The organism is Cupriavidus respiraculi, from assembly GCF_914271545.1.
GTDB lineage: Bacteria > Pseudomonadota > Gammaproteobacteria > Burkholderiales > Burkholderiaceae > Cupriavidus > Cupriavidus respiraculi.
Map to the genome: position 1 here is coordinate 735510 of NZ_CAJZAH010000001.1, position 56126 is coordinate 791635.

Annotated in this window: 52 protein-coding genes (1 of these 52 only partly in view); 25 read left to right on the forward strand and 27 right to left on the reverse strand. The window is 68.7% G+C overall.

All coding sequences use genetic code 11. The features are described from left to right. The 10 genes from LDO27_RS03250 to LDO27_RS03295 all read right to left on the reverse strand — a co-directional run. Positions 1-307, reverse strand: the 5' portion of a protein-coding gene (locus LDO27_RS03250; RefSeq protein WP_222206531.1) for an ABC transporter ATP-binding protein. 407 nt of this gene lie to the left of the window's left edge; only the first 307 of its 714 coding nucleotides appear in the window; its start codon is at positions 305-307; its stop codon lies off the left edge, out of view. Then, entirely contained in the window at positions 294-1073 is a 780-nt protein-coding gene (locus tag LDO27_RS03255; RefSeq protein WP_222206534.1) for an ABC transporter ATP-binding protein, read from the reverse strand. The genes LDO27_RS03250 and LDO27_RS03255 overlap by 14 nt, the downstream gene beginning before the upstream one ends. Next, entirely contained in the window at positions 1070-2077 is a 1008-nt protein-coding gene (locus LDO27_RS03260) for a branched-chain amino acid ABC transporter permease (RefSeq protein ID WP_224039622.1), read from the reverse strand. The genes LDO27_RS03255 and LDO27_RS03260 overlap by 4 nt, the downstream gene beginning before the upstream one ends. A 1-nt stretch (position 2078) precedes the next feature. Further along, positions 2079-2948: a branched-chain amino acid ABC transporter permease gene (locus tag LDO27_RS03265; protein ID WP_224039624.1), complete on the reverse strand. Its 870-nt coding sequence runs from the start codon at positions 2946-2948 to the stop codon at positions 2079-2081. A 35-nt stretch (positions 2949-2983) separates the two neighbouring features. Next, complete coding sequence (locus LDO27_RS03270; RefSeq protein WP_224039627.1) at positions 2984-4150, reverse strand: ABC transporter substrate-binding protein; 1167 nt, start codon at positions 4148-4150, stop codon at positions 2984-2986. Positions 4151-4415: 265 nt separating this feature from the next. Beyond that, positions 4416-5918 (reverse strand): tripartite tricarboxylate transporter permease, encoded by a 1503-nt coding sequence (locus tag LDO27_RS03275; protein ID WP_224039629.1) that lies wholly within the window; start codon positions 5916-5918, stop codon positions 4416-4418. Between the two features lie 13 nt (positions 5919-5931). Continuing rightward, positions 5932-6393: a tripartite tricarboxylate transporter TctB family protein gene (locus LDO27_RS03280; RefSeq protein ID WP_222206545.1), complete on the reverse strand. Its 462-nt coding sequence runs from the start codon at positions 6391-6393 to the stop codon at positions 5932-5934. A 549-nt stretch (positions 6394-6942) separates the two neighbouring features. After that, complete coding sequence (locus LDO27_RS03285; RefSeq protein ID WP_224039631.1) at positions 6943-7701, reverse strand: enoyl-CoA hydratase/isomerase family protein; 759 nt, start codon at positions 7699-7701, stop codon at positions 6943-6945. A 41-nt stretch (positions 7702-7742) separates the two neighbouring features. Further along, the gene (locus tag LDO27_RS03290; RefSeq protein ID WP_224039633.1) at positions 7743-8486 is read right to left on the reverse strand and encodes a glutathione S-transferase family protein; all 744 of its coding nucleotides are present in this window, start codon (positions 8484-8486) and stop codon (positions 7743-7745) included. Positions 8487-8531: 45 nt separating this feature from the next. Further along, positions 8532-9512, reverse strand: coding sequence for a quinone oxidoreductase family protein (locus tag LDO27_RS03295; RefSeq protein ID WP_224039635.1), 981 nt, complete (start codon positions 9510-9512; stop codon positions 8532-8534). A gap of 188 nt (positions 9513-9700) precedes the next feature. Here LDO27_RS03295 and LDO27_RS03300 point away from each other — a divergent pair, with 188 nt between their 5' ends. Both LDO27_RS03300 and LDO27_RS03305 read left to right on the forward strand, forming a co-directional pair. Continuing rightward, complete coding sequence (locus tag LDO27_RS03300) at positions 9701-10900, forward strand: CaiB/BaiF CoA transferase family protein (protein WP_224039638.1); 1200 nt, start codon at positions 9701-9703, stop codon at positions 10898-10900. A 58-nt stretch (positions 10901-10958) separates the two neighbouring features. Then, a complete protein-coding gene (locus tag LDO27_RS03305; RefSeq protein WP_224039640.1) occupies positions 10959-11942 on the forward strand; it encodes a Bug family tripartite tricarboxylate transporter substrate binding protein in 984 nt (327 codons plus the stop codon). Between the two features lie 28 nt (positions 11943-11970). Here the strand turns inward: LDO27_RS03305 and LDO27_RS03310 are convergent, their stop codons facing one another. Next, on the reverse strand, positions 11971-12648 hold the full coding sequence (locus LDO27_RS03310) for a GntR family transcriptional regulator (RefSeq protein WP_224039642.1): 678 nt from the start codon (positions 12646-12648) through the stop codon (positions 11971-11973). 413 nt (positions 12649-13061) lie between these two features. Here LDO27_RS03310 and LDO27_RS03315 point away from each other — a divergent pair, with 413 nt between their 5' ends. Beyond that, entirely contained in the window at positions 13062-13478 is a 417-nt protein-coding gene (locus tag LDO27_RS03315) for a response regulator (protein ID WP_222206567.1), read from the forward strand. Between the two features lie 150 nt (positions 13479-13628). Here LDO27_RS03315 and pgaD read toward each other — a convergent pair whose 3' ends face one another. From pgaD to pgaA, 4 genes are read right to left on the reverse strand one after another with little or no spacing between them, the layout of a single operon-like run. Further along, positions 13629-14066, reverse strand: coding sequence for a poly-beta-1,6-N-acetyl-D-glucosamine biosynthesis protein PgaD (gene pgaD, locus LDO27_RS03320; protein ID WP_222206570.1), 438 nt, complete (start codon positions 14064-14066; stop codon positions 13629-13631). Further along, a complete protein-coding gene (gene pgaC / locus LDO27_RS03325; protein WP_222206574.1) occupies positions 14063-15400 on the reverse strand; it encodes a poly-beta-1,6-N-acetyl-D-glucosamine synthase in 1338 nt (445 codons plus the stop codon). The genes pgaD and pgaC overlap by 4 nt, the downstream gene beginning before the upstream one ends. Continuing rightward, complete coding sequence (gene pgaB / locus LDO27_RS03330; protein WP_224039645.1) at positions 15397-17415, reverse strand: poly-beta-1,6-N-acetyl-D-glucosamine N-deacetylase PgaB; 2019 nt, start codon at positions 17413-17415, stop codon at positions 15397-15399. Before pgaB ends, pgaC begins: the two co-directional genes overlap by 4 nt. 11 nt (positions 17416-17426) lie before the next feature. Then, positions 17427-19910 (reverse strand): poly-beta-1,6 N-acetyl-D-glucosamine export porin PgaA, encoded by a 2484-nt coding sequence (gene pgaA / locus LDO27_RS03335; protein ID WP_224039647.1) that lies wholly within the window; start codon positions 19908-19910, stop codon positions 17427-17429. Positions 19911-20691: 781 nt separating this feature from the next. Here pgaA and LDO27_RS03340 point away from each other — a divergent pair. The 5 genes from LDO27_RS03340 (at position 20692) to LDO27_RS03360 (ending at position 25790) form a co-directional block, all read left to right on the forward strand. Then, complete coding sequence (locus LDO27_RS03340) at positions 20692-21438, forward strand: DUF3348 domain-containing protein (protein WP_224039649.1); 747 nt, start codon at positions 20692-20694, stop codon at positions 21436-21438. Between the two features lie 10 nt (positions 21439-21448). Continuing rightward, positions 21449-23803 carry a DUF802 domain-containing protein gene (locus LDO27_RS03345; protein ID WP_224039651.1) on the forward strand — a complete coding sequence of 785 codons (2355 nt, stop codon included), beginning with the start codon at positions 21449-21451 and terminating at the stop codon, positions 23801-23803. Next, complete coding sequence (locus LDO27_RS03350) at positions 23800-24447, forward strand: OmpA family protein (protein ID WP_224039653.1); 648 nt, start codon at positions 23800-23802, stop codon at positions 24445-24447. Before LDO27_RS03345 ends, LDO27_RS03350 begins: the two co-directional genes overlap by 4 nt. Beyond that, positions 24440-25075, forward strand: a complete 636-nt coding sequence (locus LDO27_RS03355) for a DUF2894 domain-containing protein (RefSeq protein WP_224039654.1) — start codon at positions 24440-24442, stop codon at positions 25073-25075. The genes LDO27_RS03350 and LDO27_RS03355 overlap by 8 nt, the downstream gene beginning before the upstream one ends. A 73-nt stretch (positions 25076-25148) precedes the next feature. Then, on the forward strand, positions 25149-25790 hold the full coding sequence (locus LDO27_RS03360; RefSeq protein ID WP_224039655.1) for a DsbA family oxidoreductase: 642 nt from the start codon (positions 25149-25151) through the stop codon (positions 25788-25790). Positions 25791-25833: 43 nt separating this feature from the next. On the opposite strand, the gene LDO27_RS03365 is transcribed toward LDO27_RS03360, so the two are convergent. Both LDO27_RS03365 and LDO27_RS03370 read right to left on the reverse strand, forming a co-directional pair. Further along, on the reverse strand, positions 25834-27129 hold the full coding sequence (locus LDO27_RS03365) for a YbfB/YjiJ family MFS transporter (protein ID WP_224039656.1): 1296 nt from the start codon (positions 27127-27129) through the stop codon (positions 25834-25836). A gap of 130 nt (positions 27130-27259) precedes the next feature. Next, the gene (locus LDO27_RS03370) at positions 27260-28138 is read right to left on the reverse strand and encodes a LysR family transcriptional regulator (RefSeq protein ID WP_222206599.1); all 879 of its coding nucleotides are present in this window, start codon (positions 28136-28138) and stop codon (positions 27260-27262) included. A 142-nt stretch (positions 28139-28280) separates the two neighbouring features. Between LDO27_RS03370 and LDO27_RS03375 the strand changes: the two genes are divergently transcribed. Both LDO27_RS03375 and LDO27_RS03380 read left to right on the forward strand, forming a co-directional pair. Further along, entirely contained in the window at positions 28281-29354 is a 1074-nt protein-coding gene (locus LDO27_RS03375; protein WP_222206602.1) for an MBL fold metallo-hydrolase, read from the forward strand. 44 nt (positions 29355-29398) lie between these two features. Further along, positions 29399-30220 (forward strand): alpha/beta fold hydrolase, encoded by an 822-nt coding sequence (locus LDO27_RS03380; protein WP_224039657.1) that lies wholly within the window; start codon positions 29399-29401, stop codon positions 30218-30220. Between the two features lie 18 nt (positions 30221-30238). Here the strand turns inward: LDO27_RS03380 and LDO27_RS03385 are convergent, their stop codons facing one another. The 7 genes from LDO27_RS03385 to LDO27_RS03415 form a co-directional block, all read right to left on the reverse strand. Next, on the reverse strand, positions 30239-30640 hold the full coding sequence (locus LDO27_RS03385; RefSeq protein ID WP_224039658.1) for a hypothetical protein: 402 nt from the start codon (positions 30638-30640) through the stop codon (positions 30239-30241). Positions 30641-30695: 55 nt separating this feature from the next. After that, complete coding sequence (locus LDO27_RS03390) at positions 30696-33800, reverse strand: efflux RND transporter permease subunit (RefSeq protein ID WP_224039659.1); 3105 nt, start codon at positions 33798-33800, stop codon at positions 30696-30698. A gap of 9 nt (positions 33801-33809) precedes the next feature. Continuing rightward, positions 33810-34961 carry an efflux RND transporter periplasmic adaptor subunit gene (locus LDO27_RS03395; protein WP_224039661.1) on the reverse strand — a complete coding sequence of 384 codons (1152 nt, stop codon included), beginning with the start codon at positions 34959-34961 and terminating at the stop codon, positions 33810-33812. Beyond that, positions 34958-35593, reverse strand: coding sequence for a hypothetical protein (locus LDO27_RS03400; protein ID WP_224039663.1), 636 nt, complete (start codon positions 35591-35593; stop codon positions 34958-34960). The genes LDO27_RS03395 and LDO27_RS03400 overlap by 4 nt, the downstream gene beginning before the upstream one ends. Continuing rightward, positions 35590-36858, reverse strand: a complete 1269-nt coding sequence (locus tag LDO27_RS03405) for a TolC family protein (protein ID WP_224039664.1) — start codon at positions 36856-36858, stop codon at positions 35590-35592. The genes LDO27_RS03400 and LDO27_RS03405 overlap by 4 nt, the downstream gene beginning before the upstream one ends. A gap of 42 nt (positions 36859-36900) precedes the next feature. Next, the gene (locus tag LDO27_RS03410; protein ID WP_224039667.1) at positions 36901-37254 is read right to left on the reverse strand and encodes a hypothetical protein; all 354 of its coding nucleotides are present in this window, start codon (positions 37252-37254) and stop codon (positions 36901-36903) included. An 80-nt stretch (positions 37255-37334) separates the two neighbouring features. Beyond that, on the reverse strand, positions 37335-37952 hold the full coding sequence (locus LDO27_RS03415; protein ID WP_222206616.1) for a LysE family transporter: 618 nt from the start codon (positions 37950-37952) through the stop codon (positions 37335-37337). 65 nt (positions 37953-38017) lie between these two features. Here LDO27_RS03415 and LDO27_RS03420 point away from each other — a divergent pair, with 65 nt between their 5' ends. Continuing rightward, positions 38018-38941, forward strand: coding sequence for a LysR family transcriptional regulator (locus LDO27_RS03420; protein ID WP_224039669.1), 924 nt, complete (start codon positions 38018-38020; stop codon positions 38939-38941). Positions 38942-39138: 197 nt separating this feature from the next. Then, complete coding sequence (locus tag LDO27_RS03425) at positions 39139-39360, forward strand: DUF378 domain-containing protein (protein ID WP_222206622.1); 222 nt, start codon at positions 39139-39141, stop codon at positions 39358-39360. 68 nt (positions 39361-39428) lie between these two features. Here the strand turns inward: LDO27_RS03425 and LDO27_RS03430 are convergent, their stop codons facing one another. Both LDO27_RS03430 and LDO27_RS03435 read right to left on the reverse strand, forming a co-directional pair. Further along, complete coding sequence (locus LDO27_RS03430; RefSeq protein ID WP_224039672.1) at positions 39429-41780, reverse strand: cytochrome P450/oxidoreductase; 2352 nt, start codon at positions 41778-41780, stop codon at positions 39429-39431. A gap of 85 nt (positions 41781-41865) precedes the next feature. Continuing rightward, positions 41866-42852 carry a Bug family tripartite tricarboxylate transporter substrate binding protein gene (locus LDO27_RS03435; RefSeq protein WP_224039675.1) on the reverse strand — a complete coding sequence of 329 codons (987 nt, stop codon included), beginning with the start codon at positions 42850-42852 and terminating at the stop codon, positions 41866-41868. Between the two features lie 135 nt (positions 42853-42987). Here LDO27_RS03435 and LDO27_RS03440 point away from each other — a divergent pair, with 135 nt between their 5' ends. The 9 genes from LDO27_RS03440 to LDO27_RS03480 all read left to right on the forward strand — a co-directional run bounded on the left by LDO27_RS03440 (position 42988) and on the right by LDO27_RS03480 (position 51461). Continuing rightward, a complete protein-coding gene (locus tag LDO27_RS03440) occupies positions 42988-43809 on the forward strand; it encodes an IclR family transcriptional regulator (RefSeq protein WP_224039676.1) in 822 nt (273 codons plus the stop codon). A 30-nt stretch (positions 43810-43839) separates the two neighbouring features. Beyond that, positions 43840-44310, forward strand: a complete 471-nt coding sequence (locus LDO27_RS03445) for a DUF1801 domain-containing protein (RefSeq protein ID WP_224039679.1) — start codon at positions 43840-43842, stop codon at positions 44308-44310. A gap of 113 nt (positions 44311-44423) precedes the next feature. Continuing rightward, entirely contained in the window at positions 44424-45635 is a 1212-nt protein-coding gene (locus LDO27_RS03450) for a putative DNA modification/repair radical SAM protein (RefSeq protein WP_222206636.1), read from the forward strand. Beyond that, a complete protein-coding gene (locus LDO27_RS03455) occupies positions 45632-47137 on the forward strand; it encodes a UdgX family uracil-DNA binding protein (protein ID WP_224039681.1) in 1506 nt (501 codons plus the stop codon). Before LDO27_RS03450 ends, LDO27_RS03455 begins: the two co-directional genes overlap by 4 nt. A gap of 74 nt (positions 47138-47211) precedes the next feature. Then, positions 47212-48195, forward strand: a complete 984-nt coding sequence (locus LDO27_RS03460; protein WP_224039682.1) for a diacylglycerol/lipid kinase family protein — start codon at positions 47212-47214, stop codon at positions 48193-48195. Continuing rightward, complete coding sequence (locus LDO27_RS03465) at positions 48192-48989, forward strand: metallophosphoesterase family protein (RefSeq protein ID WP_224039683.1); 798 nt, start codon at positions 48192-48194, stop codon at positions 48987-48989. The genes LDO27_RS03460 and LDO27_RS03465 overlap by 4 nt, the downstream gene beginning before the upstream one ends. 8 nt (positions 48990-48997) lie before the next feature. Then, positions 48998-49897, forward strand: a complete 900-nt coding sequence (locus LDO27_RS03470) for a helix-turn-helix domain-containing protein (protein ID WP_222206648.1) — start codon at positions 48998-49000, stop codon at positions 49895-49897. Positions 49898-50134: 237 nt separating this feature from the next. Continuing rightward, entirely contained in the window at positions 50135-51109 is a 975-nt protein-coding gene (locus LDO27_RS03475; protein WP_224039684.1) for a Bug family tripartite tricarboxylate transporter substrate binding protein, read from the forward strand. Positions 51110-51143: 34 nt separating this feature from the next. Then, positions 51144-51461, forward strand: coding sequence for an NIPSNAP family protein (locus tag LDO27_RS03480; protein ID WP_224039685.1), 318 nt, complete (start codon positions 51144-51146; stop codon positions 51459-51461). A gap of 31 nt (positions 51462-51492) precedes the next feature. On the opposite strand, the gene LDO27_RS03485 is transcribed toward LDO27_RS03480, so the two are convergent. Beyond that, positions 51493-52248, reverse strand: a complete 756-nt coding sequence (locus tag LDO27_RS03485) for an SDR family NAD(P)-dependent oxidoreductase (RefSeq protein WP_224039686.1) — start codon at positions 52246-52248, stop codon at positions 51493-51495. 161 nt (positions 52249-52409) lie between these two features. On the opposite strand from LDO27_RS03485, the gene LDO27_RS03490 reads away from it, so the two are divergent. From LDO27_RS03490 to LDO27_RS03505, 4 genes are all read left to right on the forward strand, one after another. Beyond that, on the forward strand, positions 52410-53336 hold the full coding sequence (locus LDO27_RS03490) for a LysR family transcriptional regulator (RefSeq protein WP_224039687.1): 927 nt from the start codon (positions 52410-52412) through the stop codon (positions 53334-53336). Between the two features lie 75 nt (positions 53337-53411). Continuing rightward, complete coding sequence (locus tag LDO27_RS03495) at positions 53412-54110, forward strand: aspartate/glutamate racemase family protein (RefSeq protein WP_224039688.1); 699 nt, start codon at positions 53412-53414, stop codon at positions 54108-54110. Between the two features lie 137 nt (positions 54111-54247). Further along, positions 54248-54832, forward strand: coding sequence for a TetR/AcrR family transcriptional regulator (locus LDO27_RS03500; protein WP_224039689.1), 585 nt, complete (start codon positions 54248-54250; stop codon positions 54830-54832). A 92-nt stretch (positions 54833-54924) separates the two neighbouring features. Further along, positions 54925-55416, forward strand: a complete 492-nt coding sequence (locus LDO27_RS03505; protein WP_222206669.1) for a hypothetical protein — start codon at positions 54925-54927, stop codon at positions 55414-55416. Positions 55417-56126: the final 710 nt, after the last annotated feature.

Below are 56126 nucleotides of genomic sequence, written 5' to 3' on the forward strand. Positions count from 1 at the left end.
CCCCGACCTCCAGGTTCTCCAGCACCGTCATGCGCGGAAACAGGCGCCGGCCCTCCGGCGACAGCGCCATCCCCATCGCCACCCGCTGCGCGGCGCTGCTGCGCTGGATCGGCTCGCCGTCCAGCAGCAGCGTGCCGGCCGACAGGGTCTTGAGCCCCATCAGCGCCTTCAGCGTGGTGCTCTTGCCGGCACCATTGGCGCCCACCAGCGCCACGATCTCGCCGGCACGCACCGTGAACGAGACATCGCGCACGGCCGCGAGCGGCCCGTAGTGGACGGCCATGTTGGTGGCCTCAAGCGTGCGCATGGTCGGGCGCTCCCAGATAGGCTTCGACAACGGCGGGGTTGGCCCTGACCTGCGCGGGCGTGCCTTCGGCGATCTTCTGCCCCTGCACCAGCACCACGATGCGTTCGCAGGTGCCCATCACCAGCGCCATGTGGTGCTCGACGAACAGCAGCGACAGCTTGTGCTCGGCGCGCAGCGTGCTCAGCAGCCGCCCGAAGTCCGCGCATTCCTCTGGATTCAGTCCGGCCGCGGGTTCGTCCAGCAGCAGCAGCCGCGGGCGCGTGGCCAGCCCGATGGCGACACCGAGCCGCTTCTGGTGGCCATAGGCCAGACCGCCTGCGAGCGTGTGGCGATGGGCGGACAGGCCGGTGATGTCCAGTACATGGTCCACGTCGCGGTCGACGGCCCGCATGGCGGCGCGGAAGCGGGCGCGCCCGGCGATCTGCGTCCATACGGAGACGCCCAGCCGCGAGATGGCACCGCGAAACACGTTCTCCGCGACGGTGGCACGGGGATACACGGCCGCCGACTGGAACGTGCGCGCCAACCCGAGCCGCACCACCCGGCTCGATGCCATGTGCGCGATCTCGTGTCCGTCGAACGACACGCTGCCCGCGTCAGGCCGCAGCGAGCCGCTGATCAGATTGAAGGCCGTGCTCTTGCCCGCGCCATTGGGGCCGATCAGCCCGACGATCTCGCCCGCGCGCACATCGAAGCTCAGGTCCCGCACCGCGGCCAGGCCGCCGAAGGACTTCGAGAGGCCGCGTACCTGCAGCAGCGCGCTCATGCCCGGCCTCCCGCGCGGCGCGGCAGGCGAAACCCCGCGAGGCCCTGCGGCAGGAACCGCAGGATCGCGATCAACGTAATGCCGTAGAGGATGTTCTGCGTCTGCACCGCGCCGCGGAAGAGCTCGGGCAGCGGCGTCATGACCAGCGCGCCGACCAGCGGCCCGAACACCGACGTGCGGCCGCCGACCACCAGCATGATGATGGCCGCGACCGACACATGGGTGGAGAACGACTCGGGCGAGACGAAGCCCACGTAGTGCGCGAGGCAGGCTCCGCCCAGCCCCGCGAAGGCGCTGCCCAGGGTGAAGGCGAACAGCCGGTTGTCCTGCACGCTCAGCCCACTGGCTTCCGCCAGCTGCGCGTTGTCGCCCACCGCGTCCAGCATATGGCCCTTGGGCGTTCGGAACAGCACGGCCAGGAAGACCACCGTGGCGACGGCCAGCACCGCGGCGAGGCAGTAGAACGACTGCCGGGTGTCGAACGCCATGCCCAGCATCCGCGCCGGCGCGATGTTCGAGATGCCATTGGCGCCACCGGTGACCGCGCCGCCTTCCAGCAGCGCCAGCCGGAACAGTTCCCCGAATGCGAACGTGATCAGCACGAAATACACCCCCCGCAGGCGCAGGATCGCGGCGCCGAGCACGAAGGCCACGGCAGCGGCCAGCGCCGTTCCCAGCACCGCGGCCAGCACGAACGGCACCCCGAACTTGCCCGCGAGCACCGAGCCATAGGCTCCGAGGCCCACGAAGGCGGCATGGCAGAAGGACAGCTGGCCGGTGCGGCTGAGGATCGCCAGCCCGCTGACGATCACCACGTTCAGGCAGATCAGCACCGCGAGGTGCAGGTGGAACGAACTGCCGCTGATCAGCGGCAGTGCAAGCACGGCCAGCGCGGCCGCCGCGAGCGGCCACGCCCGGCGCAGCGCTAACGCCGTGGTGGCGGTGTCACGGTGGCCCGGCGCGGCATCGCGCGTCAGAGTATCCATGGTGTCCTGTTTGTCCATGTCATTGCTCCTGGGTGCCGAGCAGGCCGGACGGCCGGAATACCAGCATCACCATCACGAGCACGAAGATCAGCATGTCGGAGAGGCTGCTGCCAAGGAAGGTGCCGCCCAGGCTTTCCGCGATGCCCAGCAGCAGGCTCGCCAGCGCCGCCCCCGGAATGCTGCCCAGGCCGCCGAGGATAACTACGATGAAGGCCTTCAGCGCGGGCGTGGAACCGATGAAGGGAGAGACCGAGAAGAGCGGCGCCATCAGGGCGCCCGCGGTAGCGGCAAGCCCCGCGCCGAGCGCGAAGCCGAGCGGATAGATGACGCGCGCATTGATGCCCTGCGCCGTGGCGATCTCCGTGTCCTGCACCACCGCGCGCAGCGCGCGGCCGGTGCGCGAATGCATCAGGAACAGGTAGAGCGCGACGAGCACCAGCGCGGATGCGCCCACCACGTACAGGCGCGACATCGGCATCGCGACCGGCCCCAGGCTCACCAGCCCCTGGGCCACGGCGGGCATCGACTGCGGGTCCGGCCCGAACAGCATCAACGCGCCGTTCTGCAGGATCATCGCCAGGCCGATGGTGGCGATCATGCCGTTCAGCTCGTCGCCGCGGAACGGCTTGAGCACCACCAGTTCGCACAGCCAGCCCAGCACGACGGCCAGCGCGAAGGTGGCCAGCACGGCCGGAAAGAACGACAGGTTCCACTGGGTCACGCACAGGAACGCGGCGAACGCCCCGAGCATGTAGAACTCGCCATGGGCGAAGTTCACGATGCGCATGACGCCGAACACCAGCGTGAAGCCGATCGCCATCAGCAGGTACAGCAGGCCGACGATCAGGCCATTGGTCAGCGTCTGCCCGAGCAGGAAGTACAGGTCCACGGTGGAGCCCCCGAGTGGTCGCGGCGTCGTCGCGGTTACTGGCAGGCGGTCAGCGTGCAGCGCGCGCGGATGACTTCCTGCCCGCCCTTGACTTCCGCGATATAGAACGGCGCGCTGATCTGGTGGTCCGCGCCATACACGGCCTTGCCCGTCCACGTCAGCGTGCCCAGGATGCCCTGGTAGTGGTTGATCCCTTCCAGCGCCGTGCGGACCTTGGCGGTGTCGGTGGTGCCGGCCGTGGTGATCGCCTGGAACAGCATGCGGCTGCCGTCGTAGAACGCCGGGCTGAAGCCGTTCATCCGCTTCTTGTACTTGGCCTGGTAGCGCTCGCTGTACGCCTTGACCGCGGCATTGGCCGGGTCCACGGTGGTATTGACCAGCATGCCCTCGGTCACGGCATTGCCCGCGACGCTGACGATCTCCGGCGTGGACGGTCCGCCGCTGCGGATGATCAGTCCCTTGAAGCCGAGCTCGCGGGCCTGCTTGACGATCAGGCCGGCGGTGCCGGGCGCGTTGCCATCCAGCTCGATGGCGTCGATGCCCTTGGCCATCATGCGGGTCAGCAGGGGCACCATGTCCACGCGCTCGCGCTCGAAGAACTCCTTGGCCGCCAACTGCGAGCCGGCCTTGGCGTAGGCTTTCTCCAGATCGGCGGCGATCTGCTGGCCGGTCTCGTCATTGGGGAACAGCGCCCCGACCTTCTTGACGCCGCGCGTCTTGACGACCCAGTCGATCTGCGGCTGCGACGTCTCCATCGTCGTCAGGTTCGGGCGGAACGTATGGGGCTTGTCCGCGCCGATGACCTTGGGGGTGAAGCCCAGCGTCATCATGATCACGCCGTTCTTCTCGGTGATGGGCGACACGGCCAGCGCGGCGGCGGATCCCACCGGCCCGATCAGGTATTTGACCTTGTCCTCGAACACCAGGCGGTTGACCGCGGTCACGGCTTCGTTGGCCTGGTACTTGTCGTCGTAGGCGACGACCTGAACCTTGTACTTCTTGCCGCCGACATCCAGCCCGCCCTTGGCGTTGACATCGTCCGCCGCGAGTTCCGCGGCGTAGAGCATGCCCTGCCCCCAGGCCGCGCCCGCGCCGGACAGCGTCACCACCGCGCCGATCTTCAGCACTTCCTGGGCATGGACAGGACCGGCCAACGCCAACAAGGCGGCGGCGCCGGCGGCTACTGCGGTTGTGTTCAGCATGGTGTCTCCTCCATCGTCGAAGCGGGTGGCTCCCGCTATCGTTCTTTTCAGCAGAACGCTTGTTCTGTTTTTCGGATTATGTGAGGCGGGATGGGGGATGTCAACCTGAACGTGACGGGCGTGTTCTCCCTCTCCCGCGCTGCGGGAAAGGGGGAGCAAACCCGAGACGACACAAACTACAGACGAAAAAAAGGCCCATCGAAATGGGCCTTGATGCAAATGCCGGATCGTGGATCCGGCGGAGGTGCCGTCGTGCGCGGCCTGCCTATTCTTCCTGGAACGCTTCTTCCCGCTTGCTCTTGATCGCCGGCAGGGCGACCACGGCCACCAGCGCCGCCGCGGCGACCAGCAGGCCCAGCGACAGCGGACGGCTGGCGAACACGGTGAAGTCGCCACGCGAGAGCAGCAGCGTGCGGCGGAAGTTCTCTTCCATCATCGGTCCCAGCACGAAGCCCAGCAGCAGCGGCGCCGGTTCGCAACGCAGCTTGTGGAAGATGTAGCCGATCGCACCGCAGCCCGCGGCCATGAAGACATCGAACACGGTGTTGTTCACCGAGTAGACGCCGATGCTGCAGAACACCAGGATGGCCGGATAGAGGAAGCGGTACGGCACGGTGAGCAGCTTCACCCAGATGCCGATCAGCGGCAGGTTCAGCACCACGAGCATCAGGTTGCCAATCCACATCGAGGCGATCAGGCCCCAGAACAGCGCGGGGTTGCTGGTCATGACCTGCGGGCCGGGCTGGATGTTGTGGATCGTCATCGCGCCGACCATCAGCGCCATCACCGCATTGGGCGGGATGCCCAGCGTCAGCAGCGGAATGAACGACGTCTGCGATGCAGCGTTGTTGGCGGACTCGGGACCGGCCACGCCTTCGATGGCGCCCTTGCCGAATTCCTGCGGATACCTGGAGGTCTTCTTCTCCAGCGAGTACGCCGCGAACGACGACAGCGATGCGCCGCCGCCCGGCAGCACGCCCAGCGCCGAGCCGAGCACCGTGCCGCGCAGCACGGCGGGAATCATGCGCTTGAAGTCTTCCTTGTTGGGAAAGAGACCGGAAATCTTGTCCGTGAAGGTTTCCCGGTGTTCCTTCTGCTCCAGGTTCGCGATGATCTCGGCGAAGCCGAACAGGCCCATGGCCAGCGCCGTGATGCTGATGCCATCGGTCAGTTCCGGCACGTCGAACGAGTAGCGGGCCGCGCCCGAATTCACGTCGGTGCCGACCAGTCCGAGCAGCAGTCCGAGCACGATCATCGAGACGGCCTTGACCAGCGAGCCGGACGCCAGCACGACGGCACCGATCAGACCCAGCACCATCAGCGAGAAGTACTCCGCCGGGCCGAACTTGAACGCCAGTTCGGACAGCGGCGTGGCGAACGCGGCGAGGATCAGCGTGGCGACACAGCCGGCGAAGAACGAGCCCAGGCCCGCGGTGGCCAGCGCCACGCCCGCGCGGCCGCGCCTTGCCATCTGGTAGCCGTCCAGCGTGGTGACCACGGCGGAGGACTCGCCCGGCAGGTTCACCAGAATCGCCGTGGTGGAGCCGCCGTACTGCGCACCGTAGTAGATGCCGGCCAGCATGATCAGCGCCGCAATCGGCGGCAGCGTGTAGGTGATCGGCAGCAACATGGCGATCGTGGCCAGCGGGCCGAGGCCCGGCAGCACGCCGATCAGCGTGCCCAGCACACAGCCAAGGAAGGCGTAGCCGAGGTTCTGCAGCGATAGCGCCGTGGAGAACCCCAGCGCGAGGTGGTCGAACAATTCCATGCTGTCGTGCTCCTCAGTTCGTGAATGCGGCTGGCCACACGGGCATCTGCAGATTGATGCCGTAGACGAACGCGCCGACGCTGATCACGACCAGCGCCACCGCGTTGAGCACCGCCCCCTTCCAGCTGAACTCATGGCTTGCCATCGACGACACCAGCACCAGCAGCACCACCGACAGCACCATGCCCAGGGGCCGCAGCACCAGCCCGAACAGCACCACCGAGCCCAGGATCCAAAGCAGCGTCTTCAGGTCCCACCGCGCCATGCGATCGCTCTCGCCTTCGCGCGACATGCTGCTCAGCGCGACGATCACACCGAGGATCGCCAGCACGATGCCAAGCCAGAACGGGAAATAGCCCGGTCCCATCCTGGCCGCCGTGCCCATGCTGTAGCCCCGCGCGACCCAGGAGAAACTGAGGCCGACCACGATGAACATCAGGCCGGACAGGAAATCGGTTTGCTTTCGTATGCGCATGCAGTCCCCTAACCAAAAAAAATGCGCGAGCGGGCCCGACGCGGCTCCCCCGGGAACCGCGGCATGGGCTGACGCGCGTTGTCGAACCCCCGTCGCGGCCGATGGCGTCGTGGCCTGCGCCGGGCGGCGCGCCACGAGCCGGGCTTTCCGGCACGGGCCCGCTCTCGTGCGGAGCGGTGCGATGCGGCGGAAATGGGCCTGCCGATGTCCGAGCATCGCCGGCCCGATAGCGCCTCGCGAAACGGGGAAACCGAACCTTACATCATGTCATGATGTATTTCGGCCAAGACAAGGGTTATTCCCTACGAATTCACAGCGATGGTGCGTGGTTGGGTGATCCCTCTGTTACATCATGGCGTGATGGAAAGGATCGGGGGGAAGATCGGTCAAGAGCGCGACCGAGGTCAAGCCGAATCAGCTGAAGGTAGACTGGGGGATCGTGGAGGGAAGTAAAGCAGCAGTGTATGCAATGTCGGCGGGGGTACTCCCCCTCCCGCCAGCGGGAGAGGGGCCGGCGGTGTGGGTGACGCCGGCAACAGCCACAACGCCCTACCGCCCCGCAAACCGCGGCGCCCGCTTCTCCTTCCACGCCAGCGCGCCCTCCTTGATATCTTCCGACTGCGACGCGCGCCGCATGTCCGCGGCCAGCGCCTCCACGTTCAGCACGCCGCGCGCGAAGTGGTTCAGGTGCTGCTTCATGCCGCGCACCGCGATCGGCGCGAGGCCCGCGATGGTGGCGGTCAGCTCGTCCACCCGCTGGCGCAACGTTTCCGCCGGCGCAATCTCGGTCAGGAAGCCACAGCGCAGCATCTCGTCCGCGTCGATGCGCTCCGCGGTCAGGAACAACCGCTTGGCGGCGTTCAATCCCAACCGCGTGACATAGCGCTCCATGCCGCGCTGGTAGAAGTGCAAACCCAGCCTCGCCGCCGGCATGAACATGTCCACCGTACTCGTGCCCACACGGAAATCGCAGGCCAGTGCCAGATCGGTGGCGCCGCCGTAGACGCCGCCATGGATCTCCGCGATGGTCACCGGCCGGCAGTCCTCCAGCGCATTGGCCATCGCCTCGAAGCCAGGGCCGCGCTGGCCCGACGCGATCTTGCCGATATCGAAGCCGCTGCAGAAATACTTGCCGGTGCCGCGCAGCCGCAGCACCAGCACATCGGCCGCGTTGACCGTTTCCAGATGGCGGGAGATCTCGGCCAGATCGTCGGGGCCGAGACGGTTGGCCACCTCGGGACGGTTGAGCGTGATCGTCGCCACGCGGCCATCGATCTCCAGGATGGGAAGGGAAGAAGTCGCCTGCATGGGAGTCCTGTGGGTTGCGAAGGAAGGGAAAGCCGGGCCCGCTATGCCGCGCGTTCGCGCAGCGCGTCGTCGAAGCGGTCGATGCGCGCGCTGGCGAACGCCGGGCGCGCCTGCACGCGCTGCCACCATGCGGCGACGCGGGGCGCCGCCTCGGCCGTCAGGGACGCCGGCGACAGCTCGGCGATGCGCGCGATAAAGGGAATGGCCGCGATATCCGCCAGCGTGAAGCGCTCGCCGAACAGCCACGGCGAGTCGCCGAGCATGGCCTCCATCTTCGGCACCAGCGCCAGCAGCCGGTCCAGCGCCGCGCGCTTCTCCTCGTCGGTATAGGGCTGCCGCGAGATGCGCTGCCACGCCTCGCGGCGCTCGGCCGTCGGCACGCGGCTCAGGCGATCCGCCAGTTCGGCATCGCTCCACTGCTGCGCCTGCGGCTGGAACACGATGCTCCAGTTCAGGATCAGCAGGTTGGGCAGCGCCTTGTCGTCGGTCCAGCGCACGAAGTTGCGCATGACGGCGCGCTGGTAAGCGTCGTCCGGGCGCAGCGGCGGCTCGGGCTGGATGTCGTCGAGGTATTCGCAGATGGTGCCGCTCTCGTACAACGACTCGCCGTTGTCGAGCCGCAGCGCCGGCACCACGCCGTTGGGATTCATCGCCAGATAGGCGGGCTGGTGATGTTCCTGGCGGCGCATGTCGATGGGCACGCTCTCGTAGGCGATGTGCTTCTCCGCCAGGCAAAGCCGCACGCGGCGCGACGCGCTGGACAACCAGCTGTGATAGAGCTTCATGCCTGCCCTCTCCTTCGGGAATGATGGTGAGCGAAGTGTCCGTGTTCAGGGGATCAGCACCACGGCGCCGGTGGTCAGCCGGCCCTCCAGCTGCCGGTGCGCCTCGCGCACGTCTGCAAGCCCGAAGCGGTGGCCGACGGCGAGCCGCACCTGCCCCGCCGCATGCGCGGCGAACAGCGCCGCGGCTCCGCGCCGCAGCGAGGCCGCGTCCGCGATGAACGTGCGCAGCGTGGGCCGGCACACGCTCAGCGACTTCGCATGCAGCAACTGCAGGTCGAACGCCTCCACGTCGCCCGAGGCGGTGCCGTAGTTGATCGCCATGCCGAGCGGACGCAGGCAGGCCAGCGAGGGCACGAAGACATCCTTGCCGACCGCGTCATAGACCACCGCCACACCCTTGCCGTCGGTCAGCTCCAGCGTGCGCGCGGCGAAGTCCTCGCTGCGGTAGTCGATCACGTGATGGCAGCCATGGGCCAGCGCGATATCGCGCTTGGCCGCCGACCCCACGGTGCCGATCACCGTCGCGCCCAGCGCACGGGCCCATTGCGACAGGATCACGCCCATGCCGCCCGCGGCGGCATGCACGAGCACCGAATCGCCCGGCTGCACCACGTACAGCCGGCGCAGCAGATATTCGGCCGTCAGTCCGCGCAGCAGCGTCGCGCCGGCCACCTCCTCGCTGATGTCACCGGGCAGCGCGACCACGCGCGAAGCGGGCACGTTCCGCACCGCCTGGTAGGCCCCGGGGTGGAAATACGCCACGCGCTCGCCCGGCACCAGTCCCTGCACGTCCTCGCCCACCGCCACGACGTGGCCGGCGCCCTGCGCGCCGAGCGTGATGGGGAACGGCGTCGCCGCATGCGGGCCATGGCTGCCACGGCGCTGGTAGACGTCGGCGAAATTGAGTCCGATGGCGGTCTGGCGGATCTGGACTTCGCCCGGTCGGGGCGGGGTCACCTCGACCTCGACCGTCTCCAGCACCTCCGGCCCCCCATGTCTTTGTATATGTATTGCGATTGTATGCATACGAATTCCTTGGCGGAGGTGGCAAGGCAGGCGGACAGGGTCATGCGGCGGGACGCAGAAACAGGAAGGCCCGCGCGAAGTTCAGGCATCTTACCGTCGGTCGCACGCTTTCGTATCAAGGAAATCCCGTATACGTATTTTTATGGATGATGTTCGTATACTTTGCTATCCATCCGCCGGACGACCTCATGACCCAGACCGCCTCTTCCCTGCCACTGCACGGCTACAACGTTCTCGATCTCACGGTGGCGCGGGCTGGCCCGGCAGCCGTGCGCCTGCTGTCGGACTGGGGCGCGAACGTGATCCGGGTAGAGCCGCCGCCGCCGCAGGACCGCGGCTCGGTCACGGGCCGGCGCCGCGGCTCGGACGAGCAGAACCTGCACCGCAACAAGCGCAGCATGTGCGTGGACCTGAAGACGGAGGAAGGGGCGCGCATCCTTTCCCGGCTGATCGCGAACACCGATGTGGTGGTCGAGAACTTCCGCTCCGCGGTGAAGGCGCGGCTGGGGCTGACCTACGACAAGCTGAGCGCCGCCAATCCCCGCGTGATCCTCGCCAGCATCTCCGGCTTCGGCCAGGACGGCCCCTACTGCGAGCGGCCGGGCGTGGACCAGATCGTGCAGGGCATGAGCGGGCTGAGTTCGGTCACCGGCGAACCGGGACGCGGGCCGGTGCGGGTAGGCATCGCCATCTCGGACACCACCGCCGGCATGTTCCTGGGCCAGGGCATCCTGCTCGCCCTGCTCCACCGCGAGCGCACGGGCCGCGGGCAATGGGTCCATACGTCGCTGATCGAATCGATGCTCAACAAGCTCGACTTCCAGGGCGCGCGCTACACCGTGGACGGCGAAGTGCCGACGCAGCAGGGCAATGCCCATCCGACCCTGGTGCCGATGGGCACCTACCGCGCCAGCGACGGCCTGGTCAACATCGCCGCCAGCACCGAGCGCATGTGGACGAACTTCTGCCAGGCGCTGGACGCGCAGGCCCTGCAGGCGGACCCGGACTATCGCGACGCCGCCTCCCGCGCGCGCCATCGCGCGCAACTGGACGAAGCCATCAACCGCTGCACCTCGCGCTACACCTGCGCCGAGCTGATGGCGCGGCTCAATCCCGCGGGCGTGCCGTGCGGACCGATCTTCGATATCGGACAGGCGTTCGAGGACCCGCAGGTGCGCCATCTGGGCATGACGCGTCCGGTGCGGCACCCCGTCCTCGGCGAATTGAACCTGCTGCGCTCGCCGATCAATCTGTCGGCCGCCCCGCATCCGGAACGCTTCGGGCGCGCCGCCCCCGATCCCGGCGAGCAGACCGAGGAACTGCTGAGCGAGCTGGGCTACGACGCGGACCAGGTGGCCCGCTGGAAGCGGGACGGCGTCGTGGCCTGAAAACGGCCGCACCACGGCGCCACCCGACAACAAGACAAGACAAGACAAGGAGACACCGATGTTCCACTACCCACGCCTCGCCGGGCGCGCCATCGCGGCGGCGGCCATGTCGCTCGCGCTGGTGCCGGCCGCCGGGCATGCCCAGGGCTACCCGAACAAGCCCATCCGCCTGGTGATCGGCTACTCGCCGGCGGGCGCGGCCGACTTCATCGCCCGCATCGTCGGCGAAGCCATGTCCAAGGAGCTGGGCCAGCCCGTGCTGGTCGACAACAAGCCCGGCGCGGGCAGCACGCTGGCCTCGACGCTGCTGGCGCAGGCGCCGGCCGACGGCTACACGCTGGGCCTGGCGACGGCGACGATCTACGGGATCGACCAGCTGCTGTACAAGACCAAGTACACCGCGGACAGCTTCACGCCGGTCACGCGGCTGACCGTCTCGCCGCTGATCCTCGCGGTCAACAAGGATCTAGGCGTGGCCGATATCAAGGCGCTCGCCGCCAAGGCGAAGGCCAATCCGGGCAAGTACAACTATTCGTCGTCGGGCGTGGGCGGCTCGCCCCATGTGGCGGCGCTGACGTTCGAAAAGGCGATGGGCGTGAAGATGACCCACGTGCCCTACAAGGGCGGCGCGCCTGCGTTGCAGGCCGTGGCCGCCGGCGACGTGGAGCTGTCGTTCGGCACGGCGGCGTCGGTGCTGCCGCTCGGCACGCAGGGCGTGGTGAAGATGCTGGGGGTCACCACGGCGCAGCCCTCGGCCGTGGCGCCCGGCGTGCCGGCTCTCGCCGAGCAGGGACTGCCGGGATTCGAATTCACGTTCTGGTTCGGCCTGTTCGGGCCGGGCGGCATGCCCAAGGAGGTCACCGACAAGCTGTATGCGGTTGCCACCAAGGTGCTGGCGGACCCCAACGTGCGGGCTCGCCTGGTGGCCAACGGCAACGAGGCGGCGCCCTCGCCGTCGCCGCGGGAATTCGGCCAGTGGGCCGCCGCGGACGGCGCCCGCGCCCGCGAGCGCGTGGTGCAGGCCGGCGTCAAGCTGGACTGAGGCGCCAAACCAAGCCGGCGCCGCCGCCTCAGCGGCGCGGCCTGCCCGCCTCCGGCGGCATCGCCGCGATCATGTCGGCATAGACGTTCCCGCCGGTGGCGATGTGGCGCACCATGGCCTGGGCCGCGGCCTCCTCGTCGCCGCGCAGGATCGCTTCCATCACGGCGCCGTGCTCCTGCAACGAGGCCCGGATGCGCGCCGGCTTCTCGAAGCGCAGATCCCGCATGCCACGCATCCGCGCGCGCATGGTGCGGATCTGCCGGCTCAGGATCTCGTTGCAGCAGGCCTCGTAGATGACCGCGTGGAAGCGGTCGTTCGCCATGCGGTATCCATCCGGGTCCAGGCGCTCGGCCGCCTCGGCGCAGTCCGCATGGGCAGCCTGCATGGCCTCGCGCTGCCCTGGCGAGATGCGCCGCGCGGCCAGCTGCGCGGCCAGCGATTCGAGCTGCACCAGGATCTCGCTCATCGCCACGTACTCGCGCAGCGTGATCGACGACACGATCGCGCCCTGCCGCGGCACCAGTTCCACGAGACCGGCCGACGCCAGCTGGATCAGTGCCTCGCGGGCCGGCGTGCGCGACACCCCGAACCGCGACAGCAGCTGCTGTTCGTCGATCTGGCTGCCGCTGGGCAGCTTGCCGGACAGGATTTCCTGCTCGATGGCGGAGCGGATCGTTTCGGCGCGACTCTTTCTTTCTTCCGGCATGCGGGGTGGGGACAGTTCAGGCAAGGGGGCAAGGGCAATGGAGCCAAGGAGACTGGCCGATTCTACTATGCCGCCGCGGTCGTGGCCCCTTATGCATGCGCACGCCGTCGCTGTGTGTACGCAACGGTCGACGTCCCCGCGCCGGGAGGTCTTGGCATAGCGCCGGGAGGCGGGTAGCATGCGCGGCTTCACGCGATTCCAGGGGCCCGCCGAAGGCGCCGGGATCGCGGCCTGCCGTGCCCCAGCGGACCCCCGCAAAGAGTTACGCCAAATGGCCCTCATACGGGAAACTATCTACAACTTCTGTGCGATAGCGTCGTGGTGACCCATTGTTTAGTCTTCGCTTCCAATGAAATCGCATTGCCGCGCCCGACCGGCGGCCCGACGTCACACGGTGTGCATGGGAGACTCTAGTGGAAAGGAATATCAGAATCCTGGTGGTCGACGACCAGGAAGCCATGCGCCGGATTCTCCGGGCCGAGCTGGCGGAACTGGGCTACGAGAACGTAGACACGGCCGTTGACGGCGCCTGGGGCCTGGTCAAGCTCAGGGAAGGCCGCTACGACCTGGTCATCACGGACTGGAACATGCCGCACATGGACGGCCTGAGCATGCTCAAGGCGATCCGCAAGGAGTATTCGCGGCAGCAGCTGCCGGTGCTGATGGTCACGGCCGAGGCACGCCGGCAGAACATTGTCGCGGCGGCCGTGGCGGGCGCGGACGGCTATATCGTCAAGCCGTTTTCGCTGGCCACGCTGGAAAGCAAGATCGCGAAGATCCTGGAGCGGCGCGAGGCCGGAAAAACCGAGGACGACACCGCGTTCGTCTGACCTTCGCGCATCGTCCATGCGGCCGATGCGCTCCCATACCCCGCATCGCCAGCCCCGCCGCATCATCCATCGGTCGCCCCACCTCCGTGGGGTCTCTCATTCCCCGGCCTGACCCGGGAAACGTTACTCCCCCAGCCTCGACCTGCTGCCCTACGGCAGGCGTACCGCCGCGATCGTGCCGTCGGCGTCGTGATCCACCACCGCGATCTTCGCCTGCTGCAGCGCTGCCAGGCGCGGCACGGGCAGCGCGAAACTGCGCGCCAGTTCGTCGTTGCGCAGCGCGGGAATCGCCTTGCGGCGGTCCATGCCCGAGAAGCGGTACTGGTTGTAGATGGCCCAGGTCAGCAGCACCACGCCGTTGAAGACGCCAACGACCACATAGAGCGTGAGTGTGCTCATGGTGGGGAGCAGCGCCGACCACACCGGCACGCCGGGGCCCGCTTCGGCCTCCCGCAGGATGGCGAGGATGCCGGTCACGCACAGCCAGCCGAAGCCGATCCACGCAATGGCGGTCAGCAGCGCATCGAACAGCCAGCCAAGGCGCGAACGGGGGGTGCGGACGATCAGGTCTTCGGAGTGCGGGTTCATGAGGATTTCACCGAGTGGATGCCACGATCCGGGCTGGTCCAGCGGGCACGCCGGCGCCGGGTGTTGAGCATGACTTTGGGAAAGGCCAGCAGCGTGGTGAGCATGCCCACCATCCAGTAGGCCAGCGGATACCAGATGATCCAGTACAGCGAACGCCCGAGCCGGGGCTCGTAGCGGCGATCGATCGCGATGCTGACGGCGAACTGCAGCACGCACACCGCCGCCAGGACCATGCCGGTGAAGCCGGGCGGCATCAGCTTCTCGATGCGGATATTGGCGGGCAGCTCGACGAAATGCCCCAGCGCCCACAGGATGATCGACATGGCGAACGCGAAGGCCCAGCCCGCGGACAGGCAGTACTCGATCACCAGCGGCCACAACCGGCGATGCCGCCAGCTCCAGATCGACCGCACGTTCTTGAGGAAGACCTCGGCACCGCCCTGGGCCCAGCGCAGGCGCTGCTTCCACAGGCCGCGCACCGTCTCCGGCATCAGGATCCAGCACAGGCCGCGCGGCTCGTAGAAGATCGACCAGTGGTCGCGCTGCAGCTTCCAGCTGATGTCGATGTCCTCGGTGATCATGTCCAGGCTCCAGTAGCCCACGCGGTCCAGCGCGCGGCGGCGGAAGGCCGCCACCACGCCGGAGACCGTGAACACCTGGCCGTAGACGCGCTGGGTACGCTTGATCAGGCCGATGATCGAGGAGAACTCGCCCACCTGGATGCGGCCCACCAGCGTGGAGCGCGTGCGGATGCGCGGGTTGCCGGTCACCGCTCCCACTCGGGGGTTGTCCACCATGGGTGCGACCAGATACGCGGCGGCGTCCGGGTCGAGCACCGCGTCGCCGTCGATGCAGACCAGGTACTCGCCGCGCGCGGCCAGCGTGCCCATGCGCAGCGCCATGGCCTTGCCCTGGTTGTGCGACAGATGGACCACGCGCAGCCGCTCGTTGTGCGCCGCCATCGCATCGAGCACGGCGCCCGTGCCGTCGCTCGAGCCATCGTTGATGGCGATCACCTCGAAGTTGGGGTAGCGCTGCGCCAGCGCGGCGCGTAGCGTTTCCTCGCCGTTGCCCTCTTCGTTGTAGCAGGGCACCAGGATGGAGATGAAGGGCTGGCCCGTGACCTGCGGCGGCTCGCGCCGCTCGCCCCAGGACCAGTTGCCCTCCCAGTGCCACCAGAAGTAGATGCCGCCGGCCATCCACAGGCCGGACATGAACAGCGGATAGAAGAAGACGAAGGCGAGCAGCAGGTCTCCCGTGGCGAGCGCGGCCAGGCCGAACGGCAGGCCGAGCGCGATGCAGAGGATGACGAGGGCAAAGAGGCGGTCGATCATGGCGCGGGGTACCAGGCGTTGGAGAGCGCCGGCCGTATCGCGTCGAGCCGGGGCTGGTTGCTGTGGAAGTCGTCCGGGTAGTAGCCGAAATTCGCGGCGCCGCGCCGTTGCAGGCGCTGCATCCAGCCGGCCAGCACCGCGCTGTCCACGGGCGGCGCGTCGGGCGTGCGCCAGTCGCGGCTCTGCAGCTCGAACACGGTGCGGTTCAGCGCACCGGGACGGCGGGCGATGGTGTCGACGAGCGCATCGAGCCAGGCGTGTTCCTGACCCGCCGGTACCTGCTCCATGTACGGCATGGCCATCGGCGCGGTCCAGTCGTAGGCGGCCAGGAAGTCGTCCAGGTTCTGTGCGAACCATGCCTCGCTCTCGGGCTGCAGGATGGGTGCGGCAAAGATGTTGCGCGCCGTCTTGATGGCCGGCCCGCGGATGGCGCGAACCTTGCCCGTCAGCTCCTGCGTAAAGCTCACCAGCGCGCGGCTCTTCATGCGCGTCCAGCGCTGCATCAGCTCGGGATCGGCGCGCAGCGCGGCGATGGACGTGGGCAGTCCGGCGTCGCGGTACGCGGCGAGCGCGGGGGCGCTGGCGTCCTCGAAGTCGCTCAGCACCGCGTCGTCGTGGAACAGGATGCCGTCGAACACCGCGTGGCGCGACAGGTCTTCATACAGCTCCCCGATGCGCACGCGGGCCTGCGGGTCGAACGGCGACAGGCGGCGGTACTGCTTGCCGTCCACGGCAGTCTTGCCGGTCTGCGGATCCCAGCGTTCGACCCGCGCGATGGCCGGATCGAGGTCCACCGCCAGCACCGGCATCCACGCATAGACCTTCACGTTGGCGCGATTGCGCAGCTGCCACGCCACGCGGTTGAACAGGTCTGCGCGCACCGGCAGCAGGCGGTTGGGGAAGTACACCGACTTCACCAGTCCGCTACCGTCCGGGTCGGCGAACGCCTGCAGGAACACCGTGTCGATGTTCAGGTCGGCGATGCGCTGCACCAGCTTGTCGAGGTTGCGGTCGATCTGGGTGGGATCTGCATCGTAGACATAGTCCAGGTCCACATGCGCCACCCGCATCGGCGTGCGCTCCTCCATGTTCGCCACCGACTGCGCGAAGCCGCGCAGGCTGGGATCGTCGCCGAGCAGCAGGCGCGGTGCGGACATCAGGCGTTCCACCGTCGCCAGCCCGTCCTGCAGCGTGAAGGCCATGCGGTAGCCGTTCTCCCCGATGATGCGCAGCGCGGTGCCGCCTTCGGCGCCATAGGGCCAGATCCACACGCGCACGGGCTTGCCGGTGGCACGCTGCACCTTCTGCGTGATGCGCTCCACGTCGGCGCGCACGCGTCGTTCGTAGGCGGCGTCGGTCTCGTAGGTGCCGGTCGCCGGATCGAAGGCGCGTACCGCCGCGGCAGGCTGCGTGTTGCCCTGCGGGTTGGCGCGCGCGCCGTAGTGCAGGTCGTCGGTGTGCGCGCCGATTTCCACGAGCCCGGAGGCGGCGATCTCGCGCACCTGGCGCCAGGTCAGCATGCGCTCGCGCTCGGTCGGCGTGCCGCCGAAGTCGACGGGCGCGTCATCCGGCGTATCCATCCACTTGCCCACGGGGGCCAGCACCGCTGGCCAGCGGTATGCCTTGAGCAGCGGCATCACGCGGGTGTAGAAGCTGCGATAGCCGTCGTCGAACGTGAGCAGCACGGCCTTGGCGGGCAGCGCCTGGCCGCCTTGCCGCGCGGCCAGGATCTGGTCCACCGAGACCGCCTGGTAGCCGTTCTCCCGCAGCCAGGCCAGTTGCCCGATCAGGTGGTCGGTGCGCACGCTCAGGTAGGCCTGGTCCGGGTCCTTGTCCTCGACGTCGTGATACGCGAGCACCACGACATGGTTGGCCGGCCAGGGGCGCTCGGCCTGGGCCACCGGCCGCTCGGCCGGGGGCGTGAAGACCGGAATGTCCTTGGCGCAGGCGCCCAGCAGCACGGCGGTGACAAGCAGAAGAATGAAGCGATAGGCACGCATCAGTGTGGCGTTCATGGCGTGCGTCCTCAGAAGCGGTAGGTCAGGTCGAACACGATGCGCAGTTCGCGCTCGCGCTGGCCGTCGTAAGGGCGGCTGGTGCCGGTGATGGTCGCGCCGATGTCGAGCACGTCGTTGGTGCGAAAGCGCTGGCCGTAGCCGACCAGCAGGATCGCGCCCGTGCCGTAGCCCTGCTGGCTGTACGAGCCGGCGCCGGCGAGGAACTGCTGCTCCCACACCGTCTCGTAGCGGCGGTACAGCGTGTGCGTGAGCCGCGCCGACGGCAGCACCGTCAGGTCGGAACGCGGATTGAAGTACGGCGCGTCCTCGCGCGAATTGCGCGAGGCCCACAGGTCGACCAGCAGGTCGGCCTTCAGGTGCGGCGCGGTATAGAGTCGCTCGGCACCGGACGCGCCGGCCTCCATGCGGTCGTTGCCGTCGCTGAAGCGCGACGGCGACACCGTAAACAGCCACTCGCTGCGTTCGCTGCGGCGCCAGCGCGCGTAGGTGCGCACCGTGTCCGCGTAGATGCCCTGCTTGAGCGCGCGCAGCGGCGTGCCGGTCGAGCGCAGCGCGGCCGAGGCGCCGACCTGCCAGCGGTCGCTCAGGTCATAGTCCAGCGCCAGGCGTCCGCCGGCCTGGCCGCCCTGCCCATACAGGTGGGTGGAGACTTCGCCTTCCACCGTGAGATCGCGCACGCGCCATTGCACGCCGGCGCGGGCCCACTTGTAGTCGACGGTGCCTTCCTCGAAGCGGCCGGTGGCGTAGCCAATGCCGCCGAAGGCGCGCCAGTCGTAATTGATCGGCGGCGTGTAGAGCACCGACTCGATGCCGAAGTTGCCGTTGCCCACCACCGCGCTGTCGTTGGCCAATCCACGATAGCCCTCGATGCGCAGTTCCGACTTGTTGTGGACCTGCCATTCGCGGTCCAGCCGCCGGACGGCGAGGTTCTCGGGATAGCGCGCCACGGTGTCGTCGCGCAGCAGCTCGGCCTGGCGCCACTCCTGCAGATCGAGCGCGGCATGGCCCTGCTGCACCTCCACCTGCATGCTGCGCGGGGCCAGCGTCTCCGCGAGCTTCAGTTCGCTTTCGGCGGCGCGCGGCCAGCCGCGCGCGCGGTAGACGTCGGCCAGCGCCACGCGCAGGCCCGAATGGCCGGGCGCGCGGCGCACGATGTCTTCCACGCGGCGTTGCGCGTCGACGGTGTCGTCGGCCTGCAGGCGCGCCTGCATCGCGACCTGCTCGGCCTGCAGCCACAGATCGTTGGGCTGGCGCGTGGGCTGGCCACGCACCCAGCGCCAGCGGGGCTGTTCGGCGCTCGCCTGCTGCACCACCTGCCCGGCCGGATCGAACGCCTCGGCTTCGGCATGGGAGTAGTAGAGACCGGTTTGCGCCGCCAGCCGCGCCTCGGCGTCGCCGCCCTGCGGATACGCCTCCTGGACCTGCCGGTACAGAGACTCGGCACGCTCCGGATGACGAAGATAGAGATAGGCGGCGGCCACGTCGGACAGCGCATACGCTGGCACCTTGATGCCTTCGGCACGCAGGCCCTCGTAGGCGTTCACCACGTCCTGCATGCGCACACGGGCATGCAGCGCCGCGAGGCGGTCGATGCGCGCGCGGCGCAGCTGCGCGTCGCCCCGGGCCCCGAGCGCGGACAGGTCCGCCATCACTTTGTCGTAGCGCGCCAGCGCGCGGTCGGCGATGGCGAAGCGTTCGGCTTCGCTGCGCGTGGGCATGTCCGCCAGGCGTGTCAGCTCCGCGGCCTCGTCGACCTGCAGTTCCAGGATGGCAAGCGGGTCAAGCAGACCGGGATGCTCGCTGGCCACGCGCAGCGCGGCCTCGGGCAGACCGGCCTGGCGCAGCGCGCGCACGTATTCCCGCACGACGTCGGCGCGCTTGGGCGCCAGCGTATGGGCCTGGTCCGCTTCGTACAGCGCCTCGTAAGGCTGCGCGGCGCGCGTGTAGGCGTAGGCCAGCGCCAGCCGCGCGTCGGCATCGGCCGGATGGCGCGCGACCAGCGCCTGCGCGGCGCTCACCGCCTCGGCCGTGCGGCCGCTATCGGCCAGCACCAGCGCTTCGCCCACGGCGAAGTCCATCCGCTGCGCAAAGCGCTGCCGTCCCTCGCGATAGTGCGCCAGCGCCTCGTCCCAGCGCCGCTCGTCGCGCAAGGCGCGGGCCACGGCGCCCAGCACCTCGGGCGGCAGTGCCGTGCCCGTGCCGAGCTGGCGGTACGTCTCCAGAACCTCGGCCGGACGGCCGGCCCAGCCAGCGATGACGATGCGGTCATGGGCGGCGCGCCGGTCCGTGGGCTGGCTCGCCATGCGCTCGCGCAGCAGCACCAGCGCCGGTTCGTAGTCGCCGGCGCGGGCACGCTGGATCAGCGTGTCGTACATCGGATCTGCCTGCGCGGGCAGCGCCAGGCAGGACATCGCGGCGGCCAGCCCGACGGCAAGCCGGAGCGGCGCATGCCGGCGCAATGCCGGCCGCCGGCGCGTATTCAGTGACTCCATGAGGGTCCGCAGCCTGTTCTGTAAGGGTCAAGCCCGCGCGGCGCCGGGGAGGCGGGCACGAGATCGGTTATCGGCTAGGGGTATGCGGCACAGGGGCACGGGACCCGCCTGCCCGGACCGGCGCGCGGGCGGCGCGTGGCGGGCTTCGGGATCCGGCGCGCACCGAGGAATCGCGCCGGATGGCCATCCGCTTGCGCGATGGCGTCGTGCATTCGCGCCACCGCTGACGCGGAGTGCGATGCCGTAAAACGTGCCGAATTGTAGGAAGGGAGCGCGGAAACGATTGTGAACAATGGCAAACATCCGGGCGCCCCAGGGGTCCGGAAACCGGTCGCAAAGCGGCCGAAAAGCCATGTTTGGGCCGTGGCGAACGGGCTTTGCAACGACATGGGAAGCGGTCCGTCATGTTCGCCGCGCGCGTGCCGATATACGGATTGAGACCCCGCGCAAGCACCCTGCGCAAACGCGGCGGCCCCGATTTCTCAAGGCGCCAACGCGACAAGCCGGTTCGACGCCTTTGTCGACACCGAGACCATCATGCACACACTGAACGCTTGCCAACGCACCCATATCCCGCCCAGCTGCGCGCGGGTCAGTTCCGGCCGTATCGCGCGGCGTCAGTACGCCGCGGTGCACCGGATGGACGGCGCACGGCGCTGAGCCGCACCACGCCGGGCGGCGCCGCCGCGGCGCAGGGCGCCCGGCCCGCAACCGCTGCCCACAAAATAGGCAGCCACCGGGGCGCGGCAGTGTAAACTGCGGGGTTTTTCGCTCTGGCGCTATGTTGCAATCTCCACGGCGCACAGGTCTGAGCGGCCCGACGCTGGTCCGGCTGCTGGCGCGCCTGCAGGACGCCGACGCCCCCGAGGCCGGACAGTCGCTCGCGCTCCAGCTCAGCCAGTGGCTGGACTGGACCGCCGCGATCGCCCTGTCCTCGGCCCTGAAGGCCCAGCCCGCACCCGCGAAGTCCCGCGCACCGGCGCCCGAAAGCGCCGAGGAGCAGGACTGCGCGCGCGTTCGCGCGGCGCTCGCGGCCGCGGTCGCCGATGCCGCGACGGGCAGCGCGCCAACGCGTCGCCGGGGGTCGGGGCGGCCGGTCATCCCGGACCCCGTCGAAGCGTCCGCGGCCTTCGCGCCCTATCGCCGCCGCTACGCTACCGTGCAGCAGACGATGGAATCCACCATCGAGAGCTTGCGCGGCCGCCTGCGCGCGACGCTCGCCGCGCGCGGCGCGGACAGGACCAAGCTGGCGATGGTCGATGCCGTGATGGAACGCGTGCTGGGCCCGCGCGAACAGAACCTGCTGGCCGCCGTGCCGACGCTGCTCGAAGCGCGCTTCGACCATCTTCGCCAAAGCGCGGAGACACCGCGCGCCGAGGCCGACGCGGCCGCCGCGTCGACCGCGCCATCCGCGCCCGGCGCCTGGGTCGGCGTGTTCCGCAACGAGATGCAGAGCGTATTACTGGCCGAGTTGGATATCCGCTTCCAGCCGGTCGAAGGCTTGCTTGCCGCCCTGCGCGGCGGCTAACCCGTACATCATGACCAGATACCTACTCCCTATCGCCGCTTTCGTGGCCGGCCTGATCGTGGTTGGCTGGATCGGCATCGGCTACGCGGGCTCCAACGCCCTGGGGCTGGCCGCGACGCTGCTGATCGGCGCGTTCTACGTGGCCGGTGCCTGCGAGCTGTACCGCTACCGGCGCGCGACCGACTCGCTGTCGGAGGCCGTGGCCGACCTCGCGCAGCCCCCGGCCACGCTGGCCCCCTGGCTCGAGCGCATCCACCCGAGCCTGCGCAATGCCGTGCGGCTGCGCATCGAGGGCGAGCGCGTCGCCCTGCCCGGCCCGGCGCTGACGCCGCACCTGGTCGGGCTGCTGGTGCTGCTCGGCATGCTGGGCACCTTCCTCGGCATGGTGGCGACGCTGCGCGGCACGGGCCTCGCGCTCGAAAGCGTGACGGACCTGCAGGCCATCCGCGCGTCGCTGGCGGCGCCGGTCAAGGGCCTGGGCTTCGCCTTCGGCACCTCGGTCGCCGGCGTGGCGACCTCCGCGATGCTGGGGCTGCTGTCGGCGCTGTCGCGGCGCGAGGCCATCCACACCGCGCAGCGGCTGGACGCGCGCATCGCGACGACGTTGCGCGTCCACTCGCGCACGCACCAGCGCGAGGAAGCGTTCCGGCTGCTGCAGCGCCAGACCGAAGCCATGCCCGCGCTGGTCGATCGGCTCCAGGCCATGATGAGCGCCCTGGAGCAGCAGAGCCAGGCGCTGAACGAACGGCTGGCCGCGAGCCAGGACGCTTTCCACAGCCGTACCGAAGCGGCCTACCAGGGGCTGGCCGCGTCCGTGGGCCAATCGCTGAAGGACAGCGTGGCCGACGGCGCGCGCGCCGCGGGCGCCGCGATCCAGCCGGCCGTGGAAGCCACCATGGCGGGCCTGGCGCGCGATACCACGGCATGGCGCGAGACCGTTGCGCAGGCGGTGCAGCAGCAGCTGGACCAGCTGTCTGCCCGCTTCGACACCACCACCGCCACCGTCGCCCAGACCTGGAGCCAGGCACTGGCGGAACACCAGCGCACCAGCGCAGCCATGACGCGCGACCTGGGCGCGTCGCTCGGGGAATTCACCGCCACGCTGGAGCAGCGCTCGGCGGGGCTGCTCGATGGCGTGGCCGCCCGCATCGACGCGGCGGCGGCCAATACGGCCGAGGCCTTCGGCACGGCGCTGTCCCACCACGAGCGCACGGGCAACCGGCTGGCCGAGGACAACCAGCGTGCGCTGACGGCCGCCGCGGCGGCCTTCGAGCAGCAGGCGGCCACGCTGGTGCAGGCCATGACGCGCTCGCATGCGGACCTGCAGGACGCGCTGGCCGCGCGCGACGCGCAGCGCCTGGCGGTCTGGAGCGACAGCTTCGGCGCCCTCGGCGCGACGCTGCGCGAGCAGTGGACCGACGCCAGCGCCCGGGCGGCGGCTCGTCAGCAGGAGACCTGCGACGCGCTGGCGCGCACCGCCCGCGATATCTCCGCCCAGACGCAGGCCCACGCCAGCAGCACGATCGCGGAGATCGACCGCCTCGTGCAGGCCGCGGCGCAAGCCCCCGAGGCTGCGCTGGCGCTGCAGGCCGAGCTGGCCCAGCGCGACGAAACACGTCTGGCCCACTGGAGCGACAACCTTGCCACCATGGTCGCCGCGCTGCGCGCCGAATGGGAGCAGACCAGCGCGCAGACGGCCAGCCGCCAGCAGGAAATCTGCGAGACGCTGGCGCGGATCGGCAGCGACATCGCGGCGCGCACGCAGGAACACGCGGGCAACACCATTGCGGAGGTGGCCCGCCTGGTCCAGTCCGCGGCGGAGGCACCGAAGGCCGCGGCGGAAGTCATCGCAGAACTGCGCGAAAAGCTCACCGAAGGCATGGCCCGCGACAACGCCATGCTGGAGGAGCGCAGCCGCATGCTGGAGACACTGGGCACGCTGCTCGATGCCGTCAACCACGCGTCGACCGAGCAGCGCACCGCCGTGGATACGCTGGTAACGACCACGGCCGATGTGCTGGACCGCGTCGGCACGCGCTTCACCGACAAGGTGGAGGACGAGACCGGCAAGCTCACGGACATCGCCGCGCAGGTCACCGGCAGCGCCGTCGAGGTCGCGAGCCTGGGCGAGGCGTTCGGCGCGGCCGTGCAGCTGTTCGCCGAGTCGAACGGCAAGCTGGGCGAACAACTGGCGCGCATCGAGGCGGCGCTGGACAAGTCCATGGCGCGCAGCGACGAGCAGCTCGCGTACTACGTCGCGCAGGCCCGTGAGGTCGTCGACCTCAGCATGCTGTCGCAGAAGCAGATCCTCGAAGACCTGCGGCGCCTGCCGGGCCAGCCGTCCCCGGCGGCCGAGGCGGCATGAGGGAGGATATCGACGCCGGCGTGGAACCGGCGGTGCCCGCCTGGGCGGTCTTCGGCGACCTGATGTCGGTCCTGCTCGGCGCCTTCGTGCTGATCCTGCTCGGCGTCGTCGCGGTCCAGATGGAGCTCTCCGCCAAACTGGAGGACGAGGTCAGGCAGCGGCAGCAGGAAATGCAGCGGCGCGAGACGCTGGAGAAAGCGCTGGCCGGGCCGCTGGCCGCCGGCCGCGTGACGCTCGTCAACGGCCGCATCGGCATCAACGGCAGCGTGCTGTTCGACCAGGGCTCGGACCAGTTGCAGCCGCAGGGCCAGGAAGTCCTGAAGAGCCTTGCCGGTCCGCTCGCCGCGTACCTGCGCACGCGCGACGATATGCTGATGGTCAGCGGCTTTACCGACGACCGGCGCGTGCGCGGCAGCAATCGCGAGTTCGCCGACAACTGGGAGCTGTCGGCCCAGCGTGCGCTGACCGTGACCCGGGCGCTGATCGAGGCGGGCGTTCCGCGCTCGTCGGTCTTCGCGGCGGCGTTCGGCTCCACGCAGCCCGTCAGTCCCAACAGCGACGCCGAGGGCCGGGCGAAGAACCGGCGGGTCGAGATCGCGCCTATCCCCCGCGTGTCGGCCGGCGGCACGAAGGCCAATGGCTGAGGAACAGGCACGCGACGCCCGCGCGCTGCTGGACGCCTGGCGCGACAGCGGCGCGGACCGGCTCGATCCGGTGCGCTTCGGCACCATGCAGGCACTGGCCCGCCGCGCCGAAGGCTACGACGGCGCCGTCCGGCGCGTGCTCGAAGACCGGCTCGCCGCGCTGGCCGACGCCTATCGCACTACGGTGGCGCGCGCGGCCGGGACGCAGGCCGCAGCGGATGCCGAAGCGAGCGCGCCCGGATCGGCCGCCCTGGCCGATCTCGTCGCGCGCATGCAGGGCAAGCCGCATGGCGGCGAACCCGATGGCCTGGCGAGGCTCACCGACTACTTCCGCGACACCTGGATCCAGGTGCGGGCCCGCCGCGAACTGCGGCACTCGGTCGAGCGCGTACCGGAGAACGCGGGCCCGCTGAACTCCAGCCACCTCGTGCAGCGCGCGCTGTCGCTGATGGGCGAGGTGTCGCCCGGCTACCTGCAGCAGTTCCTGACCTACGTGGACGCGCTATCGTCGCTGGAACGCCTGCAAGGCACGACCAGCGCGCCCGGCAAGGAGCCTTCCCAGGGCAGTGGCGCAAAAAAGGCCGCCCGCACCCGGCGGCCGAAGGACGGCGCGCGCGCCGGGACGTAGGACGCGCACCGCGTGCACGGCAGCGCGATTGCCGCTACCCTGTCGCCATCCCCTCGCCGATTCCGACCCCGCCATGAAGACTCCCCTCAAGATCGATTTCGTTTCCGACGTCGCGTGCCCGTGGTGCGCCATCGGCCTGCAGTCGCTGCAACAGGCGCTGGCAAGGCTGGGCGACGAGGTCGATGCCACCATCCATCTGCGCCCGTTCGAGCTTAACCCCGACATGGGCGGCGAAGGCGAACCCATCGCCAGCTATATGAAGCGCAAGTACGGCCGCAGCGAGGCCGAGATCGCGCAGACCCACGAGATGATCCGCCAGCGCGGCGCCGAAGTGGGCTTTACGTTCGGGCCGCGCACGCACGTGTACAACACCTTCGACGCGCACAGGCTGCTGTGGTGGGCCGATCTCGAGGGCAAGCAGCTGCCGCTGAAGCTGGCGCTGCTGCGCGCGTACTTCACCGCCGGCAAGGACGTCTGCAAGTACGACGTGCTGGTCGACGCCGCCACGGAGGCCGGCCTCGATGCCGCCCGCGCCCGCGAGGTGCTGGAGAACGACTGGTATGCCAAGGATGTCCGCGAGATGGAAAAGCGGTATCGGGACATGGGCATCACCTCGGTGCCGTCGATCATCTTCGACGACACCTACCTGATCTCAGGCGGGCAGCCGGTCGACGTGTTCGAAGGGGCGATCCGCGAGATCCTGGCGAAGAAGTAGCCGGGGCCCAGGCGGGCGGTCACCCTCACCGGCCCCCGCATGCTCACGACGGGCAGCACAAACCCCTGCCCTGCCCGTCCGGCCTCTGCCGTCCGCCAAGCCTTCGCCACACCCACCGCTCCAGACCTGGCAACGTCAGCACCAGCGTAACGATCAGCGCGCCGGTGGCCAGCGCGAACAGCAGCCGGTGATCCCCGCCCGTCGCGCTGAATACCGCCGAATAACCGTAGCCCGCCAGCGCCTGGAACGTGGCGAAGCTGATCGTGGCACGGCTCCAGGCGCGGCTCTGCGCATGCCGGTCATGCGGAATCAGCTCGTGAATCCGCGACAGCGCCAGCGGCACGATGCCCGGCGGAAACATGCCGACGAACACCGTCGCCACGCCAAGCCAGACAGCGTCGTGTGCGGCGCACAGGCTGCCCACCGCCACCGCCTGCACCAGCAACACCACCCGCAGCGCCGGCCGCGCGCCCAGTCGGTCCCCGATCCAGCCGAATAGTGGCGGGCCCATCATCGCGCCGATGCCGTAGAGCACCCAGTAACCCGCGCCCACGTGCGCGCCGGCGCCAAGTCCGCGAGCCACGAAGTCCACCAGAAACACCATCGCCGGTACCAGCGCGACGGCCATCAACCCATACTGCGCAAACAGCACCGCAACGCCCGCCTTGGCCTTCGGCAAGCCGTGGGCGGCCGGCGCCGCCGGCTCCTGCCCATGTGCCGGGGCGTCGGCGTGCGCCCGTTCGGCCGGCCAGGCGAACCACGTCAGCAGCGTCAACAGGGCCGAGACGGCGCCCAGGCCCAACCATGTCGTCCGCAGGCCGTCATGCAGCAGCAGCGGCACGATGGTCCCCGAGCCAGCGATACCGACCCCGATGCCAAGAAAGATCGCCCCGCTGGCGATACCCCGGCGCTGCGCCGGCACATGCGGCAGGACGGTGGCCGCCACCAGCACCATGATGGCGCCCCCGGAAACGCCCGACAGCAGCCGCCAGAAGAAAAACCAGGCCGAAGAGAGCGGATACGCGCAGGCCACGAAGGCCGCCGTCACCACCACCATCATCGTGCGCAACGCCCGGGGATTCGACATGCGGCGCCCGAGCGGATGCCCGACCAGCGCGCCGATCAGATAGCCGGCCAGATTGGCCGCGCCCAGGAACACGACCTTGTCCGCGGAGAACCAGTGCGCCTCGATCAGCGCCGGCACCAGCGGCGCGTAGGCGAACCGCGCGAGCCCGATGCTGGCGAGACTGGCCGCGAAGCCGGCGGCGATGTACAGCCATACGTGCCGGGTGGGCGCTGGGCCCGGCCGAACGGCGGGGGAAGAAGAAGCGGAATGCATGACACCACCTGTGTTGAGGGCGATCCCGATGGATCACGATGCGGCCGAGTATAGGACCGCAATGTGCCGCACGGATGCGGCACATTTTCATCGGCGTCATGCGTTTTTGCAGCGCTGGCGGGGGCCGGCGCTACGTGGCCGTGCCTGCGGCAAACTCCTGCGCCACGGCGTCGATCATCGCTCGCACGCGGGCGGTATGGCGCAGGTCCTGGTGGGTGACCAGCCAGACTTCGTAACGCCCCGCCCTCTCCCGGCCCGGCCAGATCCGCACCAGCCCCGTGCGCTCCGCCAGCGGCACGGGAATCTCGCCGATGGCCACGCCGGCGCGCACCATGGCCCGCAGCATCAGGCTCGAATTGACGCCGGACACGATGCGGCCCGCATGGATCGGCTCGCCGACCAGCGTCGGCATCCGGTTGCCGGCCATGTAGGGCTGGTAGATCGCCAGGTCATGGCCCGCGAAGCCCGCGCCCGGCTCCGGTTCGCCATGCGCTTCGAGATAGCCGGCGGACGCATAGAGGCCGACGGGCCAGCGCGCCAGCAGGCGGGTCACCAGATCGGGATTCTCCGGCTTGATATTGCGGATCGCGATGTCGGCCTCGCGGCGGGCCAGATTGAGCATCTGCGTCGACGTATTGAGCATGACCCGGACATCGGGGTGCGCCGCGTGCAGGCGCGCGATCGCCGGGATCACGAACTCCAGCGCCAGCGAGTCCGTGGTGGTCACCTTGACCTCGCCCTCCAGCCGGCTGTCCACACCCTGCGCCTGTCTCACCAGTTCGTTGGCGAACTGCTCCATCTTCTCGGCCGAGCGGAGCACGTTTTCGCCCGCGGGCGTCAGCGCATAACCGTCCGAGCGGCGCAGGAACAGCGTCGCGCCCAGCGCCCGCTCCATCGCGGCGATGCGCCGTCCCACCGTGGCCTGGTCCAGCCCGACCACCCTCGCCGCACGCCGGAGCGTGCCTTCTCTTTCGAGCGCCAGAAAAATGCGGGTGTCGTCCCAGTTCACGATACGGTCGGATGCGAGCAAAGGTTGGAGGGTACCAGAGCGATGGCGAGGTTCGTGCCGGCGCGCCCCCATACGAAGGCACTATGGCGCCGTCCCCGGAGCGCGCCTACTCTGCGCAGCGTTATCCACTCGGGACTTTCCCATGTTCTCCATCCTCAACCAGCTGCGCCGTTGGACCGGCCGCGCCGGCATCGCCCTTGCGGCTTCGTTCGTAGCCTGCGCGAGCGCGTCAGCGGCGGCGCCCCAGCAGCGCACGCAGGCGCCCGGCTTCTACCGGATGATGCTCGGCGACTTCGAGGTCACCGCCCTGCTCGACGGCACGCACGACTTCCCCGTGCGGGAGGTACTGAGCCGCCCCGCGCCGCCGCCTGCAACCGCCGGCCATGTCGCGTTGTCCGAATCCAACCCCGGCGAAGCGGACGCGCTGCTGGCGGCCGCCCATCTGGCCGCCCCCGTCGAGGGTTCGATCAACGCCTTTCTGATCAATACCGGAACCCGTCTCGTGCTGATCGACAGCGGCGCGGGTGCCCTCTATGGCGCCGAAGGGGGGCATCTGCTGGCGAACCTGCGTGCCGCCGGCTACCGGCCTGAGCAGGTCGACGACGTCCTGCTGACGCATCTGCACGCCGACCACGTCGGCGGCGTGGTCGATCAGGGCCGGATCGTCTTCCCCAACGCGACTGTCCACGTCAGCCGCGAGGACGAACGGTACTGGCTGTCACCGGCCAATCGCGCCACGGCGCCCGCGCTGCTGCATGCGATGTTCGATGCGGCATCCGGCTCGCTGAAGCCCTATCTCGCCGCCCAGCGGCTGCGCACGTTCGAAGCCGGCGCGGAAATCGTCCCGGGCATCCACGCCGAGGCGGACGCCGGCCACACGCCGGGCCACACCATCTATCGCGTCCAAAGCCGCGGGCAGACGCTGATCGCCTGGGGCGACACGGTGCACGTCGCGCCGGTGCAGTTCGCGGATCCGGGCGTCACGGTGCGCTACGACAGCGATGCGGCGCAGGCCGCGCAGCAGCGGCTGCGCCTGTATGCCGACGCCGCGCGGCAGGGCCACTGGATCGCCGCAGCCCATATCGCCTTTCCGGGCCTCGGGCACATCGGCGCCGGTGCCAGCGGGTTCCGCTGGATTCCGGCGAACTACACGACGCAGCTCGCGCCGCCTCCCTCGCCCCGGCCAGCGCGCGACGCCGGGGCAGCCGCCCGTTGACAGCCCCTCTTCGACTTTCCAACACCTCCGCAGGAACCACACGCATGACTACCATCACCGCCAAGGACGGCACCCAAATTTTCTACAAGGACTGGGGCAGCGGCCGCCCAGTCGTGTTTTCCCATGGCTGGCCCCTGAACGCCGATGCCTGGGACGCGCAGATGCTGTTTCTGGCCGGCAAGGGCTTCCGCGTGATTGCGTACGACCGCCGCGGCCATGGCCGCTCGGACCAGCCCGCGCAGGGCAACGACATGAATACCTATGCGGACGACCTCGCGGCCCTGCTGGATGCGCTCGACCTCCGCGACGCGACGCTGGTCGGCCATTCGATGGGCGGCGGCGAGATCGCGCGCTATATCGGCCGGCATGGCAGCCAGCGCGTGGCGAGCGCCGTGCTGATCGGCGCGGTGCCGCCGTACATGGGAAAGACGCCGGCCAATCCGAACGGGCTGCCGCCAGAGGTATTCGACGGCATGCGCAACGGCGTGGCAGCCAACCGCGCGCAGTTCTATCGCGACCTCGCGATGCCCTTTTTCAGCTTCAACCGTCCGGGCGCCAAGGTGTCCCAGGGCGCGCTCGACGCGTTCTGGTTGCAAGGCATGAGTGGCGGCATCCTGGGCCAGTACGCCTGCATCCGGGAATTCTCCGAGATCGATTTCACCGACGATCTGAAGGCGATGACCATGCCGACGCTCGTACTGCACGGCGAGGACGATCAGCTGGTATCGGCCGACAACACGTCGCGGCAGGCCGTGCGCTTCCTGAAGAACGGCACGCTGAAAACCTATCCCGGAGGCTCGCACGGCCTCTGCGTCGTCAACGCCGACGAAGTCAACGCGGACCTGCTGGCTTTCCTGACAGCCTGAGCGCCGTGCGCCCGCCGCCTATCTGACCGTAAAGCGCACCGTCACGGACTTGCCGTCGGCGAAGCGGACCAGCGCCACCGCCTTCGCGCCCTTGGCGAGCTGCATCCTGTCTGCGGCCACCAGCGCATTGCCCGCGCCCGCGGCCAGCGCGGTCTCGGTCTTCTGCGCGCCGGTGAGCACCGTGAGCTTGCCGGTGGCGCCGGCCACCGGCAGCTTGCGGTCGTGGTCGTCGACATAGAGGGTGACGGTGCCGTCCCGGTTGACCAGTTCGAACTGCAGGTCGCTGGCGACCTGAACCACCCCGCCGTACTGCGCGGGCTTGGCGCCATGCGCCAGCACTATCGCGGGGGCGGCCAGGCTCGCTGCCATCCATGCCATCGCCAGCCGCCTCTTCAGCCGTGTCTTCAATTGCTGCTGCATCGTTCATTCGCTCCAAGGTCGCGGCGACTTGCGGGCGTCGCCGCCGGGGCCCGTTTCAATACGACTCTTCGCCCTCTCGCGCGAGGATGGCTTCGAGGGGCTTGCGTCCGAACAGCCAGAACGCCAGTGGCGTCAGCAGCGAATCCAGAATGGTCGAGCTCACCAGCCCGCCGAAGATCACGATCGCGACTGGATGGAGGATTTCCTTGCCCGGCGCATCGGCCGAGATCAGCAGCGGAATCAGCGCGAAGGCGGCCACCAGCGCGGTCATCAGCACCGGGGTCAGCCGCTCCAGCGAACCGCGCACGATCATCGGCACGCCAAAGGTCTCGCCTTCGAAGCGGCACAGATTGATGTAGTGGCTGACCTTCAGGATGCCGTTGCGCGTGGCGATGCCCGTCAGTGTGATAAACCCGACCATCGAGGCCACCGATAGCGTCAGTCCCGCCAGCCACATCGCCAGCACGCTGCCGATCAGCGCGAACGGAATGTTGGCCATGATCACAAGCGCCAGCGTGCCGGACCGATAGCGCGAGTACAGCACCAGGAAGATCAGTGACAGCGAGACCAGCGACAGCATCACGATCAGCCGGGTGGCCTGTTCCTGGGCCTGGAACTGTCCCTCGATGCTGACGAAGTAGCCGCTCGGCAGCCCTGCGCCGCCGACGGCATCGCGCACGCCCGCGATCACCCCCGCCATGTCGGAGCCGTCGGTGTTCGCGGAGACGACGATGCGGCGGCGGCTGTTCTCGCGGCCGATCTGGTTCGGGCCATCTCCCTCCTCCACCGTGGCGATCGCCGCCAGCGGCACAGGGCCGCGCGGCGAGTCCAGCATCACGCGCGCCAGATCCTGCGGGGTGCGGCCGGCGTCGGGCAGGCGGACCACCAGATCGAAGCGGCGCACGCCCTCGATGACCTGCGTGATGCGCGTGCCGTCGGAAAGCGTCTGCAGCGCCTTCAGCGCTTCGCCGGCGGGAATGCCGTACTGGGCCGCCGCGCGGTAGTCCAGCCGGACATTGACCTGCGGAATCAGCACCTGCCTCTCCACCGTGATATCGACCAGACCGGGCACCGCAGCCAGCCGCGACCGCAGGGTTTCCGCCAGCCCGCGCAGCGTGTCGAGGTCGTCCCCATAGAGCTTGAGCGCGACCTGCGCGCGCACGCCGGACAACAGGTGGTCGAGCCGGTGCGAGATGGGTTGGCCGATCGCCACCGAGGCCGGCAGCGTCGCCATCTGCGCGCGGATGGCGGCCATCACCGCTTCGCGGCTGCGCGCCGACGGCTTCAGGTCCACGTCGAGCTCGGACGAATGGACGCCCTCGGCGTGCTCGTCCAATTCCGCGCGGCCGGTGCGCCGGCCCACCTTCGTCACCTCCGGCACCTGCCGGACCAGCGTTTCGGCCAGCGCCCCCATGCGGTTGGCTTCGCTCAGCGAGGTGCCCGGCTGGAAGATCAGCGACATCACCAGCGAGCCCTCGTTGAACGCGGGGAGGAATGCGCGCGGCAGGAAGGGCACGGTCGCCGCCGCGAGCGCCGCGGCCACGGCAGCCCCGACCAGGATGCCGCGGGCCTGGGGCAACGACCAATGCAGCAACCGCGCATCGGTCCGCTTGAGCCACCGTACCAGCGGGCTGTCGTCGCGATGCAGCCGCTTCATGCCGGGCAGGAGGTAATACGACATCACCGGCGTGACGGTCATCGACACCAGCATCGACGCCAGGATGGACACGATATAGGCGATGCCGAGCGGCGCGAACAGCCGTCCTTCGATGCCCGGCAGCGCGAACAGCGGCACGAACACCAGCACCACGATCAGCGTGGCGTAGACGATGCCCGAGCGCACCTCCACCGAGGCGCGCCATATCGCTTGCAATACCGGAGGCGGGTCCGCCATGGTGGCGCGCTGGCGCAGCCGCCGCAGGATGTTCTCCACGTCCACCACCGCATCGTCGACCAGCTCGCCGATGGCGATCGCCAGCCCGCCGAGCGTCATCACATTGATGGACTGGCCCAGCAGCTGAAAGACCAGCGCGGTGACCGCCAGCGACAGCGGAATCGCGACCAGCGAGATCGCCGTGGTCCGCACGCTCAGCAGAAAGGCGAACAGCACCACCGCCACCATGATCGCGCCATCGCGCAGGGCCTCGACCACGTTGCCGATCGACGCCTCGATGAAGTCGGCCTGGCGGAACAGCACCTGCGGCGGCGCGACGCCCGGCGGCAGGCCCTGCTTCAGTTCCGCCAGCGCGGCCTCGATATCGCGGGTCAGCCGGACCGTATCGGCGGCCGGCTGCTTCTGGATGCTGGCGATCACCGCCGGCTTGCCGTTGAAGCCCGCGTCGCCGCGCTTGATCGCCGCCGCATGGCGCACGCCCGCGACCTGTTCCAGCAGCACGGGCGCGCCGTTCCTGTAGGCGACGGCCAGCCCCTTCAGGTCATCCAGCCGCTGTGTGCGCCCGAGGTTGCGGATCAGATATTCCCGGCCGTTCAGGTCGATGAAGCCCCCGCTGGTGTTGGCCGCGAAGTCGCGCAGCGCGGTCTCGATCTGCGCCAGCGTGACGCCGAACTGAGCCATCCGCGCGGTATCCGGTTCCACGCGAAGCTGGCGCACCTCGCCGCCGATCGGGATCACCTGGGACACGCCGGGGATCGACAGCAGGCGCGGACGCAGCACGAAGTCCGCGTATTCGCGCGCCTGCATGGGGCTGGCGCGGGCGGGGTCGATGGGCAAGGCGATCAGCATGATCTCGCCCATGATCGACGAGACCGGTCCCATGACCGGCGTCAGCCCGCCCGGCAACTGCTCCTTCACCAGCGTCAGGCGCTCGGCGACCAGTTGCCGGTTGCGGTAGATGTCCGTGCCCCAGTCGAACTCCGCGTAGACGACGGACAGGCCGACGCCCGACACCGAACGCACCCGCGTGACACCCGGCATGCCGTTGAGCGTGGTTTCCACGGGGAACGACACCAGCAGTTCCACCTCCTGCGGCGCCATGCCGCCGGCCTCGGTGATCACCGTGACCAGCGGCTTGTTCAGGTCCGGGAAGACATCCACGGGCGTGCGCCATGCGGTCAGCGCGCCGTAGACCATCAGCATCACGGCGATGGCCAGCACCAGCAGCCGGTTGCGCAGACTGGCGCGAACGATCCAGTTGAACATGCGCGTCCCCTAGCGGATCTGGTTGACCAGCGCGGCGCCGGACACCACCACGCGGTTGTCCGCGGCCAGGCCCTTGATGGCGACGACGGTGCGCGCGTCGAGCGCCACCGCTTCCACCGGCTGCGCGACAAAGCGCTGGGCACCCGCCTTGATCCACACGATGGTCTCGTTGCCCGGCCCGCGCACCAGCGCCTCGCTGGGCAACGCAATGCCGGTGACCGTGTCCGCCAGCCGCGCGATCACGGTGACCGGCTGGCCCACCGCGAGCGGCACCGCGCCGACCTCGCCGCTGGTGCGGAACAGCAGGGGCACTGCACCATTGCGCAGGCTGCGGCCCGCGCCGACGAAGGCCAGCGCGCCACCAGCGGGCTGCCGGAGCGCGCCATCGCGGATGCGCGCGGCCAGCGCCGGGTCCGCCGTGCTGGCCTCGATCAGCAGCCGCGAAGGATCGACCACTTCGTACAGCACGTCTTCGGCCGCCACCACCTGGCCGGCCACCACGTTCGAAGTCGCAATCACCCCGCTGGCCGGCGCCCGCAGCGCTTCGACCTGCCGCAGGCTACGGCCCACGGCGCTGCGCTGTCCCGTCAGGCTCAGGACCTCCGCGCGCGCGGCTTCGATCTCCTTGCGGGGGACGCTGTCCTGCAGCGATTCGAGGCGTTGCAGACGCTGCTGCGCCAGCTTCAGGCTTGCGCTCAGGCTGGCAAGCTGCGCCTGCTGGTTGCCAGCCTCGTAAGGCGGAGCCTTGTGCCGCAGCAGCGCGAGCACGTCGCCCTTGCGTACGCGCTGGCCCAGTGCCGGAAATCCGCCCGGCGGCGGCTCGATCCAGCCGGGATATCCCGCCTGCAGGCGGCCGCCGGCATTGGGATCGATCGTCACCACCGCGTTCAGCTCGACGGTCCGCGGATGCTCGCCCTGCGTCGCGACCACGGTGCGGATGCCCATCCTGCGCTGCGCGAGCTTGGGCACGTGGACGCTGCCATCGGGCAGCCGCGCCAGACCGGCTCCCGTGGCTGCGGCCGGCGCATCGAGATGCTCGCCGCTCGGTCCATGCGCGCCGGGCCCGGCGAACGCGGGCATCGGCGCGAAGGCCATCAGCGCCATCGCCGCGAAGAATGCCGATGCGACGGCCGATGCCAAGACGTTGGTGTTCCCGTTCATGGCTGTTCCCGCCTGGAAGATTGGAGACGGTGCAGGCGCCGGGCCAACGCCGGCACCGACACCAGCACGGCGATGGCCAACACCAGCAAGCCGACCCACAGCCAGCGTGAGCCGTGCAGCCATCGCTCCTGCGCGTGGGCGTCGGCGGCCACCTGCAGCGTGCCTTCCATCAGGTCGCTATCCCCGCCCGCGACCAGCGTAAAGACCAGCGGATGCGTGCCGGGCTCGCGCAGCGCCCGCAGCAGCGCCTCGTCGGTGAAGGCGAAGTCGCCGGCATCGGCATGCAGCTTGCCGCTGGCCCGGATGCCGTTGAACTCGACCTCCAGCGTGCCCTCTGTCACGGGGTCGTTGGTGGCGTAGCGATCCACCATCACCGACAGTTCGCCGGCCGCCAGCGTGCCGACCAGCTCGAACATCTCGGTGTGGGCCTCGATCACCGGCTGCTGGCCCTGGGCCGCGGCAGCATCGGCGGCCGCATGGTCATGATCGCCCTCGGGGCCGTGGGCGTAGACGGTCCCCGCGAGCATGGCCACGACGACGATCAGGACCAGGACTGGCATCGCGGCCAAGGCATGACGGCGCTTCTTGATGGCCCACGAAGACCGCGGTTGTGGGGTCGATAGTCTGTTCATGGCAGGACTCCAAGGGCCTGATTGAGAGTGGCAATGGCAAGGCCGTGGCGGGCGCGCTGGCGCGCGAGATCCGCCTCCGCTTCCAGTGCCTGGTTCTGTGCCCGCAGCGCTTCGGTCAGCCCGATCTCGCCGAAGTCGAAGGTCTTGCGCAACAGCGCCGCGCGCTCGTTCAACGCCGCGCTGCGCTCCGCGTTGAGCGCGAGCTGGCGTTCGGCGAGCGCAAGCGCCGCGGTGGCCGCGTCGATATCCGAGCGCACCACGCGCTCGGTGCGCTGCACATCCGCGCGCGCCGTCATCAGCTCGGTCTGCGCGGCGGTCTCGCGCGGCAGGTTGCGCGCGTCGGTCGCGAACGGAATGCGCACGAAGACACCGATGGTCCGGTCGCTCGGCTGGCCGCCGCCCGCCCTGTCGGTCCGGTAGGCGACGCCGACCTCGGGCGGATCGCGGCGGGACTCGCGCAGGTAGCCGACCTGCCGCTCGGCGCGAAGCAACGTGCGCTGCGCCCCTTCGACGAGCGGATGCAGCGGATGCAGCGACGGGTCGTCCGGCTTGGCGGCGATTTCCAGATAGCGCAGCGGCAACTGCGCAACTCCGGTGGCCTGCTGCAGGCGCGCGCGTGCCTCGACCACCCTCGCCTCGGCCTCGACCAGTTGCGCTTCGGCCGCGAGGTGATCCTGCCGCGCCAGCAACAGATCCGTCCTGGCCAGATCGCCGGCCGTCACCCGTCGATGCACATCGTCACGCAGCGACGCCGCGACCTGCACGCGCCTGCGCAGCGCATCCCGCTCGCCTTCGCTGGCGGCAAGCGCCCAGACGCGCACGCGCACCTCGGCGGCCAGGTTCAGGCGGGCCAGGCCCGCCCCGGCCTCGGCTTCGGCGGCCTCCGCATCGGCCAAGTCGCCGCGCGCGGCACGCTGGCCGGGCATCCAGATGGGCACCGCCATCGCGATCTCGCTTTCGCGGGTGCCGCGGCTGTCGGTCATGCTGTCGCCGCGATGAAGCAGTTGCACGGACGGCGGGCCGGCGATCAGCGAGTCGGCCTGCACGCGGCTCGCGGCGGCCTGCAGGCGGCGGCCCTCGGTAGCCTGGACCGCCACGGACCGCTCCCACGCGGCGTCGAACAAGGCGCGCAGATCGGGCAGTGCCGGCTGTGCATGCGCGACGGCAATGCCCGCCAGCGACGAGACAAGGAATACGACTGTTTTGAGCATGAGAACCCCAACGCGAAGCGCGGACCAGCAATGCGGCGGGGCGGCCGGGCGCAAGCGCGCACGGCGGCTGGAATCAGAAGGACGAAGGCCCCGCCGTCAGGCGGGCAGATGAGGCGGTCTTAGCGGGGGACTGCCGGTGGGATCGGGCACGTAGCCGTGGCGGAATCCCGGCGCCGGCTGCGCATGCGGCAGCACGGGCACCAGGAACGGCGTCGCCACGACGCCCTGGAAGTTCGCGCTCGAATCGAACTCGAGCAGGTGGGAAAGCGAGGACTGGGAGTCGTCGTGCTCGATGTCGCCGTCATCGTCGTGATGATGCGGGACATGTTCGGCGTGGGCCATCAGGTGTTCCAGCATGGCGCCGGCCGAGTGCGCGAGCTGGCGGTCCGCCGCGGCAAAGGCCTGCAGCGGCAGGATCAGCATCAGGAGAATGGCTACGACCCGCGACATGGGCGCGATTCTACACCAGCGCCTGCCGCCGGTTCTCGACCCCGCCCGCGAAGCCGGGCCGCCGGCTCAGCGCGACACGGTCAGCGCGACACGCTGGCGCTGGCCAGCAGCCCGCCGAAGCCGATCAGCAGCGCGCCGAACGCGCGGTCGATCCAATGCCGCACGCGCAGCATCCGCGCGCGAACCGCGCCTGTCGAAAAGAACAGTGCGACCAGCACGAACCACACCACGTGCGCCACCGAGATAAAGGCGCCGTAGCCGAGTTGCACCGGCAGCGGCGTGCCCGGCTCGGCCACCTGCATGAACAGGCTGACGACAAAGACCGTGGTCTTCGGATTCAGCGCATTGGTCAGGAAGCCGGTGCGCAGCGCGCCGAAGTCCGACACCGCCGCCAGCGCGCCGGAGGGCGCCGTGGTGCCCGGCCCGGCACGCAGCATCTTCACGCCGAGGTAGACCAGGTAGGCGGCGCCCACCAGCTTGAAGGCATGGAACAGCGCGATGGACCGGCTGATCAGCAGGCCGATGCCAAGCAGGGTGTAGCCGACGTGGACCAGCACGCCGAGCCCGATGCCGAGCGCCGTCATCACGCCGGCACGCCGGGACAGCATGAGGCTGGTGCGGGAGACCATGGCGAAATCGGGGCCGGGACTGATCACGGCCAGTATGGTGATGGTGACTACGGCTATCAGTTCTGTCATTGGCGGGACATCGTATGAAGTAGACTGCGCGGCAGATTAACGCCGTCTTGCGCGCAGGAATAACGATGTCTTCTGACAATGATGGTGAGCTGCACTCACGATTCGGGCCGAGTCGCATGCCCTCCCTCGCGGGCCTGCGCTGCTTCGAGGCTGCGGCAAGGCTGGAAAACTTCAGCCGGGCGGCCGACGAACTGCACCTGACACATGGGGCCATCAGCCGCGCGGTGCGCAGCCTGGAGGAAGACCTGGGCGTGGCCCTGTTCGAGCGCCGCAGCCGCCGCGTCTTTCTGACGGACGCGGGACGCCGCCTGTACCGGGCCGCCCACGATGGCTTCGCGCTGATCCAGGAGGCGGCGCACGAACTGCGAACCCCGCCGCGCGACACGCCGCTGGTGCTGTCGTGCGAACCAACGCTGCTGATGCGCTGGCTCATTCCCCGCTGGCCCGCGTTCCAGGCCACACATCCGGACATTTCCGTGCATCTGGTCGCTGGCGGCGGTCCCTTCTCGTTCGGCGACGGCATCGATCTGGCGATACGCCGCAACGACTTCGCGTGGCCGGGCTCGCTCCATGCCACACCGCTGTTCGCGGAGCGCATCGGGCCCGTCTGCCGGCCCGACAAGGTGGATACGTTCTTCGACAACGCCAGCGCGGCCCCGCGTCTGGCGCGCGGCGCGCCGCGCCTGCAGACCCGCACCCGGCCCGACGCGTGGCGCGACTGGGCCAGATTGTCCGGGCAGCGCCAGAAGGCGGCGCGCGAGCAGGCGTTCGAGCACTTCTATTTCAGCCTGCAGGCCGCGGTGGCGGGCATCGGCGTGGCGATCGGCCCGTGGCATCTGGTCTGCGACGACCTGGCCAGCGGCGTTCTTGCGGCGCCGCTCGGTTTTGTCGAGGACGGTTCGCACTACTGCCTGCTTGCGCCCTCGGCGTGGGAGGCGGGCAGCCAGCCGGCGCGGCTGGCCGCGTGGTTGCGCACCGCGGCGCAATAGCTTCCAGCGTCCGCCGCCGCACCGGGGGCCCGATGTAGCACCGGCATAGGCAAAAGCACCCGCATTGGCAAAACTACACCGGCCGGCAACGCGCGAAGTGGCGCAGGGCGGGTTTCCGCCGTACCTTCGCCGCTCGCCGCGGATGGAACGGAAGTTGCGCTTGCAGTGCCTGCTTGTCCCTAACCCAGGAGAACGACATGGCTGCAGGAAGAACCACGACGGTAGGCGCGATCAGCCTGGTATTGCTGATCATCGGCGGATTGAACTGGGGACTGGTTGGCCTGGCCAACTTCGACCTCGTGGCGGCGATATTCGGCGAGGGCTCGATGCTCTCGCGAATCGTCTACATCATCGTCGGCATCGCCGCGATCGTGACAGCCGTGTTGTTCGCGCGGCTGGTGCGGGTGGAGCCGCACTAGAGCCGCACTAGCGCCGCACTAGCGCGGCCCGGCCGGCGGCGAGCGGTCCGCCGCCGGCCGGGACTTGATCAAAGCTCCAGCACGAGGCGCCCGCCGTTCCGGGCGCGGGAGCAGCACGCCATCATGCGGTTGTTGGCCTCGCGCTCGGCGCGCGTGAGCACGACATCGCGGTGATCGATCTCGCCCGCCAGCACGCGCACTTCGCACGAGCCGCACAGCCCTTCCTCGCAGTCGCTCTGCACATCGATATTGACGCCGCGCAGCGCGCTCAACAGGGTCTGGTCGGCCGGCACCGCGACCACAAGCCCAGAGTCCTTCAACTCGACCTCGAACGGCTGCTCGTGCTCGGGGTCCAGCGTCTTGGGCGCCGAGGCGAAGTGTTCGATGCGCAGCGCATCGTCCGGCCAGCCGGCGCAGGCGGCCTCAAGGGCCTCGATCATGCGCGCCGGTCCGCACGCATAGACGTGCGTGCGCGCATCGGGCCGCGCCAGCAGCGCCGCAAGGTCGTTGCGGCCGCCTTCTTCCTTCACGTACAGATGCAGGCGTTCGCCATGCAGCGCGGCAAGCTCGTCGACCATCGCCATCGACGCGCGCGAGCGGCCGCTGTAGTGCAGCGTGTAATCCATGCCCAGCGCTTTGGCCCGCCGCGCCATCGCGCTGATCGGCGTGATGCCGATACCGCCGGCGATGAAGATGACCCGGGAGGAGCCCTCGTCGAGCCGGAAATGATTGCGCGGCCCACGGATGCGCAGGCGGTCGCCGGTCTTCACGTGGCCATGCACCCAGGCCGATCCGCCCCGGCTCTGCGCCTCGCGCAGTACCGCGAACTCCAGCGCGCCGGTGTCGTCCGGATCGCCGCAAAGCGAATACTGGCGCGACAGCCCGGTATCCCCGCATTCGACGTCGATATGCGCGCCCGGCGACCAGCGCGGCAGCGGCTTGCCATCGGGCGCGACCACGCGCAGCCTGACGATGTCCTCGGCGAGCGGCGTGACGGCTTCCACCACGACGGTGCGGCCCAGCGCATGCGTGCTTGGCTCGCCGATGCGCACCGGCACCTGCGTGGCAAGCAGCGAAGCGTCGCGGCGCTCGGGATTCTGCGCCGGGTCCCATTCCACCCACAGATGCTCGGGACCGCGGAACGAGGTGTTGGGCACATAGGTGAAGGTCTGCTCCGACAGCCGCATATGGGGCAGGCGGCGCGTCAGTTCCTCCAGGAAGATCTGCATCTCCATGCGCGCGAGATTCTTGCCCATGCACTGGTGCGAGCCATAGCCGAAGGTGAGCTGGTCGCTCGCGTTGTCGCGGCGGATGTCGAACAGGTCCGCATCGGCGAAGTGGCGTTCGTCGTGATTGGCCGACGAGGTCACGATCAGCAGTTTCGATCCGGCGGGAATGGCCTGCCCGCCCACCACGGTGTCGCGCGTGGCCAGCCGGCGCCATGCCGCCACCGAGCCGTTGTGGCGCAGGCATTCTTCCACCGCGTTCGGAATCAGCGCGGGGTCCTCGCAGATCTCTCGCCAGACATCGGGATGCTGCAGCAGCAGCTTCAGCGCATTGGCCGTGGCGTTGGCGGTGGTCTCGTGCGCCGCGACGATGCCGGCCATCATCATCGAATGCAGGTAGGAGTCGGTGACGACCTCGGGCAGCTCCTTCTGCTTACGGATGCCGTACTGCATCCAGCCCGGGCCGGACGGGTCCTGCCGCATCTTGTCGAGCACCTTGCCGGCGAACTGCCAGAAATTGCCGACCGCGTGGGCGACGGCCACCTGCTCTTCCGGCTTCGGCCGGCCCCAGGTATTGACGGTATGGGCGATGGAGTACTGCCGCAGCAGGTCCATGTCCTCCTCGGGCACGCCCAAAAAATGCAGCGCGACGGTCAGCGGCACCTCCCACAGCATCTGGTCCACCAGGTCCGCCTTGCCGTCGTCGATGAAGCGGTCGACATACTCGCGCGTCAGGCGCCGCACCATCGGTTCGTGGTGCTTCAGCGCCTCGGGCGTGAAGGGCTCCATCAGCGCGCGCCGGCGTGGCATGTGGGCCGGCTCGTCCTCGTTGACCAGCGTGCGGTTCATCGCATAGCCGTAGGACGCCAGCACCGCATTGGCCTCGGGGCCGGTGGGCGTGATTTTTTCGAGAGCGATGGAAGGGCTGAACGTCTGGTTGTCGCGGAAGATCGCCTTGATGTCGTCGTAGCGCGTCACGACCCAGTAGCCCAGCTGCGGGCTGTAGAACACCGGCTCCTGCTCGCGCGCCCAGCGCACGTACTCGGGCGGGTCCTGCTGGTAGCCGTCGCCGAATGGATCGAACTCGGCGGCGCGCGCGCTGATCGGGCAGCCGGTGGGACCGCGCTGGCCGGAGAACTGGCGATGGTCGATGGGGCAGCCCCGCGTGGTTGGCGTGTCGCTGGCTTGGCTCATGCTGGTTCTCCGGTGATGCGGTAAGGCCGTGATGCGGTGAGACGGTGAAGCGTCGATGCAGGGATGCGGGGATCGGCGCGTGGTGTCAGTCCAGCGAGATCTTCAGGTCGCGGATCAGCTTGTGCCAGCGCGTCGTCTCGCTGCGCAGCAGGTCGGCGTACTGCGCCGGCGTACTGCCCACTGGTTCCACGCCGAAGTCCACCATGCGCTTGTTGACGGCCGGATCCTTGATGGATGCGACCACCTGCTTGTTCAGCGTGGCAATCACGTCGGGCGGCGTCGCGGCCGGCGCGACCATGCCGACCAGCGCCGCGGCCTCGACGTTCTTGTAGCCGAGCTCCGCGAAGGTCGGCACATCGGGCAGCTGCGGCAGGCGCGTGGCATTGGCCACCGCGAGCGCGCGGATCTTGCCGCCCTTGATGAAGCCGGCACCGGCCGCATAGTCGACCATCATGGCCGGAATCTGGCCCGCCGCCACATCGGCCAGGGCGGGCGCCGCGCCGCGGTACGGCGCGTGGGTCATCGTCAGCCCGGCTTCCACCTTGAGCAGCTCCATCGCCAGATGGTGGGGACTGCCGGCGCCGGCCGAGCCGTAGTTGAGCCCATCCGCACGCGCCTTCACCTGCGCGATGAAGTCCTTGGCGCTCGTCGCCTGCGAGCCCGATCCGACCACGAGAATCATCGGGAAGCGGCCCAGCAGCGTGACCGGCGCGAGGTCCTTGGGGTTGTACGACAGAGACTTGTACAGCGCGGGATTGAACACCAGCGTGCCGTTGTCCGCGGACAGCACCGTATAGCCGTCCGCCGCGGCCCGCGCCGTCTCCGACGCGCCGATCGCGGTATTGCCGCCCGGCTTGTTGTCCACCACCACCGGCTGGCCGATCCGGTTGGCCAGATCCTGGCTGATCGTGCGCGCGAGGAAGTCCGAACCGCCGCCGGCCGCATAGGGCACGATCCAGCGAACGGGCTTGGACGGATAGCTCTGCGCGGCCGCCTGCGAGGCGATGCCAAGTCCCGCGACGACGGGGCCCAGGGCGAGCAGCGAACGGATGAGGGTGCGGCGGGTGGTCATGTGGTCTCCGGTTATGGGGTCGCCGGCGCAAGCGCCGGTCGCCTCGTTTTGCGTAAATCATATACGCATTGCGTAATGATGGGATGAGGGTTAACCTTGGGCGCAGCCCTCCTGACTACCGATGTTCCTCTTCCTATGGCCCCTGCCGACAACGATCCCGCGCCGCCGCGCCCACGTGAGCGCCGACAGCGCGTGCAGTCCGCGGTCACCGGCATGGCCGTGCTCAAAGGCCTGGCCCGCCTCGGCGGCCGCGCCAGCCTGACGGCGCTCGCCACGCACATCGGCGAAAGCCCTGCCAAGGTCCACCGCTATCTGGTCAGCCTGATCGAGGAGGAACTGGTCGCGCAGGAGCCGGGGTCACCGCAGTACCAGCTTGGCGTCGAGGCGCTGCATATCGGCCTGGCCGCGATGCGGCAGGCGGACCCGATCCGGGTGGCAGAGCCGGCGCTGATCCGGCTGCGCGAGCGGCTGGAGGTCACCTGCTTTATCGCGGTGATGGGCAACAAGGGGCCCACGATCATGCGGATCGAGGAGCCCGGCCTGCCGGTGACCGTCAACGTGCGCGCCGGCTCCGTGCTGTCGCTGCTGTGGTCGGCCACGGGCCGGGTCTTCCTCGGCATGCTCGACGATTCGCGCGTGCGCGCGCTGGCCGAGCGGGAGCTGGGCAACGCGCCGGCGGACCTGCGCGCCCTGCTCGACCGCAAGGACCCTATCGGCGCGCTGCGCCGCGAGGTACAGGCGGCGGGCTGCGCGGCGGTGCGGGACACCAACCTGAAGGGCATCAGCGCGGTATCGGCGCCGGTGCACGACTACACCGGCCGGCTATGCGCGGTGGTGACGGCGCTCGGCGCGACGGGCGGTTTCGACCCGGCCATCGACGGGCCCATCGGCAGCGCCGTGCGGCAAGAGGCGCGCGCGGTCAGCACCCAGCTCGGGCATGCGGATGGGCGCCTATAACGGGTGAATCTCTGTTCCTGGGAGGCCCGCATGGCGAACAAGATTTCCGGCAAACCCTCGCCGGCATCGGCAAAGTCCGCCGACAAGGCTTCCCCGCCGGCCCCGCGCCTGCTCTCTGGCGGGAACCCGCAGATTCCCAAGGGGGATGGCGACGGCCCGGTCCAGGCGTACATCGCCGCGATGCCCGGCTGGAAAAGCGACATGGGGCGCCGGCTGGATGCCTTGATCGTCCAAACCGTGCCGGGCGTGCAGAAAGCGGTGAAATGGAATTCACCCTTCTACGGCGTCGAGGGGCAGGGTTTCTTCCTGAGCTATCACTGCTTCACCCGGTACATCAAGGTGGCGTTTTTCCGCGGCGCCTCGCTGAAGCCGCTGCCGCCGGGCGAATCGAAGAACAAGGACACCCGCTACCTCGACATTCACGAGGACGCTGGGCTCGACGAGACGCAGTTCGTGGATTGGGTGCGACAGGCGGCCGGCCTGCCGGGGTGGCAGCCATAAGCTGAAAGACCGGCGGAAATTTGCTCTAAAAGCCTCGCCTACGGCATTTCCGGACGTCCAGCGCGTCGATATGGGGTTGCGTTGAATACTGTATATCCATACAGTATGGCACCATGGAACTGCTCAAGAAACTGGAAATCCTGGCTGACGCGGCGAAGTACGACGCCTCGTGCGCCAGCAGCGGGGCGCCGAAGCGGGATTCGCACGGCCGGGCCGGACTCGGCGCGACCACCGGGGCCGGCATCTGCCACAGCTTTACGCCGGATGGCCGCTGCGTCTCCCTGCTCAAGATCCTGCTGACCAATTTCTGCCAGTACGACTGCCAGTACTGCGTGAACCGGCGCTCCAGCAATGTGCCGCGCGCGCGCTTCCTGCCCCGCGAAGTCGTCGACCTGACGATGGACTTCTACCGCCGCAACTATATCGACGGCCTGTTCCTGAGCTCGGGCATCATCCGCAGCGCCGACTACACCATGGAACAGCTGGTGCAGGTCGCCCGCTCGCTGCGGGAAGAACATCAGTTCCGCGGCTACATCCACCTGAAGACCATTCCCGACGCCGACCCCGCGCTGATCGCCGCCGCGGGCCAGTATGCCGACCGCCTCAGCGTCAATATCGAGCTGCCGACGGACGGCGGGCTGCAACGGCTCGCCCCCGAAAAAAGCGCGCAGACGATCCGGCGCGCCATGGGTTCGATCCGGCTCGCCCAGGAGGAGGCCGAAGGCAACGGGCCCTCGGCCGCCCGCGCGCCGGCCGGGCAAAGCACGCAGATGATCGTCGGTGCCGACGATGCCGACGACCGCACGATCCTCCAGACCGCGCAGACGCTGTACGGCGCCTACCGGCTCAAGCGCGTCTACTACTCCGCGTTCAGCCCGATTCCGGAAAGCCCCTCGGGCCTGCCCGCGCAGGCACCGCCGCTGCTGCGCGAGCATCGGCTGTACCAGGCCGACTTCCTGCTGCGCGGCTACGGTTTCCGCGCCGAGGAACTGTTCCAGGATGCCGGCGCGCTGCCGCTGGACATCGACCCCAAGCTCGCCTGGGCTTTGGCGCACCGCGAGTCCTTTCCCGTCGACCTGAACCGGGCCCCGCAGCGGCTGATCGCGCGCGTGCCGGGCATCGGCATGCGCAACGCGAAACGGCTGACCGAGCTGCGCCGGCAGCGCGCCATCCGCTACCAGGACCTGGTGCGGCTGCGCTGCGCGATGGCGACCGTGAAGCCGTTCGTCGTCGTGCAGGACTACAAGCCCGCGCTGTCCGAGCCAACGTCGGACCAGCTGCGCCAGGCGCTGTCGAAGGCGCCGGAGCAGTTGTCGCTGCTATGAGCGCCGTTTGCCCCGGCACGCTGGTGGTCGATGGCGGCTATGCAAGCTGGCGCGCGCAGGCGCTGCGCGCGTTACGGGCCGGATGGCCGCCGGAAGCGGTGACATGGGTGGATGCCGACGGCCCGGCCGGCGCCGCCACCGCGTCCTTGCCGCTGGACAGCGGCGGCGCGGCATTGCCTGCCGATGATCCACCGGCACGGCTGCCCCGCGCCGGCGTCGAAGACGCCGGTCCCCCGATCCGCATTTCAAGGGAACTGGCCACGCTGCTGCGGGACGCCGCGCAATATCGCTCCCCGCAACGATGGGCCCTGCTGTATCGCGCGCTCTGGCGCTGGTGCCGCGGCGAGCGCGCCGTGGCGTCGGCCGCCGACCAAGACGGCGCGCGGCTTTACGCCATGGCCAAATCCGTGCGCCGCGCGCGGCACGACATGATCGCCTACGTGCGCTTCCAGCGGCGCAGCGCGCCGGGCGTGCCCGAGTACATCGCCTGGTACGAGCCGGAGCACGACGTGCTCGCCTATGCGGCCGAGCATTTCGCGGCGCGGATGGGCGGCTCGACATGGTGGATCGGCACCCCGCATGGCGCGGCACTGTGGAACGGCCACGCCCTGCACTATTCGTCGACGCCGGACGATGCGCCCAGGCCCCGCGCAAACGACGCCACCGACGGCGTGGAAGCGCTCTGGCTCGCCTACTACCGCAATATCTTCAACCCCGCGCGGCTCAATGAAACCGCGCTGCGCCAGCACATGCCGGTGCGCTTCTGGAAAGGGCTGCCCGAGGGCGCGCTGATTCCGGGCATGATCGCCGAGGCCAGGCAAGGCGCGCGCCGCGTCGCGCAGGCCAGCAATATCGGCGGCATGACCGGCAAGCAGGTGGCCGTCGACGCCGGGCGGGCGCTGCCGCAGCGCCCCGCGCCTTCCTCGCTGGACCAATGCCGCCGCTGTGAACTCTGGCGCCATGCCACCCAGCCGGTGCCGGGCAGCGGCCCCCAGACGGCGCGCATCATGCTGGTCGGCGAGCAGCCGGGCGACCACGAGGATCTGGCCGGCCGCGTCTTCGTCGGACCCGCCGGCCAGATCCTCGACGAAGCGTTCCGCCGCGCCGACGTGCGGCGCGATGCCGTCTTCCTCACCAACGCGGTCAAGCACTTCAAATGGACGGCACACGGCAAGCGCCGCCTGCACAAGACGCCGGGGCAGCTCGAGGTCGAGGCCTGCGCCCACTGGCTGGAGGAGGAAATGGCGCGACTGCGCCCGGCGGTAGTCGTCGCCCTCGGCGCCACGGCACTGCGCGCGATCCTGGGCCGCAAGGTCCCGATGCGCGACGCCATGGCCGGACCGATACGGCTGGGCGACGCCGTCGTCCTGGCCACGTGGCATCCCTCCTACGCCCTGCGGGTGGCCGATGCCACCGCCCGGGAGGCCGTAGTCGCCGCCATCGCGCAGACTGTCGCGCAGGCCGCCCGGCTCGCCGGCGGCACGGACGACATACGGGCCTAGCAAACGCCTTGGCACGGAGCCGGAAGTGGCGAGCCCGACTTGTCTTGGCCCACGGCTGTCGGTATCTTGTGCCCATGCCCCCGCCCTCCACTGTCCCCCACGCCGAACCCGTCGCCACCCTCTCCGGGGACGAGCCCTTTTTCATTGTGTTCAATGGTGGCTCGGGCAGCGAGGATGCGGCACAGACCCGCAGGACCATTGAAGGCAAGCTGACGGACGCGGGTCGCGCCTATACCCTCTTCACGGTGGACCAGCCGAAGCATCTGCCCCGCATCGCGGAGATGGCCGTGGAACGCGCGCGTCGAGAGAACGGCGTCGTCGTGGCGGCGGGCGGCGATGGCACCCTGAACGCGGTCGCCGCGGCCGTTCTGCCAACGGGGCTGCCGTTCGGCATCCTGCCCAGCGGCACCTTCAACTACTTCGGCCGGACCTACGGCATTTCGCGCGAAACGGAAGAGGCCGTGGCCAGCCTGCTGGACGCGCGGATCGAACCGGTACAGGTCGGCCTGCTCGATGGGCGGCCCTTTCTGGTCAATGCGAGCCTGGGGCTGTACCCGCAATTGCTCGAAGACCGCGAGGTCTACAAGCAGATGCTCGGCAGGCGGCGCTGGGTGGCCGTGCTGTCGGCATTGATCACACTCGCGCGCACCCCCGCACAGCTCACGCTGGACCTGCTGTCGCACGGCGAGCACCGGCTGTTGCGCACGCCGACGCTCGTGGTAGGCAACAACAGCCTGCAACTGGAGCAGGTCGGCATTCCGGAGGTGGCCCATCTGGAAGACAACCGCCTGGTCGCGATGGCCGTGAAGCCGGTCGGCACGCTGGCGCTGTATGGCCTGCTGCTGATGGGCGCCATGGGAAGGCTCGGCGACGCCGCCAGGGTCGTCAGCTTCGGTTTCGAAACGCTGACCGTGCGCGTGCGCGGCAACCGCCGCCGCATCAAGGTGGCCATGGACGGCGAGATCTCGTGGGCCCGCACGCCGCTCGAATTCTCCGTCTCGCCGATCCGCCTGCAACTGCTGATTCCGCGCGACACGAGCCGGCTGGACCGCTCATGAACCGCGTCCTGCATATCTCGGATACGCATTTCGGCACGGAACAGGAGCCAGTCGTGGAGGCCGCGCTCGCGCTCGCGCGCGAACTGGTGCCGGATGTGGTGGTGCTGTCCGGCGACATTACCCAGCGCGCGAGACGACGACAGTTCGCGCTCGCGCGCGAATTCCTCTCGCGGCTGGCACTGCCGGCGCTCGTCATACCGGGCAATCACGATATTCCGCTGTTCAATCTCGCGGCGCGCGTGCTGGACCCCTACGGCAGCTACCATCGCGAACTCGGCACGGCGCTCGAACCGGTGTTCAGCAACGACGGTGTGCTGGCCATCGGCGTGAACACCACCCGGCCATCGCGGCACAAGAACGGCGAGGTGTCCGGCGAACAGATCGCGCGCGTCTGCGAACGGTTGCGCCAGGCCCGGCCGGGGCAACTGCGGATCGTGGTCGTGCATCAACCGGTGCGGGCGCTGCACGAGTCCGATACGGAGAATCTGCTGATCGGGCGCGAGGCCGCCGTGCCGGCGTGGGTCGATGCGGGCATGGACATGGTGCTCGGCGGGCATATCCACCTGCCCTATGTGGTGCCGCTGCCGACCGGCTCGCCGCGCCGCGCGTGGGCCGTACAGGCAGGCACGGCGCTCTCGCACCGGGTGCGCGGGTCCATTCCCAATTCCGTCAATGTCATCGAGCACGGCGGCCATGGGGACGGCGCCGGCTGTCGCGTGGTGCGCTGGGACTACGATGCCGGGCGCGCGGCCTTCGCGCCGGTGAAGACCACGGCCATCGATCTGAGCCGATAGCGAGCCACGTGTCCGACTCCCCCGCCTCCGCCCGCTCCGGCGAGTTTCCGGTCTTCGAGACCTCCGACTTCGGGGGCGAGGGCGCGTTCTACTTCGACCTCGTGCGGCTGGAGGACCGCGACGATATTCCGCGCGGCTTCCTGCACCGGCACAACTACTACCATCTGCTGTGGATGACCCGGGCAAGCGGCACGCACATGCTCGACTTCGCCCATTTCGACGTGCGGGACCACTCGGTGTTCTTTCTGTCGCCTGGCCAGGTCCATGCGTGGACGTCGTCGGTCAAGCCGTACGGCTACGTGCTCAATTTCAGCACCGATTTCTTCGCCCGGATGTTTCCCCGCGCCGACGACGTCGCCAAATTTCCTTTCTTCCATCCCACGCGCGGCAACAGCGCGCTCTATCTCACGCAGGCCCAGCACGACGACATGCTGCCGCTGCTCGGCGAGCTGGAGCGGGAGGCCCGCGAGCGCCAGCCCGGCTTCCCCGACGTCCTGCGCGCCTGCCTGCTGATCCTTCTGACGCGGCTGCGCCGGCTGTGCCCGGACAACGAGCCCGCCGGCGGCGTCGGCCCGCACCAGGCGCTGACGCGCCGGTTCGCGATGCTGGTGGAAACGCACTACCTGCGCTTCGGCACGATCGGCCAATACGCCGAAGCGCTTTGCGTCAGCGAGCGCCAGTTGAACGACGCGGTCAAACGCACGCTGGCGCGCACCGCCAGCCAGGTGGTGCAGGAACGCGTGCTGCTCGAGGCCAAGCGCTGGCTGAGCAATACCGAAACGGGCATCGCCGAGATCGCGTTCCGACTCAATATCGAGGACCCGGCGTACTTTGCCCGCTTCTTCAAGAAGCAGACCGGCCTCACGCCGGGCGACTTCCGCAGGAAATATTGCCGTCCGCTGGAATGACGCGCGAAAAAGTCCAATCCAACGTCTGATCCGTCCTAACGCGGCCGCCACGCGGCTGCGTAGAGTAGCCCCATGGTGCAGCCGCCTCCGGCGCAGCCGCCGACCCCGCGCCTTCATGCGCCGCGGGGACGCGATCGGCGCGAGGGCGCGGCATGACACCCATTGCCACGGCCGCCCGGCCCGATCGGATGCGGGGCGCCGGCGATGCCATAAGAACCAGAGGCACAGGAGACAGACATGGACAAAGCAATCGCCCGGCTGCGGGGCCTTGCCGTGGCCGCCGCATTGGCGCTCACCACCTTCAACGCGATGGCGGACTACCCGGATCGACCCTTGCGCATCATCGTGCCGTTCGCCGCGGGCGGTGCCACCGACGTGATCGCGCGCACCGTGGCGCAGGCCATGTCGACCCGGCTCGGCCAGTCCATCGTCGTGGAGAACAAGGCCGGCGGCAACGGCAATATCGGCGCGGTCACGGCCGCGCGCTCGGACGCCGACGGCTACACGCTGCTGATGGCCACGTCCAGCCACGCCATCAACGCCTCGCTGTACAACAAGCTCAACTACAGTCTTACGCGGGATTTCGTCGGCCTGTCGAACCTCGCGTCCGTGCCGCTGCTGCTGGTGGTCAATCCGTCGATACCCGCCAGCACCCCGGCCGAACTGGCCGCCTACGCCAAGGCCAACGCCGGCCGCGTCAACTATGCCTCCGGCGGTACCGGCACCGCCTCGCACCTCGCCGGCGAGCAGTTCAGCACACTGGCGGGCACGAAGATGACGCACGTGCCGTACAAGGGCGGCGCCCAGGCGCTGACCGACGTCATGGGCGGCCAGGTGCAGGTCATGTTCGCCAACCTTCCCGAAGTGCTCGCCCAGGTGCAGAGCGGCAAGCTCAAGGCGCTCGCCGTCACCGGCAGCAAGCGCCACGCCGCCCTGCCCGACGTGCCCGCCTTCTCCGAAACGCCTTTCCCCGCCATGACCGCGCGCTCGTGGTTCGGCCTTTTCGCCCCGGCCGGCACACCGCCCGCCGCGGTGGACAAGCTCTCGCAAGCCATCGTCCAGAGCGTGGCCGACCCCACCGTCAAGGAACGGCTCAAGGGCCTCGGCGCCGACCCGGTCGGCGACGACCACGCCGCGTTCCAGAAGTACGTCGGCCAGGAGGTCGCGCGCTGGGCGGTGCTGGTCAAGCAGTCCGGCGCCACCGCCGACTGACCCTACTCATCCGTCATCACCCAAGGAAACCTCGATGCTGTACGACGTCCGCACCTACACCTGCCGCCCCGGCACGATCAAGAAGCACCTTGCCCTGTACGCGGAGCACGGCTTCGCCACGCAGAGCCGCCATCTGGGCAAGCCCCTTGCCTACATGCAGACCGAGACGGGCAACGTCAACAGCTACATGCACATCTGGGTCTACGACAGCGCGGGGGATCGCGAGGCCAAGCGCAAGGCGCTGCAGAGCGATCCGGCGTGGGCCAACTACCTGAAGATCAGCGCCGAGGCCGGTTACCTGATCAGCCAGGAGAACCGGCTGATGACAGCGGTTTCGTTCTTCCAGCCGTAGCGCCCGACGGCGGGCGCGGCGGGGACGCCGTTCAAATCTGCGCTTGCCCGCCGTCCGCCATCACTTCGGCGCCATTCATGAAGCTGGAGTCGTCCGACGCAAGGAAGGTCACCACGCGCGCGATCTCCGACGGATCGCCCAGGCGCCCCATCGGCACCAGGGACGCCAGATAGCCCAGCAGCCCGTCCTGCGCCTCCTTCGACTCGCCGCCGAGTTCGGCCAGGCCCACGGTTCGCGTGGCGCCCGGGCTCACCACGTTGACGCGGATACCGCGCTCCTTCAGATCCAGCACCCAGCTGCGCGCCAGCGCCCGCACCGCGGCCTTCGAGGCGCTGTAGATGCTGAAGCCCTGCGTGCCCGTCGATCCGGCGATGGAGCCGGTCAGGATGATCGATCCGCCGACGCGCATCAGCGGCAGTGCCTTCTGCACCGTGAAGACAACGGCGCGCACATTGCGCTGGAACGTATCGTCGAAATGGGCCGGCGTAATGTCGCCCAGCGGCGCGAGGCCACCGCCGCCCGCATTGGCGAACAGCACGTCCAGGCGCCCCTCGGCTTCGCCGATGGTCTTCATCAGCGCATCGAGGTCCGCCTCGACGGTAACGTCGCCCTGCACGCCCACGGCGCCATGGCCTAGCAGTTGCACAGCCTTGTCCAGTTCTGCGGCACGACGGCCGGTGATGTACACCTTCGCCCCTTCCCGCGCCATATCGTGCGCAGCCGCCAGTCCGATGCCGCTCGTGCCGCCGGTCACCAATGCAATCTTGCCTTCCAGTCGTTTGCTCATGATTCGCTCCTTGCGTGTGAATGAGTGGATGGCGTAACGATAGATTCTTCCATGACATGAATAAACTACGCATTCGCTAAATGATTATTCAAGTTCATGAATAATTTCGGCATACTGCAGCCGACGCCCTTTTACCGATCCGATACCGACCCGCTCCCGAAATGGACCAAGTACTCGCCCTGCGCGTCTTCGTGCGAATCGCCGAATCTGGCGCGTTCGGCAAGGCCGCGGACACGCTGAACATGCCCCGCCCGACGGTCACCAAGCTCGTCCAGGACCTGGAATCGCATCTGCGCGTGAAACTGTTCCAGCGGTCCACGCGCAAGGTGGCAGTAACTGAAGAAGGACAGGCCTACTACCATCGCGCGGTAAAGCTGCTGGCCGACATCGACGAAATGGACACCCTCTTCGCCGACGCGCGCGGCGCGCCGCGAGGCCGGCTGCGCGTGGACATCGGCTCGTCGCTCGCGAATCTGATCCTGTTGCCCAGGCTCGGCGCCTTCCGGCAGCAATATCCGCAGATCCACCTGGAAGTCGGCGTGGGAGACCGGCACGTCGACCTGATCGGCGACGCCGTCGATTGCGCGATCCGCGGCGGCGAACTCACCGATACCTCGCTCGTCGCACGCCATATCGCCAGCCTGGACTGGGGCACGTACGCCAGCGCCGACTACATCGCGCGCCGTGGCACGCCATCGCATCCGTCGGCGTTGCACGGCGACCATGACGTCGTGGGGTATTTCTCCTCGCTATCGGGGCGCGTCATGCCGCTGCTGTTCGACAGGAACGGGGAACACACCGAAGTGGATCTGCGCGGCCGGCACGGCGTGTTCGTCAACGAAAGCACCGCGCATCTGACCTCGCTGGTCAGCGGCCTGGGCGTCGGTCAGACCTTCGGCTTCATGGCCCGACCGTGGGTGGATAGCGGCCAACTCGTCCGCGTGCTGCCCGAGTGGACCCGTCCGCTGCATCCCCTGCATATCGTCTTTCACCGCTCGCGCAATCAGAGCGCGAGGCTTCGGGCGTTCGTGGACTGGGTGCTGGAACTGTTTGCGCCGTATGACTGTTCCGGAGCCGAACCCGAATAGAATCGATTCGGCTGACGCATGATGCGAGGACACCCCTCCAGTCTTGTGTCCATCGTTCCACCACTTCTCGCGACAATGAAAACTCTCGGCCTGATTGGCGGCATGAGTTGGGAATCGACAATTCCCTACTACCGTCAGATTAACGAAACCGTCAAATCGCAATGCGGCGGCTTGCACTCTGCACGCATCATTCTCTATAGCGTCGACTTCGACGAAATCGAAAAGCTGCAGCATGCAGGCAAGTGGGATGAGGCCGGCGCAATGCTTGCGGATGTCGCGTTACGGCTGGAGGGCGCCGGCGCAGCCGGATTGGTGTTATGCACGAACACCATGCACAAGGTTGCCGCCGCTATCGAGACGGCTGTCGGCATTCCGTTGTTGCATATTGCCGATCCCACCGCGGAAGCGATCAAGGCCGCCGGATACACGCGTGTCGGACTGCTGGGCACCCGCTTCACGATGGAGCAGGAGTTTTACCGAGGGCGCCTCGAACGGAAGCATGCCCTTGAAGTGCTGACCCCCGATGCCGATGAGCGCGGCGCAGTACACCGCATCATCTACGACGAGCTTTGCCAGGGAATCATCAAGAAAGAATCGCGAGACATCTACCTCTCGACGATCGATCGCCTTAAAGCCGAGGGGGCGGAGGCGGTCATACTCGGATGCACGGAAATATCCTTGCTGGTCCAGCCGCAGCACGTCGAAGACACGCCTTTGTTCGATACGACGGCCCTGCATGCTACCTACGCGGCGCAGTGGGCGCTGGATCATTGACGGGAATTCAGTGGTTCCCTCGAGCGTGACGGCTTGACATCCCACCCAACCAACTAGTAGGATGGTTCATCGAGTCGACGAGACAGTTTGGGCAAGCAGGGAATCGATCGTCCCGAAGCGCAGCCGCCCCTTATTTCATGATTGTGGAACTCTCACCCCGCGCCACCGAAATCGCCGAGCATGCCCGCCAGCTGCTCGCCGTGGGCGGCTATAACGGCTTCAGTTATGCGGACCTGTCCGAGCGGGTGCGTATCGGCAAAGCCAGCATCCATCATCACTTCCCGGGCAAGGCCGATCTCGTTCTGACCGTGGTCATGCGCCACCGTCAGCAGTCATCGGAGGGGCTGGCGGCGCTCCAGCGCCACGTCGGGGATGATCCATTGGCGCAATTGAAGGCCTACGCAGACTATTGGGCGCAATGCATACGCGACGGTTCCTCGACCATGTGCATCTGCGCCATGCTGGCCGCGGAATCCCCCATGATTCCCGCTGAGATTGCCGCCGAGGTGCAAGGCTATTTCCAGGATCTGACGGCCTGGATTGCAGGCGTGCTGGAACGGGGCGAGCGCAAGGGACAGATACGCTTGCAGCGCGACGCCCTGGTCGAAGCCCAGACTTTCATGTCCACGGTGCATGGCGCCATGCTGACGGCTCGCGCCCTCGGCGATGCCGAGGTGTTTCGAACCATCACACATGCCGCCATCGATCGTCTGAGTCTCTGAAACGGATCGCTTGGCTTGCTGGAAGGGCCAAGCGATTTTTTTAACCCTCTCAACCGACCAACTAGTTGGTTGATAACCTCGTAGAGAATCTCATGCCACATCCCCTCTCCCCGCTCGGCGCCCTGCATACCGCAATCAGCCTGGTGCCATTCGCGGCCGGCCTCTACAGCTTTGTCCGCTATCGATCCATCGACCCCGACCGGCGTTCCGGCCGGGTCTATCTGGGGGGTTTGGTGTTGTCCGTGCTCACGTCGTTCGGCTTGTCCAGCACCGGCGGCTTCAATGCCGGCCACGCCCTGGGCATCCTGGCATTGTTGGCAATGACTGGCGCGTTGCTCGTTCCACGACTGTCCTTCTTCGGCCGTGCGCGTAGATACCTCGCACAGCTCGGCTTTTCCTTCACGTTCTTCCTGTTGCTGGTGCCGGGCATCAACGAGACATTGACCCGCCTGCCGGTCGCACATCCGCTGGCCACCGGCCCTGACTCCCCCATCGTGCGGGGTGCGCTGGGGACGTGGTTGGCACTCTTCGTGGTGGGGGTCTTGCTGCAGCTCTGGTCGATGCGTTCGCTGCGCCGGGCCTAGCGGGAAGCATCGATGACCATCGTTCGCGCCCTGCCCCCGGTGCCCTGCGTAATGCCGAATGCGATGGGTGGCCCCCGCGGCAATCACGATCCGCGCGCAGTAAGCGCGAGCCACGAGTTCCAGACCCTCGTGAAGGCACGGATCCAGCCACCGCTGGCTTCGCATGACCCGGCAAACCCGCTAGCGCAAGCCGTACAAGCCAGCGACCCGCCGCAGGGACCGATCGTCGAGGCAATGCTTCAACAGTTGCACGCATGCAGAAAAATGCGGTCACATGGTGCGCCCGACGCTCACGCGCCGACCGAGTGCGAGCCGGAGGTCCCACCAGGGGCGCCGATGCTGCCGGCCAACATCGTCATATGGATACCGGTGGAAATCCGGACGACGAGGTATCTTGGCGGCCCACGGCGTCGGCGCCGAGCCCGGCCTCGCCGGCCCGACGGTTATCGTTATCGCCGCTAGGCGCCCAAGCTTCGATGCGATAAACGCGCGCCGCGAGGCGTTAGAACGTAGTCAGCGTGAAGCGCAGGGCGAGAAGCCGAGGGTCGATCAGGGTCGCGGTCGTGCGAACTCCCTACGCTTCTTGACACCGGCAAGACCGGCGCACATTCGTTTGTCCATCCGCGGGTGCGCGGCGGCTTTCGCCGAGTCGTCGATGCACGCAGCAGACCCGCACCGTGCACGGGACCCAATGCCGGCCGGTCTTCTTT

Excerpts from the sequence above, each read along its gene's own strand:
- LDO27_RS03255 (WP_222206534.1), bottom strand. The coding sequence starts at position 1,073 with ATGAGCGCGCTGCTGCAGGTACGCGGCCTCTCGAAGTCCTTCGGCGGC.
- LDO27_RS03260 (WP_224039622.1), bottom strand. The coding sequence starts at position 2,077 with ATGGACAAACAGGACACCATGGATACTCTGACGCGCGATGCCGCGCCG.
- LDO27_RS03270 (WP_224039627.1), bottom strand. The coding sequence starts at position 4,150 with ATGCTGAACACAACCGCAGTAGCCGCCGGCGCCGCCGCCTTGTTGGCG.
- LDO27_RS03275 (WP_224039629.1), bottom strand. The coding sequence starts at position 5,918 with ATGGAATTGTTCGACCACCTCGCGCTGGGGTTCTCCACGGCGCTATCG.
- LDO27_RS03280 (WP_222206545.1), bottom strand. The coding sequence starts at position 6,393 with ATGCGCATACGAAAGCAAACCGATTTCCTGTCCGGCCTGATGTTCATC.
- LDO27_RS03285 (WP_224039631.1), bottom strand. The coding sequence starts at position 7,701 with ATGCAGGCGACTTCTTCCCTTCCCATCCTGGAGATCGATGGCCGCGTG.
- LDO27_RS03290 (WP_224039633.1), bottom strand. The coding sequence starts at position 8,486 with ATGAAGCTCTATCACAGCTGGTTGTCCAGCGCGTCGCGCCGCGTGCGG.
- LDO27_RS03295 (WP_224039635.1), bottom strand. The coding sequence starts at position 9,512 with ATGCATACAATCGCAATACATATACAAAGACATGGGGGGCCGGAGGTG.
- LDO27_RS03300 (WP_224039638.1), top strand. The coding sequence starts at position 9,701 with ATGACCCAGACCGCCTCTTCCCTGCCACTGCACGGCTACAACGTTCTC.
- LDO27_RS03305 (WP_224039640.1), top strand. The coding sequence starts at position 10,959 with ATGTTCCACTACCCACGCCTCGCCGGGCGCGCCATCGCGGCGGCGGCC.
- LDO27_RS03310 (WP_224039642.1), bottom strand. The coding sequence starts at position 12,648 with ATGCCGGAAGAAAGAAAGAGTCGCGCCGAAACGATCCGCTCCGCCATC.
- pgaD (WP_222206570.1), bottom strand. The coding sequence starts at position 14,066 with ATGAACCCGCACTCCGAAGACCTGATCGTCCGCACCCCCCGTTCGCGC.
- pgaC (WP_222206574.1), bottom strand. The coding sequence starts at position 15,400 with ATGATCGACCGCCTCTTTGCCCTCGTCATCCTCTGCATCGCGCTCGGC.
- pgaB (WP_224039645.1), bottom strand. The coding sequence starts at position 17,415 with ATGAACGCCACACTGATGCGTGCCTATCGCTTCATTCTTCTGCTTGTC.
- pgaA (WP_224039647.1), bottom strand. The coding sequence starts at position 19,910 with ATGGAGTCACTGAATACGCGCCGGCGGCCGGCATTGCGCCGGCATGCG.
- LDO27_RS03340 (WP_224039649.1), top strand. The coding sequence starts at position 20,692 with ATGTTGCAATCTCCACGGCGCACAGGTCTGAGCGGCCCGACGCTGGTC.
- LDO27_RS03345 (WP_224039651.1), top strand. The coding sequence starts at position 21,449 with ATGACCAGATACCTACTCCCTATCGCCGCTTTCGTGGCCGGCCTGATC.
- LDO27_RS03350 (WP_224039653.1), top strand. The coding sequence starts at position 23,800 with ATGAGGGAGGATATCGACGCCGGCGTGGAACCGGCGGTGCCCGCCTGG.
- LDO27_RS03355 (WP_224039654.1), top strand. The coding sequence starts at position 24,440 with ATGGCTGAGGAACAGGCACGCGACGCCCGCGCGCTGCTGGACGCCTGG.
- LDO27_RS03360 (WP_224039655.1), top strand. The coding sequence starts at position 25,149 with ATGAAGACTCCCCTCAAGATCGATTTCGTTTCCGACGTCGCGTGCCCG.
- LDO27_RS03365 (WP_224039656.1), bottom strand. The coding sequence starts at position 27,129 with ATGCATTCCGCTTCTTCTTCCCCCGCCGTTCGGCCGGGCCCAGCGCCC.
- LDO27_RS03375 (WP_222206602.1), top strand. The coding sequence starts at position 28,281 with ATGTTCTCCATCCTCAACCAGCTGCGCCGTTGGACCGGCCGCGCCGGC.
- LDO27_RS03380 (WP_224039657.1), top strand. The coding sequence starts at position 29,399 with ATGACTACCATCACCGCCAAGGACGGCACCCAAATTTTCTACAAGGAC.
- LDO27_RS03385 (WP_224039658.1), bottom strand. The coding sequence starts at position 30,640 with ATGCAGCAGCAATTGAAGACACGGCTGAAGAGGCGGCTGGCGATGGCA.
- LDO27_RS03390 (WP_224039659.1), bottom strand. The coding sequence starts at position 33,800 with ATGTTCAACTGGATCGTTCGCGCCAGTCTGCGCAACCGGCTGCTGGTG.
- LDO27_RS03395 (WP_224039661.1), bottom strand. The coding sequence starts at position 34,961 with ATGAACGGGAACACCAACGTCTTGGCATCGGCCGTCGCATCGGCATTC.
- LDO27_RS03400 (WP_224039663.1), bottom strand. The coding sequence starts at position 35,593 with ATGAACAGACTATCGACCCCACAACCGCGGTCTTCGTGGGCCATCAAG.
- LDO27_RS03410 (WP_224039667.1), bottom strand. The coding sequence starts at position 37,254 with ATGTCGCGGGTCGTAGCCATTCTCCTGATGCTGATCCTGCCGCTGCAG.
- LDO27_RS03415 (WP_222206616.1), bottom strand. The coding sequence starts at position 37,952 with ATGACAGAACTGATAGCCGTAGTCACCATCACCATACTGGCCGTGATC.
- LDO27_RS03420 (WP_224039669.1), top strand. The coding sequence starts at position 38,018 with ATGTCTTCTGACAATGATGGTGAGCTGCACTCACGATTCGGGCCGAGT.
- LDO27_RS03425 (WP_222206622.1), top strand. The coding sequence starts at position 39,139 with ATGGCTGCAGGAAGAACCACGACGGTAGGCGCGATCAGCCTGGTATTG.
- LDO27_RS03430 (WP_224039672.1), bottom strand. The coding sequence starts at position 41,780 with ATGAGCCAAGCCAGCGACACGCCAACCACGCGGGGCTGCCCCATCGAC.
- LDO27_RS03435 (WP_224039675.1), bottom strand. The coding sequence starts at position 42,852 with ATGACCACCCGCCGCACCCTCATCCGTTCGCTGCTCGCCCTGGGCCCC.
- LDO27_RS03440 (WP_224039676.1), top strand. The coding sequence starts at position 42,988 with ATGGCCCCTGCCGACAACGATCCCGCGCCGCCGCGCCCACGTGAGCGC.
- LDO27_RS03445 (WP_224039679.1), top strand. The coding sequence starts at position 43,840 with ATGGCGAACAAGATTTCCGGCAAACCCTCGCCGGCATCGGCAAAGTCC.
- LDO27_RS03450 (WP_222206636.1), top strand. The coding sequence starts at position 44,424 with ATGGAACTGCTCAAGAAACTGGAAATCCTGGCTGACGCGGCGAAGTAC.
- LDO27_RS03455 (WP_224039681.1), top strand. The coding sequence starts at position 45,632 with ATGAGCGCCGTTTGCCCCGGCACGCTGGTGGTCGATGGCGGCTATGCA.
- LDO27_RS03460 (WP_224039682.1), top strand. The coding sequence starts at position 47,212 with ATGCCCCCGCCCTCCACTGTCCCCCACGCCGAACCCGTCGCCACCCTC.
- LDO27_RS03465 (WP_224039683.1), top strand. The coding sequence starts at position 48,192 with ATGAACCGCGTCCTGCATATCTCGGATACGCATTTCGGCACGGAACAG.
- LDO27_RS03475 (WP_224039684.1), top strand. The coding sequence starts at position 50,135 with ATGGACAAAGCAATCGCCCGGCTGCGGGGCCTTGCCGTGGCCGCCGCA.
- LDO27_RS03480 (WP_224039685.1), top strand. The coding sequence starts at position 51,144 with ATGCTGTACGACGTCCGCACCTACACCTGCCGCCCCGGCACGATCAAG.
- LDO27_RS03485 (WP_224039686.1), bottom strand. The coding sequence starts at position 52,248 with ATGAGCAAACGACTGGAAGGCAAGATTGCATTGGTGACCGGCGGCACG.
- LDO27_RS03490 (WP_224039687.1), top strand. The coding sequence starts at position 52,410 with ATGGACCAAGTACTCGCCCTGCGCGTCTTCGTGCGAATCGCCGAATCT.
- LDO27_RS03495 (WP_224039688.1), top strand. The coding sequence starts at position 53,412 with ATGAAAACTCTCGGCCTGATTGGCGGCATGAGTTGGGAATCGACAATT.
- LDO27_RS03500 (WP_224039689.1), top strand. The coding sequence starts at position 54,248 with ATGATTGTGGAACTCTCACCCCGCGCCACCGAAATCGCCGAGCATGCC.
- LDO27_RS03505 (WP_222206669.1), top strand. The coding sequence starts at position 54,925 with ATGCCACATCCCCTCTCCCCGCTCGGCGCCCTGCATACCGCAATCAGC.